This window comes from Paenibacillus sp. VT-400, from assembly GCF_001029205.1.
GTDB lineage: Bacteria > Bacillota > Bacilli > Paenibacillales > Paenibacillaceae > Paenibacillus > Paenibacillus amylolyticus.
Map to the genome: position 1 here is coordinate 403,699 of NZ_LELF01000067.1, position 57,671 is coordinate 461,369.

At 47.3% G+C, this 57,671-nt stretch carries 64 protein-coding genes (2 of these 64 only partly in view); 52 read left to right on the forward strand and 12 right to left on the reverse strand.

What is annotated here, in order from left to right; genetic code table 11:
• The 9 genes from EL84_RS12410 to EL84_RS12450 all read left to right on the forward strand — a co-directional run.
• A protein-coding gene (locus EL84_RS12410) for a glycoside hydrolase family 43 protein (RefSeq protein ID WP_053061664.1) crosses the window boundary here: on the forward strand, window positions 1-573 show its 3' portion. It extends 339 nt beyond the left edge of the window; only the last 573 of its 912 coding nucleotides appear in the window; its start codon lies beyond the left edge, outside the window; it ends in the stop codon at window positions 571-573.
• 132 nt (window positions 574-705) lie between these two features.
• Complete coding sequence (locus EL84_RS12415; RefSeq protein ID WP_036611486.1) at window positions 706-2,046, forward strand: ABC transporter substrate-binding protein; 1,341 nt, start codon at window positions 706-708, stop codon at window positions 2,044-2,046.
• Window positions 2,047-2,203: 157 nt separating this feature from the next.
• The gene (locus EL84_RS12420; protein WP_036611613.1) at window positions 2,204-3,094 is read left to right on the forward strand and encodes a carbohydrate ABC transporter permease; all 891 of its coding nucleotides are present in this window, start codon (window positions 2,204-2,206) and stop codon (window positions 3,092-3,094) included.
• 26 nt (window positions 3,095-3,120) lie between these two features.
• Window positions 3,121-3,963 (forward strand): carbohydrate ABC transporter permease, encoded by an 843-nt coding sequence (locus EL84_RS12425; RefSeq protein WP_036611483.1) that lies wholly within the window; start codon window positions 3,121-3,123, stop codon window positions 3,961-3,963.
• Window positions 3,964-4,019: 56 nt separating this feature from the next.
• Window positions 4,020-5,441, forward strand: coding sequence for an arabinan endo-1,5-alpha-L-arabinosidase (locus EL84_RS12430; RefSeq protein WP_047844141.1), 1,422 nt, complete (start codon window positions 4,020-4,022; stop codon window positions 5,439-5,441).
• A gap of 81 nt (window positions 5,442-5,522) precedes the next feature.
• Window positions 5,523-5,711 (forward strand): hypothetical protein, encoded by a 189-nt coding sequence (locus EL84_RS12435; protein ID WP_047841920.1) that lies wholly within the window; start codon window positions 5,523-5,525, stop codon window positions 5,709-5,711.
• Window positions 5,712-6,068: 357 nt separating this feature from the next.
• The gene (locus EL84_RS12440; RefSeq protein ID WP_047841921.1) at window positions 6,069-7,049 is read left to right on the forward strand and encodes a family 43 glycosylhydrolase; all 981 of its coding nucleotides are present in this window, start codon (window positions 6,069-6,071) and stop codon (window positions 7,047-7,049) included.
• 194 nt (window positions 7,050-7,243) lie between these two features.
• Complete coding sequence (locus tag EL84_RS12445) at window positions 7,244-8,089, forward strand: EcsC family protein (RefSeq protein ID WP_082218996.1); 846 nt, start codon at window positions 7,244-7,246, stop codon at window positions 8,087-8,089.
• A 58-nt stretch (window positions 8,090-8,147) separates the two neighbouring features.
• Window positions 8,148-8,636: a prolyl-tRNA synthetase associated domain-containing protein gene (locus EL84_RS12450; protein WP_047841923.1), complete on the forward strand. Its 489-nt coding sequence runs from the start codon at window positions 8,148-8,150 to the stop codon at window positions 8,634-8,636.
• 422 nt (window positions 8,637-9,058) lie between these two features.
• Here the strand turns inward: EL84_RS12450 and EL84_RS12455 are convergent, their stop codons facing one another.
• Window positions 9,059-10,333: an MFS transporter gene (locus tag EL84_RS12455; RefSeq protein ID WP_047841924.1), complete on the reverse strand. Its 1,275-nt coding sequence runs from the start codon at window positions 10,331-10,333 to the stop codon at window positions 9,059-9,061.
• A gap of 253 nt (window positions 10,334-10,586) precedes the next feature.
• On the opposite strand from EL84_RS12455, the gene EL84_RS12460 reads away from it, so the two are divergent.
• A complete protein-coding gene (locus EL84_RS12460) occupies window positions 10,587-10,799 on the forward strand; it encodes a hypothetical protein (RefSeq protein ID WP_047841925.1) in 213 nt (70 codons plus the stop codon).
• A 153-nt stretch (window positions 10,800-10,952) separates the two neighbouring features.
• On the opposite strand, the gene queF is transcribed toward EL84_RS12460, so the two are convergent.
• From queF to EL84_RS12490, 6 genes are all read right to left on the reverse strand, one after another.
• On the reverse strand, window positions 10,953-11,444 hold the full coding sequence (gene queF, locus EL84_RS12465; RefSeq protein ID WP_036668798.1) for a preQ(1) synthase: 492 nt from the start codon (window positions 11,442-11,444) through the stop codon (window positions 10,953-10,955).
• Between the two features lie 139 nt (window positions 11,445-11,583).
• A complete protein-coding gene (gene queE, locus EL84_RS12470) occupies window positions 11,584-12,357 on the reverse strand; it encodes a 7-carboxy-7-deazaguanine synthase QueE (protein ID WP_047841926.1) in 774 nt (257 codons plus the stop codon).
• Window positions 12,350-12,841, reverse strand: a complete 492-nt coding sequence (queD, locus tag EL84_RS12475) for a 6-carboxytetrahydropterin synthase QueD (RefSeq protein WP_036611465.1) — start codon at window positions 12,839-12,841, stop codon at window positions 12,350-12,352. The genes queE and queD overlap by 8 nt, the downstream gene beginning before the upstream one ends.
• Complete coding sequence (gene queC, locus EL84_RS12480) at window positions 12,838-13,518, reverse strand: 7-cyano-7-deazaguanine synthase QueC (RefSeq protein WP_047844142.1); 681 nt, start codon at window positions 13,516-13,518, stop codon at window positions 12,838-12,840. The genes queD and queC overlap by 4 nt, the downstream gene beginning before the upstream one ends.
• A gap of 373 nt (window positions 13,519-13,891) precedes the next feature.
• Window positions 13,892-14,596 carry an AIM24 family protein gene (locus EL84_RS12485; protein ID WP_036668803.1) on the reverse strand — a complete coding sequence of 235 codons (705 nt, stop codon included), beginning with the start codon at window positions 14,594-14,596 and terminating at the stop codon, window positions 13,892-13,894.
• Between the two features lie 18 nt (window positions 14,597-14,614).
• Window positions 14,615-15,070 carry a hypothetical protein gene (locus tag EL84_RS12490; protein ID WP_053061467.1) on the reverse strand — a complete coding sequence of 152 codons (456 nt, stop codon included), beginning with the start codon at window positions 15,068-15,070 and terminating at the stop codon, window positions 14,615-14,617.
• Window positions 15,071-15,400: 330 nt separating this feature from the next.
• Here EL84_RS12490 and EL84_RS32260 point away from each other — a divergent pair, with 330 nt between their 5' ends.
• The 3 genes from EL84_RS32260 to EL84_RS12500 all read left to right on the forward strand — a co-directional run bounded on the left by EL84_RS32260 (window position 15,401) and on the right by EL84_RS12500 (window position 17,603).
• A complete protein-coding gene (locus tag EL84_RS32260) occupies window positions 15,401-15,568 on the forward strand; it encodes a hypothetical protein (RefSeq protein ID WP_200904527.1) in 168 nt (55 codons plus the stop codon).
• A 207-nt stretch (window positions 15,569-15,775) separates the two neighbouring features.
• Window positions 15,776-16,480, forward strand: coding sequence for a hypothetical protein (locus EL84_RS12495; RefSeq protein WP_017690195.1), 705 nt, complete (start codon window positions 15,776-15,778; stop codon window positions 16,478-16,480).
• 151 nt (window positions 16,481-16,631) lie between these two features.
• Complete coding sequence (locus EL84_RS12500) at window positions 16,632-17,603, forward strand: helix-turn-helix transcriptional regulator (protein WP_047844144.1); 972 nt, start codon at window positions 16,632-16,634, stop codon at window positions 17,601-17,603.
• Between the two features lie 57 nt (window positions 17,604-17,660).
• Here EL84_RS12500 and EL84_RS12505 read toward each other — a convergent pair whose 3' ends face one another.
• Window positions 17,661-18,332: a 3'-5' exonuclease gene (locus tag EL84_RS12505; RefSeq protein WP_047841927.1), complete on the reverse strand. Its 672-nt coding sequence runs from the start codon at window positions 18,330-18,332 to the stop codon at window positions 17,661-17,663.
• Window positions 18,333-18,768: 436 nt separating this feature from the next.
• Here EL84_RS12505 and EL84_RS12510 point away from each other — a divergent pair, with 436 nt between their 5' ends.
• Both EL84_RS12510 and EL84_RS12515 read left to right on the forward strand, forming a co-directional pair.
• Window positions 18,769-20,715, forward strand: a complete 1,947-nt coding sequence (locus EL84_RS12510) for an FAD-dependent oxidoreductase (protein WP_235431523.1) — start codon at window positions 18,769-18,771, stop codon at window positions 20,713-20,715.
• Between the two features lie 370 nt (window positions 20,716-21,085).
• Window positions 21,086-22,870 (forward strand): proline--tRNA ligase, encoded by a 1,785-nt coding sequence (locus EL84_RS12515; RefSeq protein ID WP_047841928.1) that lies wholly within the window; start codon window positions 21,086-21,088, stop codon window positions 22,868-22,870.
• 601 nt (window positions 22,871-23,471) lie between these two features.
• On the opposite strand, the gene EL84_RS12520 is transcribed toward EL84_RS12515, so the two are convergent.
• From EL84_RS12520 to EL84_RS12530, 3 genes are all read right to left on the reverse strand, one after another.
• Window positions 23,472-25,271, reverse strand: coding sequence for a 5'-nucleotidase C-terminal domain-containing protein (locus tag EL84_RS12520; protein WP_036668808.1), 1,800 nt, complete (start codon window positions 25,269-25,271; stop codon window positions 23,472-23,474).
• A gap of 171 nt (window positions 25,272-25,442) precedes the next feature.
• Window positions 25,443-25,859, reverse strand: coding sequence for an ImmA/IrrE family metallo-endopeptidase (locus EL84_RS12525; protein WP_017690190.1), 417 nt, complete (start codon window positions 25,857-25,859; stop codon window positions 25,443-25,445).
• A gap of 42 nt (window positions 25,860-25,901) precedes the next feature.
• On the reverse strand, window positions 25,902-26,345 hold the full coding sequence (locus EL84_RS12530) for a helix-turn-helix domain-containing protein (RefSeq protein ID WP_082219000.1): 444 nt from the start codon (window positions 26,343-26,345) through the stop codon (window positions 25,902-25,904).
• 743 nt (window positions 26,346-27,088) lie between these two features.
• On the opposite strand from EL84_RS12530, the gene EL84_RS12535 reads away from it, so the two are divergent.
• The 8 genes from EL84_RS12535 to EL84_RS12570 all read left to right on the forward strand — a co-directional run bounded on the left by EL84_RS12535 (window position 27,089) and on the right by EL84_RS12570 (window position 35,928).
• On the forward strand, window positions 27,089-27,571 hold the full coding sequence (locus EL84_RS12535; protein ID WP_017690187.1) for an ArpU family phage packaging/lysis transcriptional regulator: 483 nt from the start codon (window positions 27,089-27,091) through the stop codon (window positions 27,569-27,571).
• 99 nt (window positions 27,572-27,670) lie between these two features.
• Entirely contained in the window at window positions 27,671-29,338 is a 1,668-nt protein-coding gene (locus EL84_RS12540) for a GAF domain-containing sensor histidine kinase (protein ID WP_047841929.1), read from the forward strand.
• 18 nt (window positions 29,339-29,356) lie between these two features.
• A complete protein-coding gene (locus EL84_RS12545; protein ID WP_047841930.1) occupies window positions 29,357-30,091 on the forward strand; it encodes a response regulator in 735 nt (244 codons plus the stop codon).
• A 188-nt stretch (window positions 30,092-30,279) separates the two neighbouring features.
• Window positions 30,280-30,855 (forward strand): NADPH-dependent FMN reductase, encoded by a 576-nt coding sequence (locus tag EL84_RS12550; protein ID WP_036611439.1) that lies wholly within the window; start codon window positions 30,280-30,282, stop codon window positions 30,853-30,855.
• A 47-nt stretch (window positions 30,856-30,902) separates the two neighbouring features.
• The gene (locus EL84_RS12555) at window positions 30,903-31,361 is read left to right on the forward strand and encodes a VOC family protein (RefSeq protein WP_036611437.1); all 459 of its coding nucleotides are present in this window, start codon (window positions 30,903-30,905) and stop codon (window positions 31,359-31,361) included.
• The gene (locus EL84_RS12560; protein ID WP_047841931.1) at window positions 31,358-31,993 is read left to right on the forward strand and encodes a VOC family protein; all 636 of its coding nucleotides are present in this window, start codon (window positions 31,358-31,360) and stop codon (window positions 31,991-31,993) included. The genes EL84_RS12555 and EL84_RS12560 overlap by 4 nt, the downstream gene beginning before the upstream one ends.
• Window positions 31,994-32,181: 188 nt before the next feature.
• The gene (locus EL84_RS12565) at window positions 32,182-33,132 is read left to right on the forward strand and encodes a hypothetical protein (RefSeq protein WP_053061468.1); all 951 of its coding nucleotides are present in this window, start codon (window positions 32,182-32,184) and stop codon (window positions 33,130-33,132) included.
• A 945-nt stretch (window positions 33,133-34,077) separates the two neighbouring features.
• On the forward strand, window positions 34,078-35,928 hold the full coding sequence (locus EL84_RS12570; protein WP_047841933.1) for a DUF4127 family protein: 1,851 nt from the start codon (window positions 34,078-34,080) through the stop codon (window positions 35,926-35,928).
• Window positions 35,929-35,932: 4 nt separating this feature from the next.
• Here the strand turns inward: EL84_RS12570 and EL84_RS12575 are convergent, their stop codons facing one another.
• Window positions 35,933-36,277, reverse strand: a complete 345-nt coding sequence (locus EL84_RS12575; protein ID WP_047841934.1) for a DUF3139 domain-containing protein — start codon at window positions 36,275-36,277, stop codon at window positions 35,933-35,935.
• Between the two features lie 434 nt (window positions 36,278-36,711).
• On the opposite strand from EL84_RS12575, the gene EL84_RS12580 reads away from it, so the two are divergent.
• The 29 genes from EL84_RS12580 to EL84_RS12705 all read left to right on the forward strand — a co-directional run.
• Complete coding sequence (locus tag EL84_RS12580; RefSeq protein WP_152683011.1) at window positions 36,712-37,635, forward strand: hypothetical protein; 924 nt, start codon at window positions 36,712-36,714, stop codon at window positions 37,633-37,635.
• 401 nt (window positions 37,636-38,036) lie between these two features.
• Window positions 38,037-38,237: a hypothetical protein gene (locus EL84_RS12585; protein ID WP_082219002.1), complete on the forward strand. Its 201-nt coding sequence runs from the start codon at window positions 38,037-38,039 to the stop codon at window positions 38,235-38,237.
• Complete coding sequence (locus EL84_RS12590; RefSeq protein ID WP_047841936.1) at window positions 38,237-39,700, forward strand: phage tail sheath subtilisin-like domain-containing protein; 1,464 nt, start codon at window positions 38,237-38,239, stop codon at window positions 39,698-39,700. The genes EL84_RS12585 and EL84_RS12590 overlap by 1 nt, the downstream gene beginning before the upstream one ends.
• A gap of 150 nt (window positions 39,701-39,850) precedes the next feature.
• Window positions 39,851-40,258: a phage tail tube protein gene (locus tag EL84_RS12595; protein ID WP_036611426.1), complete on the forward strand. Its 408-nt coding sequence runs from the start codon at window positions 39,851-39,853 to the stop codon at window positions 40,256-40,258.
• A 174-nt stretch (window positions 40,259-40,432) separates the two neighbouring features.
• A complete protein-coding gene (locus EL84_RS12600) occupies window positions 40,433-40,867 on the forward strand; it encodes a phage tail assembly chaperone (RefSeq protein WP_017690174.1) in 435 nt (144 codons plus the stop codon).
• A 182-nt stretch (window positions 40,868-41,049) separates the two neighbouring features.
• The gene (locus EL84_RS12605; protein ID WP_047841937.1) at window positions 41,050-42,792 is read left to right on the forward strand and encodes a hypothetical protein; all 1,743 of its coding nucleotides are present in this window, start codon (window positions 41,050-41,052) and stop codon (window positions 42,790-42,792) included.
• A 54-nt stretch (window positions 42,793-42,846) separates the two neighbouring features.
• On the forward strand, window positions 42,847-43,479 hold the full coding sequence (locus EL84_RS12610; RefSeq protein WP_047844147.1) for a LysM peptidoglycan-binding domain-containing protein: 633 nt from the start codon (window positions 42,847-42,849) through the stop codon (window positions 43,477-43,479).
• On the forward strand, window positions 43,476-44,462 hold the full coding sequence (locus EL84_RS12615; RefSeq protein WP_047841938.1) for a hypothetical protein: 987 nt from the start codon (window positions 43,476-43,478) through the stop codon (window positions 44,460-44,462). The genes EL84_RS12610 and EL84_RS12615 overlap by 4 nt, the downstream gene beginning before the upstream one ends.
• Window positions 44,455-44,865, forward strand: coding sequence for a hypothetical protein (locus tag EL84_RS12620; RefSeq protein WP_047841939.1), 411 nt, complete (start codon window positions 44,455-44,457; stop codon window positions 44,863-44,865). Before EL84_RS12615 ends, EL84_RS12620 begins: the two co-directional genes overlap by 8 nt.
• Window positions 44,858-45,313, forward strand: coding sequence for a DUF2634 domain-containing protein (locus EL84_RS12625; protein WP_047841940.1), 456 nt, complete (start codon window positions 44,858-44,860; stop codon window positions 45,311-45,313). The genes EL84_RS12620 and EL84_RS12625 overlap by 8 nt, the downstream gene beginning before the upstream one ends.
• 4 nt (window positions 45,314-45,317) lie before the next feature.
• Window positions 45,318-46,457, forward strand: coding sequence for a baseplate J/gp47 family protein (locus EL84_RS12630; RefSeq protein ID WP_047841941.1), 1,140 nt, complete (start codon window positions 45,318-45,320; stop codon window positions 46,455-46,457).
• Entirely contained in the window at window positions 46,450-46,599 is a 150-nt protein-coding gene (locus tag EL84_RS31995) for a hypothetical protein (RefSeq protein ID WP_161799423.1), read from the forward strand. The genes EL84_RS12630 and EL84_RS31995 overlap by 8 nt, the downstream gene beginning before the upstream one ends.
• The gene (locus EL84_RS12635) at window positions 46,596-47,186 is read left to right on the forward strand and encodes a YmfQ family protein (RefSeq protein ID WP_047841942.1); all 591 of its coding nucleotides are present in this window, start codon (window positions 46,596-46,598) and stop codon (window positions 47,184-47,186) included. The genes EL84_RS31995 and EL84_RS12635 overlap by 4 nt, the downstream gene beginning before the upstream one ends.
• Window positions 47,186-48,136: a tail fiber protein gene (locus EL84_RS32265; RefSeq protein ID WP_047841943.1), complete on the forward strand. Its 951-nt coding sequence runs from the start codon at window positions 47,186-47,188 to the stop codon at window positions 48,134-48,136. The genes EL84_RS12635 and EL84_RS32265 overlap by 1 nt, the downstream gene beginning before the upstream one ends.
• 21 nt (window positions 48,137-48,157) lie before the next feature.
• Window positions 48,158-48,745: a hypothetical protein gene (locus tag EL84_RS12645; protein WP_047841944.1), complete on the forward strand. Its 588-nt coding sequence runs from the start codon at window positions 48,158-48,160 to the stop codon at window positions 48,743-48,745.
• Window positions 48,746-48,852: 107 nt separating this feature from the next.
• Window positions 48,853-49,107, forward strand: a complete 255-nt coding sequence (locus tag EL84_RS12650; RefSeq protein ID WP_152683012.1) for a hypothetical protein — start codon at window positions 48,853-48,855, stop codon at window positions 49,105-49,107.
• Window positions 49,091-49,228, forward strand: coding sequence for a hypothetical protein (locus EL84_RS32270; protein ID WP_179087869.1), 138 nt, complete (start codon window positions 49,091-49,093; stop codon window positions 49,226-49,228). The genes EL84_RS12650 and EL84_RS32270 overlap by 17 nt, the downstream gene beginning before the upstream one ends.
• Window positions 49,229-49,249: 21 nt before the next feature.
• Window positions 49,250-49,474 (forward strand): phage holin family protein, encoded by a 225-nt coding sequence (locus tag EL84_RS33105; RefSeq protein WP_076251394.1) that lies wholly within the window; start codon window positions 49,250-49,252, stop codon window positions 49,472-49,474.
• A gap of 81 nt (window positions 49,475-49,555) precedes the next feature.
• On the forward strand, window positions 49,556-49,984 hold the full coding sequence (locus EL84_RS12655; RefSeq protein ID WP_047841946.1) for a phage tail terminator family protein: 429 nt from the start codon (window positions 49,556-49,558) through the stop codon (window positions 49,982-49,984).
• A 127-nt stretch (window positions 49,985-50,111) separates the two neighbouring features.
• On the forward strand, window positions 50,112-50,321 hold the full coding sequence (locus tag EL84_RS12660; RefSeq protein ID WP_047841947.1) for a hypothetical protein: 210 nt from the start codon (window positions 50,112-50,114) through the stop codon (window positions 50,319-50,321).
• Complete coding sequence (locus EL84_RS12665; RefSeq protein WP_047841948.1) at window positions 50,321-51,637, forward strand: phage tail sheath family protein; 1,317 nt, start codon at window positions 50,321-50,323, stop codon at window positions 51,635-51,637. The genes EL84_RS12660 and EL84_RS12665 overlap by 1 nt, the downstream gene beginning before the upstream one ends.
• 1 nt (window position 51,638) lies before the next feature.
• Window positions 51,639-52,097 (forward strand): phage tail tube protein, encoded by a 459-nt coding sequence (locus tag EL84_RS12670; protein ID WP_017690162.1) that lies wholly within the window; start codon window positions 51,639-51,641, stop codon window positions 52,095-52,097.
• A 170-nt stretch (window positions 52,098-52,267) separates the two neighbouring features.
• Window positions 52,268-52,690 (forward strand): phage tail assembly chaperone, encoded by a 423-nt coding sequence (locus EL84_RS12675; RefSeq protein WP_047841949.1) that lies wholly within the window; start codon window positions 52,268-52,270, stop codon window positions 52,688-52,690.
• A gap of 200 nt (window positions 52,691-52,890) precedes the next feature.
• On the forward strand, window positions 52,891-54,966 hold the full coding sequence (locus EL84_RS12680) for a hypothetical protein (protein WP_047841950.1): 2,076 nt from the start codon (window positions 52,891-52,893) through the stop codon (window positions 54,964-54,966).
• Window positions 54,967-55,662: a LysM peptidoglycan-binding domain-containing protein gene (locus EL84_RS12685; protein WP_036668863.1), complete on the forward strand. Its 696-nt coding sequence runs from the start codon at window positions 54,967-54,969 to the stop codon at window positions 55,660-55,662.
• 13 nt (window positions 55,663-55,675) lie between these two features.
• Entirely contained in the window at window positions 55,676-56,686 is a 1,011-nt protein-coding gene (locus EL84_RS12690; RefSeq protein WP_047841951.1) for a hypothetical protein, read from the forward strand.
• A gap of 6 nt (window positions 56,687-56,692) precedes the next feature.
• Window positions 56,693-56,950: a DUF2577 family protein gene (locus EL84_RS12695; protein ID WP_017690156.1), complete on the forward strand. Its 258-nt coding sequence runs from the start codon at window positions 56,693-56,695 to the stop codon at window positions 56,948-56,950.
• Window positions 56,947-57,360, forward strand: coding sequence for a DUF2634 domain-containing protein (locus EL84_RS12700; RefSeq protein ID WP_047841952.1), 414 nt, complete (start codon window positions 56,947-56,949; stop codon window positions 57,358-57,360). Before EL84_RS12695 ends, EL84_RS12700 begins: the two co-directional genes overlap by 4 nt.
• On the forward strand, window positions 57,353-57,671 hold the 5' end (the start) of the coding sequence (locus tag EL84_RS12705; RefSeq protein WP_047841953.1) for a baseplate J/gp47 family protein. The gene runs 740 nt beyond the window's last position; 319 of the gene's 1,059 nt are visible here — the first part of the coding sequence; the start codon lies at window positions 57,353-57,355; the stop codon falls past the right edge of the window. The genes EL84_RS12700 and EL84_RS12705 overlap by 8 nt, the downstream gene beginning before the upstream one ends.

Genomic DNA, 57,671 nt, shown 5'->3' on the forward strand with positions numbered 1-57,671 from the left:
TCTGCGAACAGCATTGGAGCAGGGCAGTGGAAGGATGAAGGATTGGTGCTTCAAACCACGACCGCCAATAATTATAATGCCATTGACCCAAATCTGGTCATTGATGCTTCAGGCAATCCGTGGCTGGCCTTTGGTTCTTTCTGGAGTGGCCTGAAGATTGTCAAGCTGGACAAAAACACGATGAAACCGACGGGAAGTATAACTTCCATTGCTGCGCGCCCGAATAACGGAGGTGCTATTGAAGGACCAAGTATTGTATATCGTGGCGGCTACTATTACCTGTTTGCTTCCATCGATTCTTGCTGCCAAGGGGTGAACAGTACCTACAAAATGGTCTATGGACGTTCGACCAGTATAACAGGCCCTTATGTGGACAAAAACGGAGTTAATATGCTGAATGGTGGCGGAACGATATTGGATACAGGCAATGTGAAGTGGAAAGGTCCAGGTGGTCAGGACGTGTACAACGGCAATGTCATCGCAAGACATGCCTATGATGCAGAGGATAATGGCAATCCTAAATTGCTGATTAATGACTTGCTTTGGGACTCGAATGGCTGGCCGAAATACTGATTTGTTTTATATAAATATAAAATGTTTTATAAAAGTGTTGACTAAAGTGATCTGGATTTGATAAATTTAACAACAGAAATCTTATTTCATCCAATTGAATACGGTTACAAGTCCAGATCAGGAGGGGTTCAGATGGTAAAGAAAAAGAATTGGGTCACATTTATGCTTCTTATGCTGGTAAGTGCGCTGGTACTCGCAGGTTGCGGAGGAAGCAGCGGTGCAAGTGGGGACAAGGAGTTAACGTTTATGTTCCGCGGCGGTACTGATGAGCAGAAAGCATACCAAGCAGTGGTCAAGAAATTCGAAGAAGATCATCCGGGTGTGAAAGTCAAAATTATCGTAACGGCTGCGGATCAATATGCAACCAAACTAAGAGCGGCAATTACAGGCAACAGCTTGCCTGACGTATTTTATATCAATCCGGGTGACGTGAAAGCGTATGTGAACAGCAATGTGCTGATGAACCTCACTTCGTATATTGAAAACAATCCGGATGTTGATCTCGATAATATCTGGAAATACGGCGTGGACCTGTATCGTTATGACGGCCAAATGGCAGGTCAAGGTGATATCTACGGTATGCCGAAGGATCTGGGGCCATTTGCACTGGGCTACAACAAAACGTTGTTTGAAAAAGAGGGGATCCCACTCCCTGACAAGGATAAACCATACACATGGGAAGAGTTCATCAAGGTGAATCAGCAAGCGACCAAGGATACCAATGGAGATGGTAAACCGGATGTATACGGTACTGGATTCAACGTACAGTGGGCACTGCAATCCTTTGTATGGAGCAACGGTGGGGATTGGTTGGATGAGACCAAAACAAAAGTAACGATTGATGATCCAAAATTCGCTGAAGCACTGCAATTCTTCGCTGATATGCAGAATGTATACAAAATTACACCTTCCATTGAGGAAGCGCAAACATTGGATACGTATCAACGCTGGATGAAAGGTGAAATGGCTTTCTTCCCTGTAGGCCCATGGGATATGAGTACATTTGAGAAATTGCCTTTCGATTATGATTTGCTGCCATTCCCTGCGGGATCAACTGGCAAATCGGCAACGTGGATCGGATCTCTGGGAATCGGAGTATCCGCGAAAACGAAACATCCAGAAGAAGCAGCAGCATTGGTGAACTACCTTACGGCTTCGAAGGAAGGCATGCAACAACTGGTAGATGCCAAGGTACAAATTCCGAACTTGCTTGATATGGCAGACGAGTGGGCCAAAGATACATCCACGAAACCAGCCAACAAACAGGAATTCATTGATATTGTTGAAGATTACGGCCGGGCTCTGCCAGGTAACTACACGTACAATGCGGAATGGTATGACCTGTTCTTCACGGACATCCAGCCGGTATTGGATGGCAAGATTACAGCCGCAGACTATGTGAAGCAGCAACAACCGAAAATGCAAAAACTGCTCGACAAAGCGGTTGAACAAGAAAAGAAATCTCAGAAATAGTAGATAGGAAAGGGTGATGCCGGCAGCCTGCAATCATGCTGCTGGCATCATTCGTATTGGAACTTATTGGATTCCATACGGGCATGTGGCATTCGTTGATCGACAAGGTTCAATCGAAGAATGCCACATGCTGATACTAGAAACAGGGGTGAACGCCGTGATTACGAAATCGAGTTTGTATCGCAAAGAGATGCTGTACGGATATCTGTTTATTTTACCTCCGATTCTTGGATTGCTGATCTTTGTCATGTTCCCGTTCCTCTACTCCCTTTATGGTTCCTTTACGGATTGGGACGGACTGGGACAGATGAACTTTATCGGTTTGGCCAACTTCAAGGATTTGCTCACGGATGACCTTTTCTACAAAGCGATGTTTAATACATTCTTCCTGATGCTTGGTATTCCGATTGGATTGTTGCTCGCATTGTTGCTGGCAATGGGTCTGAATCGTAAAATTCCCGGCACAACGACATTCCGTGTGATCTATTACATTCCAGTTATTTCTTCCCTCGCTGCGGTGTCCATCATGTGGAACTGGGCGTATAACGGGGATTACGGTCTGGTGAACCAGTTCCTTGATCTGTTTGGGATTAAAGGGCCTAACTGGCTCGCGAACAAAGACACGGTCAAACCGGCTCTGATTATTATGACGGTGTGGAAGGGTCTTGGATACACGATGTTATTGTACTTGGCGGCACTGCAAAGTGTATCACGTACATACTACGAAGCGGCTGAGCTGGATGGAGCGAACGGGTTCCAAATCTTCCGCAATATCACCTGGCCTATGGTGAAGCCAGTTACCTTTTTCCTCATTGTTACAAATATCATTGGCGGTTCCCAGATCTTCACCGAGATGAACATTATGACACCGACGGGTGGTCCTGAATATTCTTCGGCATCGATCGTTTTCTACATCTGGCAGAAAGCTTTCAGTAACTTGCAGATGGGTTATGCCTCAGCAATGGCCATGATTCTTGGTATTTTCATTTTTGTCATTACCCTGGTGCAATTCAAAATGAACGAAAAATCAGCCTATGATGGGGATTGATTGTCAAGGAAAGGAGTGAACCGGAGATGTCTTACAGTCAAAAGAGGAAATTAACAAACTCGATCATTTTTATCGTACTTGCGATTGGGGCAATTGCAATGATTGCACCACTGATCTGGATGTTGTCCACGTCATTGAAGGAGAAGCAGGATGTGTTCGCGCTTCCGCCTGTATGGATACCTGAAGTGTTCCAATTTGGAAAGTATAAAGAAATCTGGGAAGCAGGACCGCTGCTCAGCGGGATCAAAAACAGCCTCATCGTTGCGGTGAGTGTAACGGTGGTGGGTACGTTTACGTCCAGTATCGCAGCCTTTGCTTTTGCCAAGTTAAGATTCCCGCACAAAAACAAACTGTTTCTCGCGTTGCTGGCATCCATGATGATTCCTTATCCAACAGTCATGATCCCGCAATTCATCATGTTTGCAAAGCTGGGCTGGGTGGATACGCTGTTGCCACTGATCGTTCCAGGACTGTTCGGTAACGTAATCATGATCTTCTTCCTGCGCCAATACCTGCTTAGTGTGCCTGATGCGATTATTGAGGCGGCCAAAATCGATGGAAGTTCCTACTTCCGGCTGTACTCCAGTATTACGTTCCCGCTCATCAAACCGGCGATTGCTGCACAGTTGATTCTCTGGTTCATGGGCATCTGGAACGATTATCTGGCACCAATTATCTATCTGAATTCACCGGAGAAGCAGACGTTACAGCTCGTTATAGCAAACTTTAATGCCACGTATGCGATCCAGACGGATTATCCACTTATTATGGCGGCATCGATTGTGGCTCTGTTACCTGTATTAATCATCTTCCTGATCTTCCAGAAACAGATTATTGAGTCGGTTGCCATTTCGGGAGTGAAGGGATGAACCAGCGGAAGAAATTCCGACGGTGGTCGAATTCAGGAAAAGGAGTGGTTGCTTCCATGTTGTTATTGTTGGTTGTTGGAGCTACGGGTTGTTCTGGAGAAGGAGCAGGAGAAACGGTGTCCCGTCCCGTCTTTCCTGAAGCTCCTCAAGATGCTCAGTTGTATGACACTTCCATTTTGGACGATGAATCACGCTGGACGGTGAACAATGCGCATGATCCGGCCATTATCAAAACAGACCAGGGATACTACGTCTATTCCACAGACGTTCGTGTAGCAGGAGAAGCGAAACCCGGCGTCATGGTACGTAAATCAGATGATCTGATCCACTGGAAGTGGGTAGGTCAAGCTCTCCCGGGTATTCCGCAAGAAGCGCTGGACTGGACGGGTGCGGTCAATCTGTGGGCACCGGATGTTATTCAGGCTGGTGATACCTATCGGATGTATTATTCGGCTTCTTCTTTTGGCAGTACCCAGTCGGCTATTGGTCTTCAGACATCTCCATCTCCCGAAGGTCCTTGGACAGATGAAGGACTGGTTGTGAAAACTTCTGCGAATGAACAGGACAAATTAAATGCCATTGATGCCAATCCCATTGTGGATGCCGAGGGTAATTCGTGGATGGTATATGGTTCATTCTTTGACGGAATCTACATTGCGCCACTTGATCCCGACACCGGGAAATTCAAGGAAGAGGGTTATGGTACTCGCATTGCTGCTCGGGATCGTGCTACCGAAGAAGGTGCAGTCGAAGGTCCATACATTGTGTATAACCCGGAGTTCAAAAAGTATTATCTGTTTGTCTCCTATGATTCCTTGTTCGAAGATTATAACGTGCGGGTTGCGCGTGCTGATTCAATCACAGGACCGTACACGGACATAAACGGCAATAACATGCTGGATACAGAGTATCTGCCGCAATATGAGATCGGCACCAAAATTCTCGGCGGTTATCGCTTCACAGAAGGCGAGGGCTGGGTTGCGCCCGGACATAACTCCGTTCTGAAGGACGGAGGCGATTATTACATCGTGCATCATGCACGGGGCGAGACGGATAAAAACTGGCCATATCTGCATGTACGCAAAATGTTATGGACGAAGGATGGCTGGCCTGTGGTTTCACCTGAACGTTACGCAGGTGAGACTGCACAGGATATTCCGAAATCCATGATTGCCGGGGAGTGGGAAGGTATGGCGCTTGATCCGTCCGTGGACGGGCAGATTCAAGCCGTGCCTTATACCCTAACAAGCAACGGTAAAATTAAAAGCGAAAAAGGTTCAGGAACCTGGACATTTGATGACAAACAAACACTGATGTTGAAGTGGAAAGAAAGCCCATGGGGCGGAGCCTCCACAGAAGAGCTGAAGCTGCTCCCGTCCTGGGACTGGGAGCGAAGCCAGCCCACGCTGGTGGTGACAGGTCTCGATGACCACGGCGTGGCGGTCTGGGGCAAGCAAATTAGCGCAGCGGAGGAGTAAGGGGGCGAGCAGCGAGCGCGTTAAGAGGGAGCTGCCGCTCCGAGGTGCACAAGCAGTGAGGGGGAGGGAGGAGCCGCAGGAGTGAGTTTGGCATCCGATTTCAACCGCCAAGAGCGGTGGAAAGAGAAATCGGAGGACAAGAGAGCACCAAGGCTCTACCACCCCCGAGCGCCTGCTGTGTATGACAAAGCTGGCATGTTAAGGTGCGCTAACGCCAAGGTGTTGCAGCTTTTAGACACTCGAGATTCATCTGTGCTGGCCTATGTCTGAGGCCAATCATGCACTAAATATGGGGAGAGTTGACCCTGCGAAGTGGTCAACCCCATAAGACCGAGCCACCAAAAAGGCTCGAAGTGAGGTTGTAACCCGGCGAGCGCGGTAAGAGCGAGCTACCGCTCCGAGGGTGCACAAGCAGTGAGGGGGAGGAAGGAGCCGCAGGAGCGAGTTTGGCATCCGATTTCAACCGCAGAGAGCGGTAGTAAAAGAAATCGGAGGACAAGAGAGCACCAAGGCCCTGCCACCCCCGAACGTCCGCTGTGCACCACCCCAAAAGGGTTTTCGCTTTTTCGCAATTGGGTTACATCCCCAAACTTCGAGCCAAACAACATTTGAAAGGGGAGCATTCCCATGACTGATTCCATTACATTTACTAATCCTATCCTGGAGCAGCGCGCTGATCCATGGGTGTACCGTCATACAGATGGTTACTATTATTTCTCCGCTTCCGTGCCAGCCTTTGACCGGATCGAAATCCGGCGAGCAGAGACTTTGGAAGAGTTAAGAGATGCTGAGCCGGTAACGGCTTGGACGAAGCGTGACACAGGGCCCATGAGTGCCAACATTTGGGCACCGGAGATTCATTTTATCGATGGCAAATGGTACATACACTACGCTGCGGCTCACACCAGTGAGACCAACGAAGGACTGTTTGATCACCGTATGTATGTCCTGGAGAACGATTCCGCGAATCCACTCGAAGGAGAGTGGGTAGAAAAGGGACAGATACACACACGGTGGGAATCATTTGCGCTGGATGCAACAACCTTTGAACATAAGGGGATTCGCTATCTGGTCTGGGCGCAGAAAGATCCTGATATTGTGGGCAACTCCAATCTGTACATTGCCGAAATGGAGAACCCATGGACGCTACGCGGCGAACAGGTTATGATCTCTACCCCAGAGTATGATTGGGAAATCATCGGCTTTAAGGTCAATGAAGGAGCAGCCGTGATGCATCGGAATGGGCGGTTGTTTATCGGCTACTCGGCAAGCGCGACCGATTACAATTATTGTATGGGTCTACTCACCGCAGATGAAAATGCCGACTTGCTTGATCCGGCCAGCTGGGTGAAATCACCCGAGCCGGTATTCCAGACTTGTGAAGCGAACGGCCAATACGGCCCAGGTCATAATAGCTTTACCGTGTCACCAGATGGCAAAACCGATATTCTGATCTACCATGCACGTAATTACAAAGACATCGAGGGTGATCCCTTGTATGATCCGAACCGCCATGCCCGTGCTCAAGTGATTCATTGGCGTGAAGATGGCACACCTGATTTCGGTGTTCCGGTCCCAGATGGCAGCGCAGTAGCAGAAGCAAAATAAGAGGTAGTGAAACCTTAATATGAGAGCCCTTAGTTAGCGAGTGATGCTGATTAAGGGCTCTTCTGTGTGTGAACGATAAGATAGAGTGGCCTGAACATATGTGTCCTGGACACAAAACAAAGCAACCACAACGATGATTTCTGCGTATGAGAGAGATACAGAATACGATGCAGAACCTATTAGGAGGATCACATATGGATTCACGCGAGACGTTGGACAAGGAACTTGAACAGATTTTGAAATGGGAGAAACAACAGAAAGACTTGTTTATTTGGGATAAAATCGGGCGTTTGCCCTTTGCGATGTTGGATAAAGTGATGCCTAAAGCGCTGAAACAGAAGATCGGAGATTCCCTGAACGACGTGGGTCAGTATGTGCAGAATGGGGGCAAGTTCCTCGTACAGAAGAAAAAAGTAGCCAAGCTGTTGCAAGAGGAAGCCGGGAGGTCCGGTTATTCCATGATGGATACGACCTATCGTCTGGAGCAGGAATCTGAAGCGGAGGGGACAGCAAAGATTCATAGTGTAGAGAATCTGCCACTTCAGGTGCTGGACCGGGTGGCCGATAACATCACAGAGAGTCGAACCAAGTTTGCCGCGGCTCAGGGAGCAGCTACAGGGTTTGGTGGCATTGTAACCATAGCAGCAGATATTCCGATGGTGATGGGGCTTTCTCTGAAGGTACTGCAAGAGATGGCTCTATGTTATGGTTATGATCCGGATGAACCGCTGGAGCGCATCTTCATTGTCAAATGTCTGCAATTCTCTTCCGCTGATATTGTAGGTAAGAAAGCGATCATTGAAGAACTGGCCGCTTATGATGATCCCGACAAACCCATTGAAGTGGTATCGCAGATGCAGGGGTGGCGGGAAGTGTTTAACTCCTACAGTGAATCTTTTGGCTGGAAGAAGCTGTTCCAACTTGTGCCGATTGCTGGCATGGTGTTTGGTTCGGTGAGCAACAAAAATACAATTCGAGATGTAGCCGAAGCAGGCAAAATGTTGTACAAAAAACGGCTGATCCTTCAGCGTTTGAAGTAATATTACAGAAGAAGTCATAATATAGAAGAATATTTATATTGAAAGAGATGAATTTGATATGTTAAACAAACAGGGTTTCTATGATCTTTTAGATCGCAATAATATCGTTTACAAAAGTATTGAACATCCCGCAGTATACACGATGGAGGAAATATTCTCTTATCAGATTCCACATACAGAACGTATCGTTAAAAATCTGTTTCTGCGTGATGACAAGAAGCGCAACTATTATCTGGTGACGATTGCTGGGACAAAGTCCGTTGATTTGAGAAGTTTAAGCGAAAAGATACCTAGCCGCAAATTAAGTTTTGCCAGTGAAAAGGATTTGTTGGAATTCCTCGGATTGGAAAAGGGCCATGTAAATCCAATGGGAGTGTTTAATAACATGCAGAAAAACGTGACCGTAGTTTTTGACAAGGATTTAGTTGGTCAGAAAATTGGGATTCATCCCATGGAAAATACGGCAACGGTATTCCTTGAATTTGAAGATGTGAAGGAACTGATTACAGCTCAAGGTAGCAGCGTTGTCATGTGTGACGTGGAATAAACGGTTGAAGCTAAATACGAGAAAAACATATATAACAAAAAGGTTCCTGCCGTTCTGTATATACAGAGATGGCGGGAACCTTTTTTGTTATGGTTGGACTTTTTATTCATACTGTAAATGCAGGTGACTAAAGTGAAATCTAACGAACTCAGCAGACGCTACTGGGCGATATTTCACTAATCCCGATTTCTAAAGAATCTCAGACACGTTATTTCTGCATTTCACACGCACATTCCAAGGTTTTCGGCCTTTTTCTCGGGAATAGCGTTCCTCAGATTCTTTAGATTGCGAAATCGGCAGTATTCGTTCAAATAAGTGCTGTCAGGTTCGTTAGCGCAAGATAACGTCTTATAAGGGCAATGCTGCCACGTAAGGATTGGATCTAATATAGAATAAAAAGTGGGCACCTATTGATGTATTTTTTACTCTTCACTACCGTTTTCTTTCGCCCAGATATTGAGTAATTTATCGGATGGAAGCAGGAACGTGAAGATCCCGAGCAGGGGCAGGAAGCTGCACATCTGCATTACGGGTGATACACCGAAAACGTCAATCCAGTTGCCCAGCACGAGTGCGCCCAGGCCTCCCATACCAAATGCCAGACCAGTAATTAGACCGGAAACCGTTCCGATTTTGCCCGGAATCAGCATCTGTGCGTACACAACCGTAACCGAGAAGCTGGATAACATAATAAAACCAATAATGGTTAGCAGTACGCCTGTCCAGAACAGATTCGCATAGGGCAACAACAGAGCAAGAGGAGCAGCTCCAGCCATGGACAGGAAGATCAGGTTACGTTTGCCGAATCGGTCCGCAAGAGGTCCTCCGAAGAATGTACCAAGTGCTCCAGCAGCCAGGAACAAGAAGATATAGATCTGCGCGTCCTCTGTGGACAATCCAAAAGTATCTTTCAGATTAAACGCATAGAAGCTGCCGATGGAAGCGATATACCAGGAACGAACAAAGACGAGCAAAATCAATAGCGTAATGGCGGCAGTAATCTTTTTGCGCAAAGCAGGATTGGGTGCGCGACGGGCAGCAGCCTGTCTACGCAGATATCCTCCTGATTGAAGCATGCGTCCATACCAACGGGCTATGTAGATCTGAACTGCAATTCCCATGGCAGCAATGCCTGTAAATCCAATGGCACCGAACAGTCCAAACGGGATAAAGATCCAGCGTGTAAGCAATGGGGCAAGGGACTGCCCGGCGTTACCACCAACCTGGAAGATGGACTGTGCCAGTCCACGTCGTTGACCAGCAGCCATATGGGATACCCGTGAACCTTCCGGATGGAAAGCGGCGGAACCTAGACCGACAAAGATAACGGAAATCAGGACAGCCATATAACTGTCGGCGAAAGCCAACAGCAACATGCCGGTAAATGTAAAACCCATGCCTATGGGCAGGATAGATGGTGTCGGTTTTTTATCAGCAAACCAGCCTACCACAGGCTGCATAATGGAAGCGGTAAAGTTGATAGCAAATGAGATCCATCCGATCTGAGTATATGTGAGATGCATGGAATCTTTCAGAATCGGAAAAATGGCTGGAATAACCGACTGGATCGAATCATTGAAGAGATGAACCAAACTGATGGCAATGAGTATCCGGTAAACGGTGCTTTGGGCATCCGATCCGGGTGGGGCTTTCGAACGCGCTGTGGCGTCCTTGGTTAATGAGGTTTGTGTAGACATGTACAATTCTCCTTTGGTCGCGGTCACGAGGGATCAGCGCCTGATGTTGTAATATATGCGTGTAAGCATATTGTTACATAATAGGATAGATTGATTGGACCGACAAGGGGAACAAGGGAAAACGTTGATGAATTCAACTCTATTTCTGAGGTGTTTATTAATAGCATTACATTTACAAAATAAACGTATTACTTTAGCATCTACTGTAAGAAGACCCATATTTATGTGTAAGAAGGATAGAGGAGGGATGGATATGAAATCCTTATCACCTTATGAATCCGCCAAACGTGAGTTGGTGATGACTATTTTGTATATGGCTGTAATAACGTTTCAGGCTGTCTATGTTGCACCAAAATCTCTAGCTGCTGCCATCGTCATATTTATCATTTTTCAATCGATTGGTGTGCTGATGTTGAGACATTACGTCAAAAAAGTCAGAGAACTAAAGGAAGATCAGTCTACTTGAATGCGCTGCGATCCAATTGCGTTGAGACACTTAGTCTCATACAGGTGTATACTAACCAAAGAAAAAGCCGGATCTCTTCAGGTTTTGAAGAGTTCGGCTTTTCTGTGTCCTATAATTTATTTTAGTTATAGCAGAGTTTATTTACCCGCCAGTTTAACGATTATCAATCGTCTCCGGGTACATATCATGGTTCATCATGCGGTGGTCGGCCATCTGCTCGTATTTCGTTCCAGGCTTACCATAGTTCGTATACGGGTCAATGGAGATGCCGCCGCGCGGTGTGAATTTGCCCCATACTTCGATGTAGCGGGGGTCCATCAGCTTGATCAGGTCGTTCATGATGATATTCACGCAATCCTCGTGGAAATCACCATGGTTACGGAAGCTGAACAGGTACAGCTTGAGTGATTTGCTTTCGACCATTTTCACATCCGGAATGTAGCTGATATAGATCGTTGCAAAGTCCGGCTGACCCGTAATCGGGCACAGACTAGTGAACTCCGGGCAGTTGAATTTTACAAAATAATCGCGGTACGGATGTTTGTTATCAAAGTTCTCCAAGATTCCTGGATCATATTCAAACGTATATTTTACGTTCTGGTTGCCCAGCAACGTCACATCTTGCATTTCATCAGGTTGTCTCATCGGTTATTAAACGCTCCTTGTTTCCGCCAAGCCCAAAGCCTAGCGGTATATATGAATAGGCAATTTTGCCTGTATAATTCTCTTTTTTATCTGATGACATTTCGTCCTCATCCTTACATCATTCCACCAATACTGCCCATCAAACGCCGCGTTTGTTGCCCCATACCAGCGTATGAAGCTGTGGAAGCACACGAACATCATTCAGGTCATCGGAGGCACTGACTTGGTCAATCAGCCACTCATACCGAGCAAGCAGTGAGGATGCCAAATCTGGTGTATCGGCGGAAGTCACATCCGGGTTCCCGGTTTGTAAAAATAAATCCGTGCCCGGATACCGTGCATGCACACGGCGGGCATAGTCCAGGTCTGTCTCATCGAAGATCACGATTTTCAGACTATGACTTCGTTCTACCGGGCCAGCGGCCAACCGTTCGATCAGATCATCCAGCACGGCCCAATCGGTGTCCATGCCGGAGCTCGGTGGCTTGGGCGAGAGGGTGACTTCGTCAATGTTCGCCAGCCAAGGCTGCCAGCGGGAGCCCTGCGTCTCCACCGCGGTGCGGATGCCGTTCTCCCGTAGCAGGGCAACCAACCCGCCCAGCGAAGCGAGCAGGGCGGGATTACCGCCAGAGATAGTCACATGGGAGAAACGGGTGCCGCCAACGCGGCGCAATTCTTCCCATACATCCTCTGGCGTAATCATCCGAATCTGGTCCTTGCCACTGCCGTCCCAGGTAAAGGCCGAGTCGCACCAGGAGCAGCGATAATCGCAGCCCGCGGTGCGAACAAACATCGTTTTTTGCCCGATGACCATGCCTTCGCCTTGAACCGTCGGACCAAAAATCTCCATCACGGGAATGCGAGCCTCTTTGCGAGATCCCGTCTCATTCACCTGCTGTGTCACACTACTCATCGATCATCCACTCCCGTCTCGCTTCCGCGTAACTGGTGGGTGTCTCGAAGAGTCGGACAAACTCTGTCCGCCCACCATCGGTCAGCCCGGCATAGGGCTCCGTCTGGAGCGCATGTTCCATCTGTTCGAACAGCCAAACGACCATATTTTCAGCCGTGGTATTCATTAAAGGAAGTGTCTCGTTGAGGTACTGATGATCCAGATATCCCTCAATCTGAGTTTTCCATATATCCTTGATATGTCCAAAATCAACTGTCAGCCCGGTTTCACCCGGATAACCGCTGATACCAAAAATAACTTTATACGTATGACCGTGCAGGTTCTTGCACTTGCCTTCATAACAATGCAGGTGATGTGCTGCGTCAAAGGTGAATTCTTTGCTTACAAGCACACGTTTGCGGTGGTAGCGCAGCTGGGTGGGGAGAATATCTTCTCCGATGCGTTGCAGATGCTCTACAATACGGAATGTTCCTGGCTCTCTCATCGTACATCCACTCCCGTAGATTCAGCAGCAGTACGTTGCTGTACATAACGATCCAGTCCGGCTTTGCGCAGTTTGCAAGCAGGGCATTCTCCGCATCCATCGCCGATCACGCCGTTATAACAGGTCAGAGTACGCTCACGGACATAATCAAAAGCACCAAGGTCATCGGCCATCTTCCACGTTTGGGCTTTGTCCAGCCACATGAGCGGGGTGTGAATGACAAATGGATAGTCCATGGACAGGTTAAGCGTCACATTCATCGATTTCACAAATGAATCCCGGCAATCCGGGTATCCGCTGAAATCCGTCTCGCATACACCTGTAACCAGGTGACGTGCTCCTTTTTGCTTGGCCATAATGGCAGCAAAACTGAGGAACAGCAGATTCCGTCCATCCACAAATGTACTTGGCAGTTCGCCTTCTTCATGTGTAATCTCCACATCCGTGCGAGTGAGCGCATTGGGTGCAAGCTGATTTAACAGGCTCATATCGAGGACCGTTTGCTGTACGCCCAGATCACGTGCGATTTCCGCTGCGCATTCAATCTCCAGCTTGTGGCGTTGTCCGTAATCAAACGTAACAACCTCGACTTCGGCAAACTGTTGTTTGGCCCAGAACAGACACGTGGTACTATCCTGACCGCCGCTGAATACAACGACTGCTTTTTCTTCGTTCAACATAAAAAAACCTCTCTATCTTCTTGAGATCAAACCATGCACATAGGCATAGAGTGTCGGAAGAACAGAGAAGTTCATGAACTGGCATCCATCAAAAAACACACCTTCTCGATAACCGCTTCAAAAAAGCAGGCAAGAGTAAGTGTCCTTAGTTTTTTACGTACATGATTGCATGGTGACCGCAACGTGTACGCAAGACTTATACTGACCATCACATGGTCAAGTCTTATAGAGGGAGTTCGCGAACCTCTCCCATGCCACAGGCATGGATTTTCTTCTTCAATTGTCTGAACCATTATAACATGAAACGGTGTGGTGACCACCCCACTGGAGCATAGTGGCAGCTAATTGGTCGGCTCCATCAACTAACAGTTTATTTGATCAATACATTGCCGAAAGGGATCACTTCTTTCAGAATTCGTTTGAACAGTCCCTCATCGTTAAGATCCTGTTCCAAGCGGTGATTCTCACGTCCAGCCTGAAAGAGTACAGATCCATGTCCTGTCATCTTCCAATGATAATTCATATGCTGACTGGCAAGGTTGTTACCATATACGGTGAGTTCCAGATGTGCATTTTCAGGATAGGCAATAATACTGCCAGCATCCACATAGAGTGGCGCTGTTGGATGAAGTTCCTGTTGGCAGACCTGACCTTGAGTGAGCAATCCGATTTTGCCTTTGCCGGAAAATTTCATTTTCACTGCATCACGGGTGATCAGCATGTTTTTGATTTTCTGGATTTTGGTATGCATGGTTACACCATCAGAGTAGAAGAACAGGTGGCGGAAGTCATAGAGCAGATCACTGTCCTCCGTGAGCTCCACTTCCTTCATCGTGAATCCGGGAGGAAGGGCAGCCACAAATTGGCAAGGTCCGGTGATTTCGGATTTAATCAGCTTTTTTTTGCGATATATGCCCGTGATATTCATGAATTTGTCATTGCGACTCCCACTTGGACCGCGGAAGGCCACAATTTGCTGCGGATGCAAAATATGAAGGCGGTCATCTTTAATGAGTGAAAATGTGACGACTTGTCCTGCTCCGCCTGCTTCAGCATTGTTCAGGTGTATGTTCATGCAGTTGCTCCTGTTCTTTTATACTCGGCCCGAACGGCGACGCATTCCCCAGCGCATCACACGAATCAGAACAAAGTAACCCAATATGAGAGAAACGACAATGATGATCGTCGTCTGAATTCGTTTGGTGGTAGCTGCTTTGGCATTCTGGTCGTCCTGTAATTTACTTACCATTTCAGTGAGTTTCTGGTTCTGAGCCAGCAGTTGTTCATTCTGGGTCTTAAATGCTTCGACATTGGCCTGGGCTTGTCCCAACTGAGCAGACGTTTGATTTAATTGCTCCATCGTTTGCTTATAACTTTCCTGCAGAGCGTTCACTTCTCCGGGCAGTTCGGAGACTCGCTCCCATCCGCTGTATATATCCGTAAAAATATTGGCACTGGCCGCACTTACTGTCGAAGCGATCGATACGGTAAATAGAATGCATGTGGTGAATAACACCCGAATGAAATAACCCTGAATGGATTTTGGCATCGTTAACACCTCTTTTTTTGGTTAGATAGATCAATCGCCGAATTCGTCGTCTATTGTTGAAATACGGCTCTTACATTATACGTCAAAACCGGGACGATGGGTTCAATATGATATCGTTTTATTACCCGAAATATATAAAATTATTTAGGAACAGGGCTGTTTAACTTACAAATCTGCGGGGTAATAGAACGATAGGCAAGCACACCGGACCGTTTTACAGATCTTTTACTTCAGTTCCGGGTGCATGCTATTCACAAATACGCAATTTAATGAACGATACCAATATATCCGATTGAATATAAGATCGTGAACATGAAGGAGTAGAAACATATGTACACAGCAGATCAGAACACATCAACCAAAACGATTATGATCACTGTTAATGGAGAGCCAGTAGGGCGTAAGCTGGTCATTGACAGTGTCACCTATGCACCGGTAAACGAAGCAGATGGCGTACAATATTTACACAAAATGGGAGTCAATCATCCTACTGTTTAATTTGGGACTTGTCATAGATAAGTGATTGATAAGCTTGGCCTAGTGCCAGGCTTTTTCGTCGTTTATTGTCGTATTGAGACGGATTTAGGGATATAAAACTAATATATTGGAAAAATTTAATGAGAACATGTGTTCCGTGACAATATAGTGTCCATTCACCCTGATAACTTAGAAGATAATACACATAAATCGGGGGAGAGACTACCAGTGAACTCAGTCTTTGAAGTATCTTATTCGTGGAATAAAGAGGCCATACCGACAGGGGGAGCCGACCCCGTATATATGATGGTAGAGTGGCGTAACGGTGCCCCTGCCAAAAGACTTAGGAAAATAGCACCCAAAATTGTATCAAGAGATTTGGAACTTTTGCTCAAACCGGAATATGGAGTACAGCTAAAGGGCATCTATGGATGTCGTTCCAAAGAAACGGATATTGGTTGGTTATTGAGGCTTGGGGATATGTACAAGGGAGAAAGTAAACAAATTTTGCTTGAATTCGTCATGGGACCCCGTGTATCAGGAAAAGCTGCCGTATGTTCAGCCTACTGGAGCACAAGGAAGTTGAAGCAAAGTCAACGTGTATTGTTACGAAGAGAACAGTTGTATATTCAGTACACCAGTCATCTGGGCATGCTGCGACAGCCAGAAGATCCCAAGGTGGAGAAGACGATCAAATTAAGTGAAACCGTGCCCCTGATCAAACAAGCCTTACGCGCCTACGAAAGAGGCCGGGTTCAAGAGGGAAGTAATATGTTACGTCGTCATGCTGATGCCTTGTTAATTGAAGCTGCGCGGAAGCAAGATCTGGACTATTACGCGGAAGCCGAGATCGTTGAAAAGTTGCGTTATCACTATGAGATCACGTTTACAACAGGATATCATGACCGTGAAAAAAAGATATTAGGGGAATAGGGTTGATTTCAGGTGGTAACGGTATAGAGAGAGTCTACATATTTGAAGGTGAAGTTTAGGAGAAGGTCGAATGTATGTATCAATATCATATTAAACAATGGATGGAGTTGTATCAAATTTATTGAAACAACATCGTGGAGGGTCCGGCAAAATGACAGACCGACTAATCCGATTAATGCGCATTATAACGCTGGTGCAGGCCAAGCCAGGCATACTGGCACGTGAGCTCGCCCAGCGATGCGAGACGACGGAAAGGACGATATACCGCGACATGGAGGCCCTCAGTGCAATGCATATCCCGATCGCCAATATGGGACACGGGCAAGGGTACATGTTTATCAGCCAATTTGCCATGTATCCCCTAAATTGGTCTGATGAAGAAGCCCAAGCTTTCATGCATCTTGCTGAAGTTATGGAGAATATTCGTCCTTTGCTGAAACCTGCTTTTGAGAGCGCTTATGAGAAAGTGGTTGCTGCGAGTCAGAAAAACAAAACAGAACGAGTGGAATGGTCGGAGCAAATTAGTGGATTGTTCAAAGCGGGATTGCCCGCATGGCAAAATAAAAACAACGATTCGCAGAATCAATCCATGATTACCCTGCTTCAGGCTGGCATTTCACAGAACACCATTGAAGGGGAGTATCTGTCTCAAGGTAAAAAAGGGATCATACGTATAGATCCTTACTGTCTTATCCCTCGTGAATACAGATTTGAGCTGTTAGGGTATTGTCACCTGTCGGAGAAACTTCGAATATTTCAGGTGAGCCGGCTGCAAAAGATACGGATATTGCCACGCACGTTTCGCAAAGAGGATTATCTGATGCAATCGCACTTCCGCATTCCTTGGGCATACGAGGGAAGTACGGATTGGACTGCGTTCAAAATTCGATTTGCACCCCATGCTGTGGAGCGTGTGATGCAGGAGCAATTTTTTATACGACCCATCCTAACCATTGAACCGGAAGGTAGCCTGTTATTTGAAGCCATATTAAGTGATGTTGACGAATTTCTTGTATGGATATCTAAATATGGACCTGATGCGGAAATTCTCGAACCGGAGATCTGCCGCATCAAGATGAAAGAACGTCTAAACTATTGGCAACAAATGTACAATAAAAGTTGAGATTAGAATGCCACCTATCCTAAGCCAAAACACCATTAAGTACTGTGCTGTGGACGGTTACTCTTTGGTTTTGAAAAGGCCTGCCAGATTGCCAAATGGAGATTCTTTTTCTTCATCTTCTGTGGAGCTGGAATAAACAACCTTGGATGTAATGCCCTCATCATCGGCTGCACAGTTGTTTTCCAAAGTGAAACGGTCAAATTGATGCATAAACACCTTGGCTGTATTGATGGCATCATCCAAGGCACGATGCTGGGTACCATCAAATTCAATTCCACAGATTTCAAGAGCCTGAGCGAGTCCGAGTTGACGGAACTTGCCTTCTTTACGAACGGTGCGGGACCATTGTTGTTGGAGATCGTTATGATTAGTGATCCAGGCTACATCAAGTTGATGGGTGCGACAATGAGAGATCAGTTTGCTGCGGTCATCGGGTCCCCAGGAACACATGTAATAGGGGTCACTTCCCATCCAGGCAATGAATTGGTTCAGTGCTGCCGGAAAAAGGGGGGCTGCATCAATATCTTTCTGTGTGATACCTGTAAACTGAATCGTGTCAGTGGACAGCACAGACTTATTGGAAGGACGAACATACGTATGGAACGTGTCCGTTACGACCAATCCATCTGAACTTTCCGTAACTTTGACGGCACCGATATCAATAATTTCAGAAGAATAGCGAGTATTGCGACTTACCGTGAATTCAAGATCATATATGATATATGGCATAGGACAAGCTCCTTTATCGATTAATACCTGTGATAGATTTCTATTTCTCTATATTACAGGGAACGTGCTGCCATGTCAGCCATCGCCAGAGAATTCATTGTAGTCAGGATGAACGAACAGTCTGAGTGTTTAATGATCTTTCTAATGCATTTCCGGTTTTGGTAAGTCTTTACTTCGCAAAAAGTGGTCGTTATAATGAGGAAAGTTAGGGACTTTCCTATGTTTTGTTTGTATTTATGGCAACATAAAAGTAGAATTTTCCGTCTTATTATCAGAACTTCCTAACACCGTTTGAAGTGTTGGGGAGTTTTTTATTATTTATAGCATGCTCATGCAGGAAAGGAGGAAAAGTTAGTCGGTTGTTGGTATAACAGTAATAAAACTACTTCACGAGTTAGTATTATTGAATTTAAAGTACATATGGAGGTTTGTTTCTTTGATTAGTAGAAAATTGAAAATAACAGCAATTACAGCCAGTGTGTTTATTGTTTTAATGAGCGCTGCATATGGTGCATTTTATATTTGGAACAAGAATTATAAATTTAATAATAATTATGTATGGCAGCCTTTGGAGGAAGTGCAATCTACACTAAACCTGAAAGATTCCTATAACGTTATTGTAGCTGGAACGGATCCGGAAGGTATTACTGCTGCCTTATCAGCTGCTCGTAATGGGATGCGTGTATTGCTGGTGGAAGCAAGAGATCGCAACATGTTGGGAGGATTGTTGACCGAGGGAGGTCTTAATACGCTGGATCTAAATTATTCCCCTGAACAACCGCAGTTATTGAGTAGTTTGCGGCAGCCTGACTTTTTGAACAAAGGTATCTTCCAGGAATGGTTCGACCAGATCGAGGGTAGTTCATTTGATACCAATACAGCGGCTAACATTTTCTATCGGATGGTTCGTTCTGAACCTAATATTGACCTGTTGATGAATGTTAAGGAATTAGTCCCCCTTACTGAACAATCTACGGGAGATCACACGACAATAACGGGTATGAGCATAACTAAAGAAGATGGAACAACTGTTCAGATTTCAACCCGCTCCATCATTGATGCAACGCAAGATGCGGATATTGCAGCCGCTGCAGGAGTTCCATACTCCATAGGCAGACAAGATATTGGAGATGGTAAATCCAAAATGGTCTCTACGCTTGTATTCAAGTTAAGCGGTGTTACTGATGAGGTATGGCAAAAGTTTAGGGAAAGAGAGGGAACAGGGGTTGATAAGATGAGTGCTTGGGGGTACGGTGATGCTAGAAAATATGAATCCTCCAATCCACAACATATTAAGATTCGCAGTCTGAATATCGGAAGACAAAATGATGATACAATCTTGATTAATACGATGCAAATCTTTGGGGTAGATCCGTTAGATCCGATATCTGTGAAAAAAGGTCTGGAAATCGGGCGTAAAGAAGCCCCACTAATTGTTGATTTTCTGAAGAAAAATTATGATGAATTTGCAGGGCTAAAATATGCTGGAACAGCAGACGAGCTTTACGTGAGAGAATCACGTCATATCTATGGCGAGTACCGATTAACATTAGCTGATGTCATGGAAAATCGTGATCATTGGGATGCCATTGGATACGGCTCATACGATATTGATATTCAGAGCACGAGTGTTGGAAATCCCGGCACGATTATGTTGAGTCCGATTCAATATGGTGTACCTTTTCGCTCGCTTGTACCGCTAAAGGTTGATGGTTTGCTCGTCGTTGGACGTGCAGCAAGTTTTGATACAATCCCACACGGTAGTGCAAGAGTTGTCCCACTGGGAATGGCAGAGGGAGAAGCAGCAGGAGCGGCGGTCAAGCTGGCATATATCCATAAGGAGTCCTTCCGCGAACTCTCAACTTCCGAAGAGCGAGCATCTGAATTACGTAAGATGCTGGAGAATCAGGGGATGGATCTGAAAGTACATCGTTTCGAACAGCCTGATTATATGGAGCATAAGGATTACAAGGGATTGCTGGCTGCAGCGAGTATGTATATGACTTCAGGCAATTATAATAACGATGGTTGGGAACTGGATAAAGGAATGAATCCAGAACGATTTTTAAGTAAATTGAAAAGAATGCAAGCGATGTTTCCAGAAGCCTACACAGGTAGTGCTGACCAAGCTCTAGCAAATATGGAGAATGCCGTAACCCTACCTTTAACGTTGGATCAGGCTGCGTATATGTTATGTCTGGCAATGGGATCTTCAGAAACGGAAACTTCACTTGAACAGGCACTCGCTCATTTGCAAACACAAAACTTTATAAGTGCCGACACGCTTGCTGGCATTGCTGACAAGAACAATCTTACAAATGGGGATGCGTTTATGCTCATTCGTGATGTAGTGGAGTATTATTCTGGAGTTGTATTCGACTAATTGGTTGACAATTACTTGTAAATGAACTAATGTGGTCAAAAATGATAACAGCGTTATAACGAGGACATGATTGTGCAAGCCAGCTTCAACAGAGAGGGAATAGTGTGGTGCAAGGTTCCTGTAGCTGCTTCATAAATTCCTACCTCGCGAGCTGCGGAAGAGAATGCCCATACAGGGTTGCAACCTCCGCCGGCAGGGCCCGTTATGCCCCGTAGGACTGCACGTTACAGATCGCATAGGTTGCAAACGGATTAATTTGCAGTTAAATAAGGGTGGTACCACGACACATTCGTCCCTTGACGGAGGTGTCTTTTTGCTGTTTATGCGCCGTATTTGATGACAAAAAAAGGAAGATTAGGAGTGTGTTATGATGCGTCAAAGTGAAATGCTTGTCCCAACATTACGTGAAGCGCCAGCGGAGGCAGATGCAGCGGGACATCGCTGGTTACTGCGTTCCGGCATGATTCGCCAACTGGCAGCAGGGATATACAGTTACCTGCCCCTTGGACGGCGTATATTGTTAAATGTTGAACGGATCGTTCGTGAAGAGATGGATCGTGCTGGATGTCAGGAAGTGTTACTGCCGATTATGCAGCCTGCGGAGTTGTGGGAAGAATCCGGAAGATACACACAGTATGGTCCCGAATTGATGCGTCTGAAGGATCGTCATGCACGGGAATTTGCTCTTGGACCAACACATGAGGAAGTCGTAACCGCTTTAGCGCGGGACGAGGTGAGCTCGTATCGTAAGCTGCCATTCACCCTGTACCAGATCGGAACCAAGTTCCGGGATGAGCGCCGTCCTCGTTTTGGATTGCTGCGTGGACGTGAGTTCATCATGAAGGATGCGTACTCTTTTGCTTCGGACTGGGAAGAGCTTGATCGGACTTATCAGGCGATGAACACGGCGTATAGTCGCATTCTGGAGCGTTGTGGTCTGGACTATATCCGTGTTGAGGCGGACGCAGGAACCATTGGCGGTCAAGGAGAAACACATGAGTTCATGGCTCTTGCTGATGTGGGTGAGGACACAATTGTAACCTGCAAACATTGTGGATATGCTGCAAATCTGGAGAAAGCGGATTATCAGACTTCTGGAGATATGGAGAAAAAAGAAAGAAGCTTGGAAGTTCCAGCTGATTCTGCGAGTGCAGACTCCGCGCTTCAAACGGATCAACATTCAGGAGTGGAAACCGTAGTACGTATCTCGACACCTGGCGTTCGTACGATCGCAGAGTTAACCACTTTTGTGGGCAAAGGTGCTGAACATATGATCAAAACGCTGCTTTATGTGGCGGATGGTCAGCTCGTCGCTGCGCTTGTGCGTGGAGATCATGAACTGAATGACATCGCATTGAAGCAGGTGTTGGGGGCAGAGGAACTGATCCTTGCAGACGATGCAGCCATTGCGGCTCATCCAAATCTGAAGGTAGGATTCCTGGGTCCGATTGGACTAAATCTGCCGATGGTGGTGGACGCTGACGTGGCAGTGATGAAGAGTGCAATTACAGGAGCCAATGAAGTGGATGTGCATGTTTCCGGTGTACGCCCAGGGATTGATTTTGCATTGGAGCGAGTAGAACGAATCCGCTTTGCTGCGGAAGGGGATGCTTGTCCAACATGTGGATCACCACTTGTGTTTACCAAAGGTATTGAGGTTGGACACATTTTCAAATTGGGAACGAAATATAGTGATGCCATGGGCGCTTCATTCCTGGATCGTAATGGTCGCCAGTGTGCGCCCGTCATGGGGTGTTACGGCATTGGCGTATCCCGCCTGATGGCCGCTATAGCTGAGCAGTATGCAGGAGATGAGGGCATTCGTTGGCCGGCCGCTGTGGCGCCATATGATGTGCATCTGATTACAGTAAGTTGGAAGGATGAGCAGCAGCGTCAACTCACCCTCGAACTGGAACAACAATTGATCGATGGCGGTTACACGGTATTGGTTGATGACCGGGATGAACGTCCAGGTGTGAAATTCAAGGATGCGGAGCTGATCGGATTGCCTGTGCAGATCGTTATTGGCCGAGGAGCAGCAGAAGGACAGGTTGAATTGGGATCACACGCACTTGCAGCAACAGGTGAATCGAAACGAATCGGGTTGACTGCACAGGAGGCTGTGCTTTATGTGAAGGAACAGCTCACTTCCTAAATTCAGGGGATTTTCTAATTATATGAGTTCATATAATAGTACTGAATATGATGCGGTAGCTGATTTTGATTGCTGAAATTCCAATGTGAGCATGAAAAAGAGGGCTATAGGCATGCAATTTGGCAGGATTTTATGAGTGATATCATACGAAATAACTATATTTGGATAGTTGTATTTAGTATACACATGATTTTATGATTAAGGATTTGAAGATGATCATACTCAGGTGGATTTATGTGCAAGTATGCAATTTTGAGAAGATAGAGATGTCGAAATAAAAGTACAATAACCGCATGAACACGGTCATTCCGGAGAGTTTTTATATAGTTCGGTGTGGAAGGCACATGATGAAGTTGGTCCGTAAAGGCCTGGCTGGGGTTTATTTTTGCCTCAGATGATTGTCAGGATCAGCAGGATATGTCCACAGGAAATGTTCAATTATCTGATATGGATTGATGTTTAAGAACGGAGATACAAAAGGGTGTCCCCTTAACCAGTAATCTGGCCTGAGGGACACCCTTTTGGTTATGACAAGATTGATTCGTTATGTTGTTGCGCCTTATAAGCGGATCATGCCTATATGCACTTTGCTTTGCTGAGCTTAAGAAGCTGCAGGCAATTTCAATTGTTGACCTGGATAAATCCAGTGTGGATTTTTAATATTGTTCAGCTTTTGCAATGCCTGCCAAGTTGTGCCGTATTGTTTGGAGATAGAGTACAGGGAGTCTCCGGATTTCACAACATGCAGTTTGGCTGGAGCTGGTTTACTTGGCGTTGGTTTAGACGGTTTTTCCGGTTTTGGTGTTTCTGGTTTTGGCTTGGTTGGAGTTGGTGTTTCTGTTGCCGGAGTTTCCGGCTCTACTGCAGGTTTTTTCGCTTCACTGATCCGACCATCTGTTTTGATGTCTACAGCGCCAAGCTTCTGCATGTAATTGATCAATGCTTCGTCCAGCGCGCCATACATACCCGTAGTTGGATATTTGGCAAACATGGTGTATTCGTCACCACCAACAGCTGTGAAATCATTCGTTGCCAGTGTATACGTTGCTTCCGGATCAAGGGCTTTATCGCCCACGGTTACGGAATGTACACGGCTACCTTCTGCAGCGGAAGTGTCGATTTTGAACTTGATACCAGATACTTGCGGGAATCCACCGCTTGGTTCAGGGTAGGAAGCTACACCGACTTCAAGGGCTGCCAGAATATCGGACCCTTTCACTTCAAGCGTTACCACTTGATTACCAAAAGGAAGTACTGTGATGATATCACCTTTGGTTACGATCCCTTTTTCGATGGAAGCACGGATACCCCCACCGTTTGTCAGTGCAATATCGGCTTTGCTGACATCACGAATGGCATCTGCAAGCAGGTCACCCAGATTAGTTTCTCCTGCACGTACCTGTTCACGTTTACCATCCAGCAGAATAGCTGTATTGGCTACTTCTTCTTTCAAGATAGGTTCTTGTTCTTTTTGAATGGAGTTTACGAGAGTCGCGACTTTCTCATTTGGTTTGATGTCTTTTGCTTCAGTTTCATCAATTAATGTTGCTTGTTTCTTCGTTACTTTACCACCATCTACCCACAGATCGATGACACCTACGTAGTTAGTGTATTCTCCTGCACTTGCAATCAATGTTCCGTTATCGGATACAAGGCCATCTTGCAGTACAGTGTGGCTGTGACCATCGATGAATACATCGATGCCAGGAACTTCTTTAACAACTTTAAAGCTAGTATCCGTGCTGGATGCATCTTGTCCAAGGTGTCCCAATACCACAACAACATCTACTTTGCTGCGGATTTCGTTTACCAGAACTTTGGCTTCCGCAGATGGATCTGTAATATCAAGACCTTCTACGTTTTTAGGATTCGTTTTATACAACGTTTCAGGTGTAGTCAAAGCGATGATACCAATCTTCACGCCATCCACCTCTTTAATGAGGTAAGGATCGAAGAGACGTGTTCCGTCTTTTTTCTTCACGTTGGCACTCAGCATGGGGAAGTTCATCATGTCTGCCAGTTCGATCAGGCGATCCGAACCATAGTTGAATTCGTGGTTACCCGGTACGATGGCCTGGTATCCCATTTCATTCATGACTTTCACGATGCTCTCACCATTCACAAGAGTGGCAAATGTTGTACCATGCACAGCATCTCCAGCATCTAGCAAGAGTGTGTTCGGGTTTTCGCTACGATATTTGTCAGCGATTCCAGCTACTTTGGCAAAACCCATAGCAGGTGAAGATTCAACTGCACGGGCATGCGTATCATTCGTATGTAGAATGGTAATGTGTTTACCTGTGCCCGGAGTGGTATCCGTTGCAGCTGCGGCAATACCTACACTGCCAAACAGCAAACAGACCGTTAGCAGAAGTGAAACGTAATTCTTCCAGATTTTCATATGAATCCGAAACCTCCCATAATAATAATTACTTGAGCGTTTACACAGCTCAAATAGTATTTTAACAGACTATTATTAGGAAATCTCGCGAATTACGTAAAAATAAGTAACCTGAAAGTGACATGTAAATCTGCTGTTGGAAAATATAATCATCGGAAAGAACGTATGTTCTTAAAGAGTGTAAAAAAAATGCTGCGCTTCACGCGGCAGTCCGGTACGCAAACAAAATTTCTCCAAAGATTCATCCGGTTCAGGCATCACTCCGGAGGTCAGCAATTGAATGGCAAAACGGTTAGCCTGTCTTTCCAGCTTGCCTGGAGCAAAATAGGAATGTTCCTCCAGAAAGAATCGATTAATCCCTTTATGAAGTCGGTCGTGTCCAAGCTCATGGGCGCACACGAACCGTTGCCACTCCGGCGGCAAATCATTGTGTATGACGATAAACCTGCGCCGGAGCTTGCGAAAGTACAGTCCCTTGGTGGACTTCCCCAAATTGGTGAAACGAATCTGTATTCCAACCGCGCGGGCAATGCTGAACGGGCAGTTGGTCCGGTGTTTTCGAATCAGCTTTGTTACGATGTCATCCATATGATCTCACCTGCTGCCTTATTAAATTCAGTGGGTCATGCCTCATGGGCGATTGTCCGATTCGTCTGTCTTTTTGCGTTTGTTCATCTGTTTGGCTTCCCAGAACAGACCTGTCAGCACATCCTTGATTCGTTTCTTGTCCTCTTCATCGAGTGGAATGCCGTCAAACATCAGATCATCATCGTCCTCCAGCATCTTTTTGAAATCACGACGGTCTTTGTATGTAGCCCATTCCGGTACGTCCTGAAGTTCAGCAGCACTCCCTGGTTCAATATAACCGGCCTGCTTCATCATCTCTGTGTAGGGCACCGAGAGTGCATCTGAAATCTTGCGGATGGTCGCTGGTTTTGGCACACCCCGGACCCCATTCTCAATACGTGAAATCTGTGAGTTGCTTATTCCGGCTGCTTCGGCGAGCTGATTGATGCTGTATCCCTGTTGCTCGCGCAGTTGTTTCATATAAGGACCAAAAGCGTGCTCCACAATTATGCCAACTCCTTCGATTCGTACAAGTGCTTGAGTTATAAAGAAGACAGTTGGATGGGGGAGGTAGGTGTGCGTTCAATGCCCGTTTCGGATTCGGATCGTTCTTTTGATCGCTGTTATCCCCAGATTTCCTATTTCCCTCTCTAAAGGGAGAAATCCGGGGATAAAGGCGAACGCTTCGCTTCTTCAGAATCGATTCCGTCTCCTTCACTGCGTATGCGCGTGATACACACCTAAGTGCCTTCCCTAAAAATCTCGGTGGCTTCTTTATAAAAATCAAATGACTTGTACGGAAGTTCATTAATTAAACAGTACTATAACGTATATATACCATTAGGTAAAGAGATATGAAACAATTATGCCAAAAGGCATAGGAAATGAGAGCGAAGGTTTTATTTTATCGTCAAAATGAACCAAAATGAAGGTTTACTCCGATCTCCAGAAAGTGGTATCCTCAAATAGAAATACGAACACTATACGAACAAAATGTAACAATGACACAGGTTGGATGTTAGAAATGACTCTTTGAAGAAGGTAATTCCCCGGATTATACCGATTTGGAGTGATTCCAAAAGGCAACAGCGGGAAATTGAAGACATGTCGTTATTTATTTAGGAAACTGGACAACTCTATGAATAAGAGCGTTTTTCCATCGTGCAAAGAATGATGGCAAAACAACATGACGTGAACGATAGAGTGAGAGATATGAATGGAGTAAAAAATATTAGAGGAGGAAGATAAATATGGAATTGATGCTGCCCGAATTGGACCGACGCAAAACGCAAACAGCTGTTGAAGCTGCGCTGGAAAAATACCGAATTTATAAAACCATTGCATTTGAAGAACGAGAGGTTATGGTGACGGCAAGTTATGCCGAGCGTTTCCACGGTGCAACCAATGTGACGGGGGATTCCACGGCGAGAACGGCGATCTACAATGTGGATGTGCAGCGCGCGCGTCAGGCATACTGCGATACGATTGATTTTGTTGTGTCCCGGCTGAGTGAAAAGGAACGTGTACTTGTCTGTGAACGATATTTGAAAGACGATGATGTGTTTGACTATAAAGTGTATAACCATGTGTTTGATCCACCTGTCAGCAAGGATACGTATACGAAGATTCGTACACGTGCTTTCTACAAAATGGCGCTGGCTCTGTCAGATCGAGGTCTGATTAATATGGAGCCTTTGTCTGTGTCCCGCAAAGAGCGACAGAAGCTGGGCTGAGTGAGCGATTGAAGAAGTTGATCCTTTAATATCCAAGGTGGATTGGTTACAATAGTTGAACAAACCACAGTTGGTACAGCCAAAGGAGAGAATTCTGCGATGTCGGAAGAAGTCGGAATGCAGGAAATGGTCACGTTGAAGATAATCGCGGAAACGCTCAATACGTCCAATGATCTGAACTTAATGCTGGATACCGTGGTCGGCAAATTACTGGAGTTGACCGGATTAACGGCAGGCTGGATGTTTCTGATTAATGAACGTGGAGACTATACCTGTGTTTCGGATTATAATCTGCCCCCGGCATTACTGCGTGAAGATAAAGAGCCCATGCGAACGGGTACCTGCTGGTGTGTGAACCGCTTTAAGGACGGTCAGCTCAATCATGCGGTCAACATCATTAACTGTAAACGGCTGGAGGATGCGGTGGAATTCCGATGGGGAGATACTCATGATATTACCCACCATGCAACCGTTCCATTAAGGTCAGGGGAGAAGATGCTCGGCCTGCTCAACGTGGCTGCGCCAGCCAAGGAACATTTCAGCGACAGTGAACTGGCACTTTTACAGGGCGTGGCGTACCAGATTGGTAGTGCGGTAGAACGGATGAGATTGTATCGTGCGGAGCAGCGAAGAGCTGATCTGTATGCCAAGCTGGGAGAGTTCAGCACGGCTTTGGGTCTTGCAGTGAACGAGTGCAGCAATTCTGATGCTTTTTGTTTAAAAGTTGTACAGCTGCTTCGGCAGCATTATGATTGGCCTTTTGCTACAATCATTCAGCAGAAAAATGGAATGTTCGTTTTGCAGGCAGCCTATGCAAATGATACGGTTCGAACGTTATCAGGTACTCCGTTATCTTCCGAAGTGACGAGCCACATTAACCATGTAATCAATAGTCATCGTGTAACATCTCTGTCTGGGACAGAGATCGCTGAGATATTTACCCTGTGCAAGCCTGACCAGACTACGAATTCCATTGCCTCGGGAATTGCTGCTCCCCTTCCGTACCATGCGCCAGGGGAAACGGGAATTCTGGTGATCGGAATAGGAACATCAGGTCCTGCGCAGGCGGACCGTGAAGTGCTGGAGGCATTGGCCGAACATATTGCGGCCTCATGGGAGAGTCTGAAGCTGGCGGAGAATCGCCGCGAACTTGCACGACTGGAAGAGAGAAACCGGTTGGCTCGCGATCTGCATGATTCGGTTAATCAGATTTTATTTTCACTATCGTTAACGGCTAAAGGCGCGGAAAGTATGTTATCTGGCTCCGAGCAGTTGCTCCCGGCAACGGAAGCGTTGAAGGATATTCGGGCTTTGTCTCAGGAGGCTCTCAAGGAAATGCGCGCATTGATTATGCAACTCCGTCCCTCGGGACTGGAAGCAGGGCTGCTCCATGCACTACAGGAATACGGCACAAGCCAGGGGCTTCAAGTGGTGACGAATCGGACGGGAATGCGGTCTTTACCACGTAATATAGAAGAAGCATTGTGGCGAATCGGACAGGAAGCGCTGAATAATGTACGGAAACACGCGGATGTTCCTTCTGCTGAGGTCACCCTCAAGTTAAGTAATCATGAAGTGGTGCTCACTGTCACAGATCAGGGAAAAGGTGGTGCGAACAGGCCAAAAGCGTCGTCTGAAAGCTCCCTTGGCCTGTCCATTATGAAGGAACGGGCTCAATCGCTCGGAGGCAGCTTAGAAATAGTGAGTTCTTCCCGTAAGGGAACGACAGTAACGGCAGTCATTCCACTTCCGTTCGAATCTGTATAAAGTCAGGGGGAAGAAGAGATGCCGATTACGATTTTGCTCGCAGATGATCATGCGATGGTGAGACGGGGGCTGCACGTTTTTTTGACGACACAGCAAGACATGAAGGTTGTGGGCGAAGCATCGAACGGAGAGGAAGCACTGGCTCAGGCGGAAGTGTTAAAACCTGACGTGGTATTAATGGATCTGCATATGCCGGTCATGGACGGAATCGAAACAGCCAGAAGGCTGCGCACGTTATTGCCAGCAACGCGAATCATTGTGCTCACCTCGTTTTCGAATCAGGATCATGTCGTTCCTGCTGTTCGCGCAGGGGTGAAAGGATATCTGCTCAAGGATATTGAACCGGAGGATCTGGCCGTAGCCATTCGTAATGTGCATGCAGGTCAGGTGGAATTGCATCCCGCCGCAGCAGGTCAATTGATGCATGTGATGGCTTCATCCGATTGGTCTATAAATGAACAGCAACCACAGGATATACCGACAGATCAGTCAGCAGACAGTCAACATCAGGAGCCAAAGCAGAAGGGTAAATCAACTGAAGCGTCTCTTGGCGGACTGGATATGCTCACTCGCCGTGAACAAGAAGTCTTGGGGCTGATTGCTCAAGGATTGAGCAACAAGGAAATTGCAGTTCAATTGGTCATCACCGAAAAAACGGTCAAAACACATGTCAGTCATCTGCTCGACAAACTGGGACTGGCGGATCGGACGCAAGCGGCTCTTCATGCCGTAAGAAATGGCTGGGTCGTGTGACCAATTCCGACATATGTTCATACTTAAGTCGTATAAACTCAACCTAAAGGTTGAGTTTTTTGGCATTTCAAGTTAAGTCTATCTGCTGACGATTTGGATGCAAAAGAAAGGTAAGATAAGAGTAGAAATAACAGATCGGTTGAAACATGAGAGTTTGAATTATTAAAAAACCAAGGAGAGTGACATGAATGAATATTGTTATTTTGGCAGGAAGCAATCGGAACAATGCAACCAGTACACGTCTGGGAGAGTATGCTGTGGAGATTATTCGCGGTCAGGGACATCAGGCAAGCCTGTTTGATCTGTATCAGACACCACTTCCATTCTACGCGCCAGATGAAAAACAGGCGGATCATGAACATCTGGCAGACCTGAATACACGTATGCTCGCGGCTGATGCGATCATCCTGTCTACACCAGAGTATCACGGCAGTATTAGCGGTGTGCTCAAAAATGCATTGGATCACCTGAGTCAGGCTCATTTCAGCGGCAAGCCCGTCCTGTCCATCAGCTCCTCTGGTGGAGCGGTGGGGGTAAGTTCACTTTTACAACTGCAAGCGATTGTTCGCAATCTGCATGGCATTAATGCCCAGGAGTGGATATCCATTGGTGGTGCGCAGCGCAGACGATTCGAAGCGACATTTGACGGATATGAAGAGTACGAAGGCAGTCAGGATATAGAGGACCGGGTGCAGCGGGTTATTGGATCGTTTTTAAATCTGGCACAGACGTTAACGAATGCGCGGAATTCAACCATGAGTTGAGAACCAAGGAAGATGAAAAATCGGAAAAGGAAAAGAGGTTGAGCATTATGATTACAGGCATATTTGAAACACATTTAAACGTGACGGATCTGGAGAGATCCCATCATTTCTATGAAACGGTCCTGGGTTTACCTCATGCCTACGGGCAGAAAGAACGTGGGAACTCCTTCTACTGGATTGGTGGAAAAGGCAATGCCATGCTGGGATTGTGGCAAAAGGAACCTTCCGAGGTGAAACGTCAGCACTTTGCTTTTCATGTATCTCTGGAGGATATGAAACATGCGGTGGCTCACTTGGAGAACAAAGGGATCAAGACACAGAACTTCCTGAATGATGATATCGGTGAACTGTACGTCTTTGGCTGGATGCCTGCGGTATCTGTATATTTTAACGATCCGGATGGTCATATGCTTGAATTCATCGCCATGCTCCCGGATGAAGCGAAGCCTGAACTTGGCATGGTGCCGTGGAGTCAGTGGGAGGAGATGCAGGAGAAGACCGTATGATGATTGAAGAATTACAGTTATATACAACACGGCTGGAGGACCTCAAGCATTTTTATCGTGATACGTTGGGAATGGAGGTGTCCAATGCGACGGATCAGGCCTTCAACCTGCAGGTTGGAGGGACAAAGATGATTTTCAAACCGTGTGAAACAGATCATGAGCCCTTTTATCATGTGGCTTGGTTGATTCCAACGAATCGGTTCAAGCAAGCGAAGAAGTGGGCTGCATCACGTGTTGTTTTAAGCAGGGAGGAAAATCAGGATGAAACGTACTCTACTAATTGGGACTCTCATTCTCTCTATTTTGAAGATCCGGCAGGCAATATTATTGAGCTGATTGCTCATCATCGTATTCAGAACGAGAGTGACCATGACTTCTCGACTCAAGATATATTACAGGTGTATGAAGTTGGACTGGTGACGGAGGATGTTCTGTCTACGGTGAATGAGCTTCAGCAGATTGGACTCACGCGCTGGGGTGAGGTTAGTGATACCTTTGCTCCTGTAGGAGATGTGCACGGTCTGTTTATTGTGGTGAGGAAGGATCGGACATGGTTTTTCTCCAAGCAAAAAGCACAGATCTATCCGTTGGAAGTATCCATCCTTGGCGTGGGCAAGCTTCGAATTGGCTAAACTTTGCATTCCGGGGCAAAACGGGCATATGTGGAGCATTTCCATCATGTTATAGAAGTAAACGCTTTATTTATTAATTAGGATATATAAGTTGAACTAAATTTACACGATAACGGAGAGGACAGATCTTAGTTCAACTTATATAGTTTCTCTGATGGGTTTACATATGATGAAGGGTGGTGGCAAGCTTGGATCGACGTTTGTTGGAAGAAGGACTAGCGATTATCGTTTCCAGTCGGGAACGTACAGGAGATCTGTGGCACGCCCATTATGGGGCGGGTGCGATTGCGGCATATTTTTGGTTACGGGAAAATCGTCTCACTGCCCTTGCCGCCGGCAGTGTTACGGCCGAAGCAAAAGCCATGCTTCGCCAGCATGGAATCAGCCCTGGCCAGACCTCTCCGATTGGTGAAATGATGCCCAGGGAAGATGCCGAGGCGTGTATTACGGACGCATTGGATCGAACGATTGGAGAACTGCACTGGGTTGGACACCAGGCCATCTACGGGGCAATCAGTCTGAAAGCTATTCGCGAACTGGATGGATGGGGCACTGCGGAGGATATTGGTCGGCTGGTTGAACTGATCGATTCATTCGATCGAACCATTCCGGGAAGATCCTGGATGAACACAACGATGAAAGAAATTCGCAGTCTGAAGCCGGAAAAAAGCGATGGTTTCCCCGAGATTGAAAATCCAGTTCAGTTGTCACGCCTGATTCTGGATGAGCTTGGTGCGTTCCAGACTATCTATCACGCGGAAGCGCATCATGATCTAATCGGTCATATGCTCACCTACGGACATGCGCTTAACATATTATATGAACTGGGTTATCCTGCATTATTCCACAAAGGCATTCCGCCTTTCCTTACCATGGTGAAGGCACTACGCTTAAGCCGAGATGTGGATATTGAACAGGAGATGCCGACATTGCAATCACCCGTAGACCTGCTGCCACTAGAACGGGCGGAACGATCAGTGGCGCTCCCTCATGAACTGGAATATTGGCTCACCGATAGACGCTCTCGTGACTGGAACGGAGGTCATGTATTTAAATTCCCGTTCAGCTTCTATCATCATGCGAAGAACGGGGAGCCCGTACCGGAAACGTGGGAGAACTTTCGTTATATCATCGCGTGAGATAGAGCCAACAATATGGAACAAACGATATGGAACCAACGATATGGAATCAACGATATAGAATCAAAATGAAGAGCACTTGCCAAAGCTGGCAGGTGCTTTTTGGTGTTCTAACGTTAATATTCCAAGCTACTAAAAGCCGAAGCGGATCCGAATGTCCGGAGTTGGCAAGCTCACTGTATTCTGAATCTGAGACTAAGCTTTTCATGTCCGAGAATGCACCCTTCATTTACGAGCCCATGTCCTTCATGTGCGAGAAACGCTCGTGAAATCGTAAAAGGCGGATTGTCTCCCTTCTCATGCAGAGCTCTGCTCCAGACGGATTCGAGGTCTCCCCTCCGGTTTGCGGTTGGAGCCAGAGCTTGAAAGAGTGAGAGCTAACGAATCGGAGGCGTCTTATTCAAGGATTTGAAGCGTCTACAGAAATCTGAGGAATCTGAGACACGCTATATTAGAATAAACAGCTGTTTTCGGCGGTTTTGTCAGGGCATTTAGGAAATAACGTGTCTGATGTTCCTTATCATTTAAAAAGAGGACCTGAATGCCAAATAAGACGTCCTGTGTTCTTCAGAAAATCATCTATCCATTCGCCGGAATTAGCGGGCTGGGACTTCAAGCTTTTTGGACACGGGCACCCATAATTCAAAAATCCATCATCGTATAGCTTGTTTGAATTGAAATGCACACATTAGTTTTATCCAGATTAAAACCGACAATTGTCCGCCCCGGACACGACTACATTCATGCGTAATTCATCCCGATTACCATCAGCACGAGTGGGGAAAGGCGGTAAAATGGTATTATCGGATCAGCAGCAAGGAAGACACACCGACAGCTCATACGCTAACGTACAGCCGGCTAGGGGGCCGGTTTTTTAATTCGGTGATTGCATCCTTGCCCTGATCGGGTATTAAAGACTAAACAGATAACAGGAGGCTACGTGATATGAAAACAGTTTTGTATGTTCCACTCGATGATCGTCCAGCGAATCTGGATGATGTGATTGTGCAAGGGAAAGCAGCCGGTATCCATATCGTTACACCGAACCTGAGTGATATTAAGAATCGTCTGGACTCGGAGAAAACCGTAGATGGCACAACGCTGCTCGGCACCTCAACGCCGGTTTATGGCAAACCGTCCAAGATTCACGACTTTATTCTGAAACATGCTGCCAAGGTCGACGGATTCATTATTTCATCTGATATGCTCGCTTATGGCGGTCTGATTGGCAGTCGTCAGCTCCGTGAAGATGGAGGAGGCGCCTATCCAGAATACGATGATGAGACGACGCGTTTGCTGGATGTGATCCGCGTGATCAAGCAGAAATATCCACGCAAACCCGTATTTGTAATGGACACCATCATGCGTTTGGCTACAACTTCGTTTGCAGATGGCTTGGCGCTTGATGCATATAATGAGTCCCGTGCATTGATGCAGCAGCCACGTCAGACATACACTGAGTTTGAGGACATTATCGAGGGTTATAACCTGTCCCCGGATGGAGTGGAATATGGGACAACGACCTATTTTGATAAAGAACAGTATTACAATACAAGACAGCATAAATTTAAAACCAATCTGTACATTTTGGATCAGCTGGCTCGCACAGGTTATATCGATTTCCTCGCGGTTGGAGTCGACGATGCTAACACGCAGGGTGTTCAGATCAATGAAATCAAATATGTAGAAGCGCGGATCAATGAATGGCTGGGTGGAACCAATGGGCAAAATCCGGATCGTGCTATCATCTTGCCGGATGCAGATGGTTTGGGGCACGCTTTGGTCGCTCGCATGGCGAACCAGTTGTTCCGAGGCGGTGCGAAGACACGTTACGGAGTGAAATATTTTGGTCCTCACGGCAATACCATTATTAACACGTATGAATACATGGATGTACACGAGAATGTGGTTCGTCATGTGGATATTGTGGGCGGTGTGCTTGTAGCGGATTCGGCATATCCTGAACCGGAGGTGGTGACGGATGTGGGTGCTGGCTTGGAAAATGAACAGCTAGTGGCTGTAGCAGCCGATCAAGTTGTCCCGTTTGACATGACCTCCGAACTGGATCGTATGACCAAGGGTCATCCGGGAAATTCCGGAGAGAACACTGGCATCGACATTGAGATTATCGCCATTACGGCTCTGGATCAGGTGCAGGCTGCGTTGGAGCAGTTGACGCTGAATAGTGAGCAAGGTCTGCCTTCGGTATTGATTGATTTTGTGGGTAAAGGACCAGCGAATGTTGAGGTTGCTGAAGCATTGCTCAACAGTCCATATACCGGACGGGTTCTGGGATACAGTGCATGGAATACACCAGGTAACAAGATCGGTATTGCTGTAGGTATGGGGCAGTCGAGGTACGCGTTGATCACAACAGAGAAGCATGAGCATAAGTTGCGAGATGCTATGAATGCGCATGGCTCGTTGTTGTTTAAGCGTTTCCTGAAGGATTATTACTATAAAGCGGTAGCGATTGCAGAAATTCGCACGTATTCACGAGCCCATGCGCTGTATACCAACGTGGCTACCCTTTCGGATCAAAATATGTTGCTGTTCAACTCAGAGGAAGACTATGCCCATTTGCAAACATTGCTCCGTGACTTGATGCAAACTTACACAACGGCACTTGCGAATAAAACAGCCTTCCAGACAGGCAATGTGGCGATTAAGCAGATCTGTGATGACGAATTGTCTTATGCGACGTATGGCAGTGCGCTGCTGGAATATGGGAATCCTGATTTCATCTGGGGCCGTGCATTTGAAATTACGTTGAACCCGCAAGTTACGCTGAACTAAACTGTTATCTTACCATGGGCTCCTCATGTTTGGGATCATCACTGGTATGACTGTACTGCTTAATCTCGCCGTTGTTAAAAATGATATATTGGTACTTCGCTTCGAGTTCATCCGCGAATGTTACTGAGGCACCGTAAGGTGCTTCAGAACTTTTTGAGGAGTAAGTACCTTGTACTTCGATAAGCTGTTCGGGTGAGTAACCTTTCTGTTCAATCAGGTAAGTGGTTACCTGTTGTTCAGCATCATTTTTCTTGAGCGGATTACCAAGCAGTCCGAAGTAAGCCCAGCAGGATATCCCGAGTATAAATGCTAAGATGACCAGTGAAGTGATTTTGAATGTTTTACTCATAGTTATTTCTCCTTCTTTTACGTAAGCGACAATGAATTAGATAATGAAATATTAATATATTTGGATAAATTTATCAATTAATTGATCTTAAAGCTTACTTAGGTATTCGTTAAAATGATGATTCCAGAATCGTCTTTTTTCCACCCGAACGACTCCCTTAATCGCACCGAAGTCGTACGGAACACCATCCGCGCTAGGAATGAAAGGGTGTAAGATTGTATTATCGGATCAATAACAAGGGACGCACCGAAAGCACATACGCTAATGTACAGACCGGCCAGGTGGCCGGTCTTTTTGATGCGGTGAATGTAGTCCCGTTACTGGTTCGATAGCAATACAGACTCTGAGTTAAAAGGGGGAGTCTACTGCTGCTACATTGTCGCTGCACGGTGTGGGCAGATCTCAAACTTGCAGCTAAAGGGGGCGAAATGAATGTGTCTATGAGAAATGAGATTAGCACTGCCATGAGCACCAGTAAAATGAGTAAGCTCATTAAAAAAACGCTGAAACAGAAGCTTGCGGTACTTGTTCCAGATTGGAACGGTCGTGTGCTGGATGTACCTGCGTCAGGCGAAGTTTTGGCCGGGCCTTGTGCAGTCGTTGCGTTTGCCGAAGAAGTGCCGAAGTCTGCCTGGGCGGGATACCGAAGGATTATTAAAATCTCACCATACGCTCGTCCGGAAGATGGTGGCGCTGAAAAGGTAGAAGCTTGGTCAGCTGATCTAATCGAAGGGTTGCACCAGGTAAGGCTGGTGGATAAAGCAGGTGGGGCATTCATATGTATCTATCTGGGTTCTTCAGATAGTGATCGGGTGGATGCAGGGTCTGGCATGCTTACGCGCAGTCTGCGGTTCGGAGTGTATGTTCCCGAAGGCTCGGGAGCTGTCCTCGCTGAAACAGGCGACGCATGGCTAGCTGCGCTTCAAGATTGGACACAGCAAGAGCTTGGTTCGGGCTGGTCGGTATATGGGGATATCTGGCCTGGTGGGTACGAGAAGCCGTCTGTTTTGTGGCGATTGGCCGGATGCAGCACTTCTGTCGCGGGGACTTCGGCATTGGAGGTTCGACAACAGTGGATTGGGCATGTGCTCACCGATCATCCGGTGCTAACACGGCAGACCGTTACTCGGTTGGTAGAGCAACTTGCAGTGCAATCTCGTCTTGCCATCACTGAAACGGGTGGCGAAGAGCACGCAGGTAACACGCGATATATCACAGTGGATGAAGTCACGGCAGATTTACAGACGGATGCATATCTGAATGGTCAGATTCGCCTGACGTTGCAACAGCGGATTCGTCGTCCGGGTACGAATGTACCGTTCATTCGTGAGATTCACCATAGCAAAGGTATGGAGTAAACGTTAGTCGAGAGGAACCTTCTATTAGAGGTTGTTCAAAAAGCCCGCTTTTGATTACAAAGGATGCCTAACGGCATCATCAGCATCGAATATGGAATTCAGCCGAATAAGCATAAGCTTACGAAGTATGTTTCCTTTGGAAACATTGTAGTTGCTCACGTAGTTTTCCCTACGCTCTGTTACTCCATTTCTAACTTCATCCCATCTTCTCGGTACTGAAAACCGATCTTTTTGAACATGCACTTTTAAGAGTGGTTCCAGATTATAGCTTTGAAATGATAGATGTAGCTTCAACATTATAGCTTCAAATTCATAGGTTCATAGGATCAAAAATTCATAGGTCAACCTTAAAGTTCATCGTTTAACGAAATCAGTAGTCCAACAAATGAGGTGAGATGGCAATGGCAAGCTCAGTGAAAAAAAGAAAACAGACAGCCTCCCGGTATACACGGGCAGAACTGATGAATCATGCAGAAGCCCTCTTTGCCGTTAAGGCAGAGGTGCTGTATGGTGCGCTGTACGAAGCGGCGCAAGAGACGTTTTCCATTGAAGAAACGCAAGAACGAATTAACCAATTTATGAAAGCGAAGGTGAAGGGATAATGGCAGGTGGAACTTGGGAGCAAACAAATCGTCCGGTCCTTCCGGGCTTATATATGAATTTTCAGGCGGCAGCATCTTCGGCCATTCAAGCGGGTACGCGGGGGACGGTCGTTGTGCCAATCAAGGCAAACTGGGGTCCAGTAGGGACTTTTGTTGAAGTAGGGAGCGAAGCGGCGATTGAACGTATCTATGCGTCGAATGTGCTGGACAACGGTACGGCTTATACGTCCCTGAAGCTCGCCCTGTTGGGTGGACCGAAGAAGTTGCTCGCTTATCGGGTGGCAAGTGCTGCGGCCAAAACAGCCACGCTTACTTTGAAGGACAGCAGTGATGCCAATGTACTGCAACTGGATGCGAAGTATCCGGGGGATCGTGCGAATGGATTCTACGTCACCATCCAGCCGGGTGTAATTGATAATACGAAACATGAAGTGCGCCTTTTTGAAGGTAACCGGATGTTGTATGCGCTCCTGACAGCGGATATTACAGCAGCTTCTCTGGCAAAAGAGATCAACGCGGATGAACAAAATGTCTGGTTAACGGCTCAGGCGATTGGCGATGATGCAGGTGTAGTTGCAACAATTGCGGGTGCGGCATTCAAAGGCGGCGTAAGTGGCAACGATGACCTGACCAATGCAGAGTACATTGCTGTACAGGGCGCGCTGGAAGGGGAGCAATTCGACGTCTTGGCTTTGGATCAGGCGGCTGATGCACCTCTGCTTGCGAGTTTTGCGGCATGGGTGAAACGTGTGCGTAGTGAAGGTAAACCGGTGGTGGCTGTATTTGGCGGTTCCTCAGCGGATGACACTTCTGCTACAGCAGCACAAAAAGCGGCAGCACGTTCGCTTGCGCTCAACCATGAAGGTGTGATTAATGTCGGTACAGGCGTACGCCTTGGAGATGCATTCTACAGCTCGGCGGAAACATCCGCCTATGTTGCAGGTCTGATCGCCGGACAACGTCTGAACCAATCCACAACCTATGCAGCTACTCCGTTCGATGATGTGACACGTCGCTGGACGCGTGCAGAACAGGAGCAGGCGGTACAGAATGGCGTATTTATTTTCTTCCATGATGGACGCCAGGTGAAAGCACTTCGTGGTGTAAACACACTGGTAACGCCAGCCGCTGGACAGAATAATGCGTGGAAAAAAATCCGTTCCATTCGTGTTTTGGATGCGATCAACACGGATTTGCAGCGCTCCGCGGAAGATACGTATATCGGTAAAGTGAACAATACTGAAGAGGGTCGTCAAGCACTGATTAGTGCCATGAAGGCCTATTTGGCGTTGCTTGCACAGAGTAATGTGATTGAAGCTGACGGTTATGATGTCATTCTTGACCCGGCGTATTATGGTACGGCACCAGTTCTCAAACCGGAAGCAGATCAGGTATTCCTGCAATGGAATGTGAAGCTGACGGATGTAATGGAGCAGTTGTTTGGTACATTTTACGTGCAATAAGGTTGTGTGAAAGGAAAGAACCGTTTTCTAGAATAATTACTACACGTTGAACTGATGGTTTACACGATAACAGCGATCGGAAGATTGTTCTGACTGCGGAGTTATACCGTGTAATATTTATTAGTTCAATGAACCCAAGGAGGAAAATATATGTTGGATGCGTCAAGAGTAATTCTCGGTACCCATGGTCAGCTGCATATCGATGGTGTGTGGCAGACAAACATTAACAAGTTGGAAGCGAGTGTGGAGATTGAAAAGCGTGAGCTGAATCTGGTCGGTAACGACTGGAAGGTGCACAAAAATGGCGCGAAAAAAGGAACAGGCACGATGACCGGCTACAAAGTCACTTCGGATATGATCCAGCGCGGCTTCACCAAATTCGAGATCATTTCCAAGCTGAACGACCCAGAATCATATGGACATGAGAGTGTATTGCTGAGAGGTTGCATGGTGGACAAAATCCAGCTTGCCAACTGGACAGCGGGTGAGGAAGTACCGGAGGAAACGGGCTTTACATTTGAAGGATTTGAATTGCTGAATCCAATTGTGGCGAACTAAGCTCTGGAATAGGCACGTTATTGAGCTGGTTTGCTCAAGCGTGATTGCATAGTTACTTCGTATAGTATGGACACCAATGCGGGCCGAGATGATCTCGGTCTCTTTGTTGTCTCTACAGGCTTGAAATCTGGCATAGATAAACCCATTTTTGAAATAAGAAGGAGATAACGCCCAATGAGTATGAATGAAAATATGTCCGAAGAACAGATTTTGGATCAGTTGTTTGAAGCAGCAGAACGTTTGCCAGAGGAGAATGTACGCATTCAGCGTCTGGATCTGCTGTTGACCTTGCGTGGATTGACGTCTTCCAAAGTGGATCACATTCGCGAACGCTGTACGATTCGAAAAACGACCAAAGGGCGCACCGAGGAAAAGGTGGACACCGAAACGTTCAACGCGCTGCTCATTTCCGAAGCAACGGTGAAATTGAAAGTCCGCAGCCTGGAGTTGTCCGGCTGGGGGGATACCCGTATTACTGGCCGTATGAAGCTATCCGGTGGCGAACAGGCGGTACGTCGTATGTTGCTGGCTGGTGAATTGGATGCCGTAGGCGATAAAGTGCTGGAGCTGTCCGGCTTTGGTGTGGAGATTGAAGACCTAAAAAACTGATTCACTCCGGCGGAATGACCACGTTCCTGTATCACATGTGGGTGCGTCATCATCTCCGGCCCGGAGAGTTCTGGTCTTTGCCACGTGGGGAGCGCTCGCTGTTAATTGCGTTCTCGGAAGAGGAAATGTCAGCGATAACTTCGCAAATGAATCGATAACGAAAAAGGGCAGGAGGTGAAAAAATGGCAGAAATGATTGTAGGTTTATCCAAATCTAATGCGGAAATGCGGACAACCCTCCGATATCTGGATCAGATCCAACGCTCAACCGAACGTCTGGGCAGAGTTCGTTACCAGAGTCTGATCAAGGTGAACAATGAGCTGAGAACGACAGGACGCAGGTTGGAGCATATTTATAGTATGGCTGTGCGAATCAGCAGGCTGCGAATCACACCGACGATTGGGTTGATTGATAAGCTGAGTCCGGCACTGGATCGCGCATGGGCTAAACTGAATAGATTCAGGGACCAGATGGTTACGGCTTCGGGCACAGTATCGCTTGAGGTTCGGCAGAAGATTGAAGTGGCGATGGGTAAAGGAGGGGCTTCGGGTCCAACTATGGCTGTCGTGATTCAAAATAACAAAAATATCACTAATGCTACGAAGGAAGAAGATCCTAAGAGTTGGTGGGATAAATGGATTTTTGACCCTGCCGACAAGATTAATAGTTTGTTTGATGTATTTAATAACGTTAAGGGAATATTTGATAAATTCAAAAAGAAAAAAGAAGAAAGTCCTGCATCTGATCCAACCAGAAGTCCAGCATCCAAATGCTGCTGTTGCACAGGTGGAAAGATGGGCAAAAACCGTAGAGTTCGTTCACCGAATGAGGATGGTGGTGGATCAGATCGTGGAAGACGAAATTACCGAAGTGGTAGAAGGTCTAGTAATCGTTCGAACCGGGGCCCATCACCAGTACCCAATCCTGTACCTGATACTCCAACTCCTCCGCCCGATCGCAACCGTAATAGGGGAGGAGGAAGAAGAATACGAGGAAGCGGTCGTTTAGGATTTGCGGATGGTGGATTGGGATCTTTAACCGACATGTTGGCTGGTAACGGATTGATGGATAATTTAAGTAGTGGTTTTGCCAAAGGAGCCAAAAGGTTGCTCGGACCCATCAGCGTGCTTGCTGATGTGGCGAATGTAGCGACAGCACCCCCGGAAGAGCGTGGCCGAGCGGTGGGTTCCATGATTGGCGGCACAGCAGGTACTGCGATTGGTAGCGCCATCGGTAGCGTTCTTTTGCCTGGCATCGGGACATGGGTTGGTGGTGCAGTAGGTGGTTGGGCGGGAAGTACAGCAGGCGGTTGGATTGGAGACAAAGCGAAGGATATTGGAAACTTTATGTCTAGTGCTACCGAAGGTGTAGGTGATGCATTGTCGGGTGCAGCCGATTATGTCTCTGAGAAAACAAAAAAAATCACCGATGGCATATCCGGCTTCTTTGGATTTGGTTCTAAAATAGAAGAAAAGACTGTCTCGGCAGCAACGGTGGCTGCACCGTCTCCAGTTGCAACAGGCCCGCAGATGGCACCTGCCTATATGCCACCGGCACTGACCATGACAGGCCCAACGGCTTATATGAACAGCAAAGTCGGTCAGCCTACATCTGCTGGATTCATGGGAACAAGCATGATGCAGAGCCAAGCGATGGCGCTTGGTAACGGTGCGCAGACGAATGGGAAATCGTCCACGATGACGGTACAGATATCTGAAGACCAGATGAGCAGTCTGTCCGGATACTTGAAGGATTTCAAAACAGAAACTACCAATCAGATTGCGATAAATATTCCAACAGGTGCGGTGCAGGTGACTGTGCGCGAAAATGCGATTGATTACGACGCTGTCACCAAGCAGGTCGGACAACGGATTACGGGCGAGTTCCGCCGTGCGATGGAAAACCGAAAAACGATTATGGCCTAAGCAGAAAGGAGGCCGTGTATGTCTGTACTTAAAGATGAAGTAGGTCCTAACAATATGGCTTTTACTCTGAAAGATGGCGGCACTTCATTTCAATTCCCGGTGAACCCGGAAGAGGTGAGTATTTCCAGGTCCAAAGGGTATGAAACGATTAATATGCTGGAGCATGGCGAGTTTGATTTTGCGCAAGGCGAGAAGGTGAAGGAGATCACCTTCTCTTCTTTTTTTCCCAAAGAGTATGATGCCTTCTATTGCATGGACAAAGAAGATTTTCCAGATCCGAGGGTAGCGATGAATATGCTGAATACGTTTCTGGTATCGAAAAAGCCGCTGCGTTTCATCATTTCAGAGACGGGCGTGAACGTGCCTGTTTTTATTGTTTCGCTTAATTCGAGCTTTCGTGGGGGGGAGACAGGAGATATTTACTTCGACCTGACCCTGCGCACATGGCGGGATTCCAAGGTGGAGAAGGTCGGTTCTTCTGCATCCGGGAGCAAGTCAGGTTCTCGTACCGATTTGAAAAAAACCAGCAAGACCTACACCGTCAAATCTGGCGACTCCCTGTCCAAAATAGCAAAGCTTGAGCTGGGTAGCAGTTCCAAATGGAACGAGATCTACAAGCTCAACGCAAAGATCATCGGGAGTGATCCGAACCGGATCAAGCCCGGGCAAAAGCTGGTGATGCCATGACCTATAAGGTTATTGTCGACGACAAATATGACATCACCAAGCTGGTGGAGACGATTACGCTGAAGGACTCGCTCGACCAGATTGCCTATCAGGCCAACATCCGGCTGGCGGTGTCTGCGTCTTCCGGTCTGCCTTCGATCTCACCGGGCATGGCGGTGCGGATTAGCGGGGTTCCTTTTGGCGAAAAATCAATGGTTCACTTACTGCATCCTGCGGTCATCTGGGAGGTGGAAAGCTCGAACAGCGGCACCAAGCGGCTGTCTCTCACGGTGTACGACCGAATGATATATCTGGAAAAATCAGAGGACGAGTTCCTGTTGCCTAAGGATCAGACCGCTACGCAACGACTCAAAACCTACGCCAAAGAGTGGAAGATTCCATACGCTACATTGCCAGAAACCAAGACAAAGCTGGGAAAAGCCGTGTATCGGTCACAGACGATCTTCTCGATGATGTTTGCCGATCTGAAAGAAACGGCGAAGTCCGGCGGGGAAATGTACCATCCACGGATGACGCCCGGTGGGTTGCAGCTCTTCCAGGTTGGAAGTAATGCAAAGGTGTATGAACTTGATCGACTAATTGATCTGACCCAGATGCGTACGCTCGAAGGGGCGGTTACCAAAGTTAAAGTCATGGCGGCGTCGGAGTCACCGAGTGGCAAAGAAGTTCCTTCCAAAGTGCTGGCGATTGAGCAGAATGGTGTGGAAGAACTGGGCACATTGCAAAAGCTGGTAGAGGACGATCAGGTGAAATCGACAACTGCCGCGAAAAAACTGGCCAAAAGTCATCTGACGGGTATTCAGGAGACCTTTACGATATCCGCACCGGATGTGAATACGATTCGTGCTGGGGACGCGGTGTTGTTAAAAGGACTGAAGCTGATCGTCATGTCGGTCAGCCGTGATCTGTCTGCCGGACCTGGAACGATGACGTTAGAGTTGGGGACGGCTGAGCTGGTGAAAAGGAGGCATTACCTTGAATAAAGATGATCCGTATGGGCATTTTGCCGACGTCATGCGGGGCGCGATGAGCACGCATTCCCGTCAGGCAGTGAGCGGGCTGGGAGCAGTACTGGGTACGATGACCTCAACCGGCGTGAAGCTGGATGATTTCAAGCACGAAGTGCAGGATTACCTCGTGGCCGAGTTGCCGGGCACGCTTGGACTGCCGGAGCGCGAGGCTGCTGGCGCGATCTCCGGTATATCTGACGTGGCAAACGGCGGAACGACGGGCACGGGACGGTTTCTTTTGCAAGAAGAGGAAGTGGAAGAAGCGGTGTGGTCACTTGGTAAAGGATTAAAAGCGGGAGATCGCGTGCTGGCGATGCGGGTGAATGGCGGTAACGACATTGTGGTGCTGTGTAAGGTGGTGAGTGCGCATGCCTAGTTTGTTCCCGGAAACGGGTGTGGTATGGGGAGATGAGGAGGATCTGTCGGGGGCGGTTTCAGAAGAGGTACGCTTTGGACGGAGCTGGCGATTCGATTACGATGCAGGGGATTTTGTACTGACCCCAAGTGGTAAAGTCGCTGCGGCTGGTGGGCATGAAGCGTGGGTACAGTGGTGCATTAAGGCCGTCAAAACGCCAAGATACAGACATGTGATCTATTCCCGAAACTACGGTTCGGAGCTGGAGGATCTGGTGGGTCAGGGTGACAGCCGGGGTGTGATGGAAAGTGAGATTACCCGGATGGTGACGGAGACGTTGCTGGCTGATCCACGCACGGATTCGGTAGACCAGTTCACGTTTGATTGGAATCGGGAGCAGTGCATGTTCTCGTGTCGGGTGGCGAGTGTGCAGGAAGAGATGTTTATTCTGGAAAGTGAGGTGATCTGACGGGATGGCTGAGATTCCGCGTTATTTGGAGGACCAGACGGAGGAACAGATTATGCAGCGTATGCTGGATCGTCTGCCCGCGGATCTGGATAAGTCGGAAGGATCGTTTCTGTGGGATGCGGAGGCTCCGGTTGCGTTTATGCTGTCTGAGGCGGCTTTGTGGGCGCAGGAATTATTGCGACGGGGGTTTGCAAGTACTGCGGCGAGCAGTGATCCGAATTTTCGTTCGGAAGAGCTGGATCTGCGGGCAGGAGAGCACGGCATCACGCGGCGAGCTGCGGTGGCGGCACAAGGTGCGGTGAGGTTTGCGGGTACGCCGGGGAAAGTGGTGCCTGCGGGAACGGTCGTGGCTACGCTTGCGGATGAAGTATCTGCTGAAGCTTCGCTCGAATATGAGACAGTGGGACGTTTGGAACTGGATGAAGAGGGTTCCGGGGTGGTAGGGGTGCGAGCGCTTGTTGCCGGAAAAGAGAGCAATGTGCCTGCGGGCACGGTAACTGTACTGTCTACACCTGTAAATGGCGTGACTTCTGTCACGAACGTTAATGTGATTAAAGGCGGTGCGGATGTTGAGGCCGATACGGCGCTGTTGGAACGCTTTTATGCCAAAGTGCGCAACCAAGGAACCAGTGGCAACAAAGCACAATATGTACAGTGGGCCAGTGAAGTGCCAGGTGTTGGTGCAACGCGTGTTATTCCGTTATGGCAGGGGCCGGGCACGGTGGGATTGTATCTGTTAGACACAGACAAACGTGCTGCGGGTACCGATCTGGTGGCAGCGGTGCAGAAGTACGTTGACCCAACGCAAGATGGACAGGGTGAAGGAGTGGCACCGGCGGGGCCAGTGGTGTCCGTGATGCCAGCCGTGGAAGTGCCGATGAATATTCAGGTGAAACTGACGCTTGCCAGTGATGCGACACTCGCTGATGTGCGGGCATTGATCGAACGCGGGGTGACCGCGTATCTGAAGCAGTTGGCTTTTGCCGATCCGCTCGTTCGTTACACTCGCATTGCCGCAATTCTGCTGGACATTCCACCCATTATCGACTATTCGGACCTGACCGTGAATGGTGTGAGTGACCAGAATATTGAGATGACTGCGAGCCAGGTGGCCGTGCTGGGGACGGTGGATGTGCATGAGTAGTGTTGGGCAGATGGTGGACGAGGAAGTAGTTTTGGAGTGCGGAGACCAAGGAAGATTGGGAGAAGTACGCCGATCTGAGTTGAAGCTGGTAAGCGAGACGCTCCATGTTGATGTGCAAGGAAGGGAGGGGGACAGGGCATGAGTGCTCCTTCTATTGTAGATGTTGGACTGACGAGTGAGAAAGGGCGGGAGCTGTTCTCGTATTTGCCCAGGTATTATGAGACTTCTCGTGTAATGCAAGCCGATATGCAGGCCAAAGGCACTGAGATGGATCTGCTGTATCAGGCGCTGGATGAGACATTGGAGCAGTTTTTTGTCCGTACAGCGACGTGGGGGCTGGACTTCTGGGAGCAGGAGCTTGGCATTGAGACAGATCGTCTCAAACCCGTGGAACAAAGGCGTGCCGTGGTGGAGTCGAAGCTGCGTGGGGCCGGGAAGTTTTCTGGCAGGCTGGTGGCGAACGTGGCTGAGGCGTATGCCGGGGGCAAGGTGGATGTAACTTTTCAGCCGGAAGCGTGGAGTTTTACGGTGAGCTTTGTGGATACGATGGGCATCCCGCCCAATATCGATGATCTCAAACGAGCGATTGAAGAATTGAAACCGGCCCATATGGCCGTGGAATATGAGTATCGCTATCTGGTCTGGGATGATCTGGACAAGAAGCAGAAAACATGGGATGAACTGGACGCCGCGTCCTTGACGTGGAATGAACTGGAGGTGTGGGCGTAATGCCACAGGAAACAGATCGACTAAAATTGCCTCTTCCCTTGGGGAACGAAAGAGTGACCCGGGATAGTATTAATATGATTTTCGAAAAGATTGATGCTGGTGTTGCAACGCAAGCGGATTTGGATGCGCTTCGTGAAGCGGTGAGTCAGATGGATATTCCCGATGCGTCTTTGACTCAGAAAGGGAAGGTGCAGTTGTCCAGTAAGACGGATGGCCCGTCTGAGACGGTGGCGGCGACGGAGAAGGCGGTAAGGGATGCGTTGACAGCAGCTAAAGCAGCAAGCTTGTTGCGTACAGGCGGAGCTATGACAGGACGATTGATTATGAATCAGTGGGGAACGTTTTCTGGCTCTTCAAATGGTTCGGTGTTGTACGGTAGTAACTGTTTTCTTGATGGGAATACATTCAAGTACGAAAACAATCATTCTAACTTAGGCGCTCGTGGTATTTACATGCGGTATTCAGGCGCTGTTGCGACGGAAGTTTACATGTTTGATACAGGCCCAGTCGCAACCACAGCTGGAGCTACTTTCACCCCAAATCTAGCACGAATTGTTCACATGGGTGACTTATTCCAAAAGCACAAGTTAACGGCTGATGACGGTAAAAACCAAGTACTAGCATCAGGGACTAACCTTAACTCTTTGACGGCAAATGGACAGTACAACGGCTATAATCTGGTGAATTCTCCCTTACCATCAAGTGCTGACGGATGGTGGTACATTGAAGTTCAGTGCCATACAAACAGTACAGGTTATGTACTCCAAAGAGCGAGTCGGCTTAATGGAGGGGTGCAGACTTTATATCAAAGAACCAAAGAAAATAATGTATGGTCGTCTTGGAGTCCTGATCTTTTTCAGGCTGTGGCTGATGCTAAAAACAGGCATATTATCTCGTCTGCAGCGCCTTCTGGCGGCAATGACGGTGACATCTGGTATCAATACTCATGATAGAGGGGAGGAGTATAATGCATGGCTTTAGGCATTAAGGTTGGCGGAACTTGGAAAACGCCTAATAAGTTATCAGTCAAGGTCTCAGGGAATTGGCGGGCTGTCCAACAAATTTATGCGAAAGCCGGGGGAGTATGGCGGCCCATTTGGTCAATCGCACCGACTATGCGTAAGGGTTACGTATGGGGTAGCAATTCATATGTGGTCAAACAATCGGACCATGTCGAATGCTACGCATATAACTCAAGCACGGGCGGCGGCGAGGCAGCTGTGGTGACAAACATACCAGTGGATTTAACTGGCGTTTCTTATGTGGTGTTCGATTACGCTCTAGAAGGTTCATCTGACATCCAATCAGACGGAATCTTTATTGCTTCCTCTTCCCAGATGGGTGGAGCTGGAACATTCGAGGCTCGAACGTATCGTGGTTCACTGACGACAAGGACTACAGTCAGCTTAAGCGTGTCCAGTCTGTCCGGGCCCTACTATTTGCGGGCGCACGCTTCAAACAACGGCGGCGTAGCCGTATGGAAACGTGTGCGTCTTTACCGCATCTTGCTGGACAGCAAAGAGATTTGGAACGCCAGTGCGGGCGGATCTTACGTCTAATAAGGAGTCACGATCATGTCCGATACAATCATGTTCAATACTACGAGGAAACCGGTAACGTTGTGACCATCTCGACGACAGAACCACCAGCGTCGGATGGGTGCGCGGTGGCCAAAACGGAGAAGGGCAAGCCGGGCGACGAGTTCACATACACCATAACGGTATTGAATGTAGATATTGAAAAGGGGGTTATTGATTCAGACTATTCAGTCCTGAACAACCCGCAGGCGGCGCGGCTTCTTGCTGACAATGCCGCATTGAAAGAGGAAAAACGCCCAGCTGAAAACTGCAGTAGCAGAACTGACTATGATGATCGCTGCAGGTCAGGCATGAGGGGGATAAGCGATGACATCTACATCTAACAGCGGACTGGTCAAAGTTTGGGTCAGTTTGGTCATGACCGGCACGTATAAACTGGAACAGGTACTTAATCTATATAACCTTAAAGCAGTCGTGTCGGATGTTATTAACGCAACAGCATAAGCGCCGCAAGGCGTTTTTATTATGTCCTCTGGAGCGGTCAGGAGGCTTTTCCTATTACAAAGAAGGGTTTGCGGCGGCAGCCATGACAGGCACACCAATAGTAACACTGGATTATTCGGTATCACACGTAAGATGCGCTCGCCTTTTTATATCGCAAATGAGTTGTTGTCCATTATTGAAAATGGAGGCAAACTGGGTGCGCCGATTAAGTCTCTCACAGGATCAGCTCTGAACGTATATTTATAACACGTAAGATCGGATGCTAGTCCTTATTAAATAGGAGACCTGACTTAATTTCAGTTCTCACCAATAAAAAGGAGGTGAACCATGACCACAAACCAACTAACCACTGCCATCGCAAACACGCTCACACAACATTTCCCTAACATTCCGATCCACTCAGCATCAGTAGGTGGAAACTCGACTCCTGCCGAAAAAGGCATCACCTACCGCCTGCTATCGGCCCAACTTACCCGCGAACGCAGCGATCGCTTCGTGCAATCTCACGCCTTTGAAATCCGGTGGCTCGATCCAAACGATATCCCAGCCACCCTACCGGACGAGTTGTTCGAAGCATTGGAGACCATCGACGTGGAGGGCACGCCCTATCGCGCAACGGAACTACGTTGGGAGACGGAGAACGATAATCCACGAATGCTGGTGTACTACACCATGCGAACCACCAAAGTGTCGGAGTCCGCCACTACCATGCAACAACTGGAACAGCGACCTACCGCACTTAAGGCCACAAGATAATAACTATATTAGTTCAACATAACGATGGTTATCCTGTCCTTGTAGTGGTCAGTATAGCTATTTTTTTATTGAACTTAACTAACTGAATGAGGGGATCAGTATGAAAGGAATAGGAGGGGCATTGGCGATGTTTACAAAAAAAGAACCAGACCTTAAAAAACCGGAAGTTCAACAGAAAAACAATCAAAAATACAGCAAAGCACAGTTCGCCGAATCCCGGCAACTTAGCCGCATGGAGAAAGATATTTTGGCAGCAGTTCTGCTGGAACAAGAAACATACACCATGGAAGAAGCACAGCAACACATCCAACAATTTATGAATGGGGAGGCACAATAATGGCTGGAGGAACATGGAAGACACAAAACAAGGTACGCCCCGGCGTATATATGAATTTTGCATCAGAGGGCGCATTGCCGGGAACGGTAGGAGAGCGAGGAACGGTGGCTTTGGCACTTCCATTGTCGTGGGGGCAAGCAGGCACAATCCTGACGGTACAAGCAGGTGAAGATGTACAAGCAAAATTGGGCTATGACTGGACAGCACCGCAAATGCTACTGATGCGCGAGGCATTGAAACGAGCGCAGACATTGCTTCTGTATCGACTCAATGCAGGGACCAAAGCTAAGGCAACCTTGGACAAGCTAACTGTGACAGCCCAACACGGCGGCGTACGTGGTAATGATCTGGCTGTTGTAGTCTCCGCGAATATTAATGATCCCGACCAATTGGATGTCTCCACTTTGCTTGCGGGTAAAGAAGTGGACAAACAAACCGCGTCTACCATCGAAGCTCTGGAATCCAACGCATACGTCACATTTACTGGTGAAGGTGCACTTACAGCTACAGCTTCACTTCCACTAACAGGTGGCTTGGATGGTACAGCAACGAACCAGGAGCATTCCGATTTCCTCACCAAGCTAGAGGTGCTGGATTTTAACACGGTCGGTCTGATTTCAGATGATGCCACACTCAAGTCAGTCTACACAGCTTACATCAAGCGTTTGCGTGATACCGAGGGCAAGAAGGTGCAACTGGTTCTGTCCGATTATCCTGCTGCAGATCATGAAGGCATTATCAGTGTCAAAAATGGTGTTGTGCTCGCAGACGGTACCGTTCTTACGCCGAAACAAACCGTAGCATGGACTGCCGGCGCAACAGCGGGAGCTAACCTGAATGAATCTCTGACGTTCCGTGCATATGACGATGCTGTGGATGTGAACGGACGACTGACACATAGCGAGACAGAAGCGGCATTGCGTAATGGCGAGTTTGTATTCACGGCGAGCAGCAACCGTGCGGTGGTGGAACAGGATGTAAATACGTTCCGTTCGGTGACACCGGATAAGGCGCGTCATTTTGCCAAAAACCGTGTTGTCCGTGTTCTCGATGGCATTGCTAACGATATGAAACGCATTTTCGAGTCCTATTACATCGGCAAAGTGAACAACAATGAAGATGGGCGCAGCCTGTTCCGATCCCAATGTGTCACTTATCTAAAGCACCTTCAGGATATTGGTGCCATCCAAAATTTTGATTCCAAAACAGACATCACTGTTGCTCCGGGCAATGAAACCGACAGTATTCTGATTGAGATTCAGGTCCAACCTGTGGATTCCGTTGAAAAAGTATATATGAAAGTGAAGGTGGTTTAAGATGGCATTTTTGAAAGCAAGTGACACGATTTCTGGCCAGGAAGGCCGCGCATACGCAACGATTAACGGACAGACGGAAGAAATGTTCTATGTGAAGACGCTGGAAGCAACAGTGGAGAAACAAAAAGCAGAGGTCAAAACCTTGGGCCGCCGCGGTGTACAGCACAAAGCAACCGGTTGGTCCGGTTCGGGTTCCATGACAATCTTTTATACCACTTCCCGTTTCCGCGAGCTGATGCTCCAGTACATGCAGAATGGTGTGGACACGTACTTCGACATTGAAGTGACCAACGAAGATCCTTCCTCTACAATTGGCAAACAGACCGTGACCCTCAAAGGCGTCAACCTCGACAGTGTAATCATGGCATCCCTGGATACCGAGGCCGAGGCGTTGGAGGAAGAAGTGAGCTTTACCTTTGAAGATGTCGATATGCCTGTATCGTTCAATCTGCCGAAGTAATTTAGCGTGAAAGCATAATGATTTGAGATTCATAAAGAGTATAACTTAGCAGCGGGTTTGTAAAAGAAACCTGTTCAACTTGCCTGTGTTACGGGCTATTTGGCGTGTCAAAATACTGTTCTTCGCCGCTTCATGCGGCGGGGGACCTAACTTTAGAGGAGGAACAATACATGAGTGGATTGAGTATGTTTTTTGCCCAAAATGCAGCAACAGATACAACGGAGGAGTTTATCGTATCCCCCCGATTTAAAGATGAGAAAGGCAAGCACGTTGCCTGGAAACTGCGCAGCATGACCGAGGACGAAAACCAGGAATGTCGCAAGGCAGCTACCCGCAAAATCAAGGGCAAGAACGGTGTCTACACACCCGACATCGATGCGAATGATTACATGGCTCGCCTGATGAGCGCAAGTGTAGTTTACCCCGATTTGAAAAACGCAGAACTCCAGCGTTCATATGGCGTGATGGGGGCGGAATCGCTTTTGCGGAAAATGCTGTTGCCTGGGGAATTTGCTTCGCTCGGCGAACAGGTCCAGAAGCTGAACGGCTTCAATCAGGATATGAACGAACTGGTGGATGACGTAAAAAACTAATTAAAGAGGGCGATTCCGAAGCCAATCTGGCTTATTACGCTCTCCATGAATTAAACATTTTGCCGCATGAGCTTATGGCATTCTCCATGCGAGAACGAGCAGCGATCTATGCTATGATCTCCATCCGGGTGGAGCAAGAGAAGAAAGAACGGTCCAAGAGCCGCGCCCGGAAGAAATAAAAGGAAAGGAGGGAGAAATGAATGTCCGATACAAGTATCAATGTAATTAATCCTCCATCCGTAAATAATCTGATCAATAACTTAAATCTAATTCAGGTAAAAACAACCGAAATTTTGAACAACTTCAATCAGATTAACCATGTTAATTTGAATCAATTTAACCAAACGAACATATCCAACCACTTTAATCAAATAAACCAGCAAATGAATGTAACGATTAATCTGATGGAAAAGTTGGAGGATACGGCTGATGATACAAGCAATGCTTTGGGTGATAATCTGAGCAAACTCTCCAAGTGGGTGCAAATGGTAAAGTCCGCTGGAAGTGTTGTGTTAAAAGCTGCTGCTGAACAAGAAGACTTCAAATATCGTTACATGGTTGCCGCAGAAGATCCGGTGCTCGGGGAAAGCATCTATAATAAGTATCGAGATCAAGCCTCCAAGAGCGGTCAGGATGTTAATGATTCGCTAAAATCTTCTCTAGGCTTCTTGCCTTTGGCACAAAATACAGGGCAGGTAGATCAGCTAAATCAACTAACTCAACGCTTGAGTATGTTGTCACCGGATGGACAAAGTCTGTCAGATGCGTCTGGTGCCATTGTTAGTGCCATGAATGGCGATAACGGAGATTTGGCTAGTCAATTTAACATCCCGGAAAGTGCATTGACCGGGGCTGGATTAGGTGAATTTATTCAGACTAAAGACCTTGATGGTTTTATACAGGGTTTGCAGACGGTTCTTGAAATGCAAGGTTACACACAAGAAGCCTTTGATACCATGCTGGATTCTCCATTGCAAAAATGGACGGCTCTCGTGAATCAGTTCAATGGAATACTATCTGAAATCGGGACAAGAGCTTTGGAAGTTTTATCTCCTGTGCTTGACCGATTAAACGAAGCAATAAGCTCAGGTCAGTTCAGTGCTTTCATCGAATGGATTGGTGGGGCCTTCGCAATTATTGCTCAAGTGGTGGCATTTATCGTGGATGGGTTCATCAATTTTGCTACAGCTGTGCAAGAAAATTGGGCTATCATAGCACCTATTTTGACTGCTATTGCTATGGTGCTGCTTTACAACATGATTATCTCACTTGGCATTGTGATCGCTGAAGTGTTTTTGCTTGCTGTAGCATGGTTGGCTGTAAACTGGCCTATATTGCTGATCATCGCAGCAATTGCTGCAATGATTATGATTTTCCAAACGTTCGGAGCAACCGGTACCGATATTCTCGGGGCTATTATTGGTACATTTATGATGCTTGGCGAGATCATCAGAGTGGTAATTGCTACCGTGTGGAACATATTTGCTTCATTGGCAGATTTCTTGATTAACCTGTTTATTGATCCTGTCTACGCAATTCAAAAGTTGTTCTATGACCTAGGCATGTTTGTTTTACAAACTCTTTACAATGTTATGGTAGGTATCGAGGATTTTCTTAAAAGAGCTGTAGGGGCCATTAGCGATGTTGCTTCATTTATCAATGATACCTTTGGTACGAACCTGAGTGTGATGTCCGAATCGGATATTAACATTGGCAGCAAGAACATTAAGAGTTGGATGGACACTCTGAAGTCTATGGAGCCACAGAGCGACAAAAATGTATTTGAGTCTATGCGAATGGACGGAGAATATAATCCCAGTGTATATGGGGAGGGTCAGATAAAGGCTGAGGAGTGGGTTTCTAAGTTCTCTTCCAACCCGAAGGATGACTCCAAGGATAAAGGTCTACCAGGTAATTTTGGCAAAGACTTCACACCCGAAATGCCGAAAACACCTCCCATGCCACCTATGCCAATGGCTCCTGCTCCCACGGTCGTTCCCAACAATATGAGCAACATCAACCAAATCAACAATGTGGGGAAAGTAGATCAAATTGGCGGCGTTGAGGGAACGATTGATGTAACCAGTGAGGATTTGAAACTGATGCGTGAGCTTGCAGAGATGCAGGCGATTCAGCGATTCGTCAGCCTTACTCCAACCGTTCAGGTCACCACGGGTGATATCAACAGCGGACATGATGTGGACAGCATCATCAGCAAAATCACCGATGGACTGAACAGTCAGATCGTCTCCAGTGCTCAGGGGGTGTATGGATAAGTGGAATATTATATTCAACTAAGCTTCAATAACCGCTCTGAATACATGTTTTTCCCGGTCACACCAGAGAGCATTGAGTTTTCGGATTCGGGAGACGGCAGTACGTTTAACGTTAGCGCTTTGGGTGAAATTAACGTGATCAAGTCGCCGAAGCTGCGTGAAGTCAGTTTCAGCGGGATTTTTCCGGCAGACTACAGCCCGTATCATCTGAACTACGATGCAAGACATCCGGCAATTCAGAAGCAGTTTTACCGTGATCCCTATGAATATGTGAAAAAGATCATCCGCTGGATGCAGACGGGCAGACCCGTCAGACTGTTCTTTTCCAGTGCAAGGTACACCATTAATATGGCTGTTTCCATTGAGAGCTTCGACTGGAAGGAGACAGCGGGTACGGTGGGGGATATCCAGTATGATATCAAGCTGAAGCAGTTCATTTTTTATGCCGCCAAAAAAGTAGTGCCACTCAAGGACAGCAAGGATACGGCTGCTTCGAAAACAAAAACCAAAGCCTCCCGGCCCAATGAAAAAATCCAGCCGAAGACTGTCACACTCAAAGCCGGAGACTCCTTGTGGTCTGTAGCTAAAGCCCATCTGGGAGATGGATCTCGCTGGAAAGAGTTGCAAAAGCTGAATAGCATCAAAGATGCACAACTGAAGAAGCTGCCGATTGGACTTGTGATCAAGCTTCCGTGAAAGGAGAGGGAATATGCAAGAGCAGATCAGGCTGGATGATAAGCTGGCAAACATGAAGGAACGGTTATTGCTGGATGACAAGCAGGGCAACATCTGGGACATTAGCGAAATTGCCGGTGACATTACGTACAAAACCTCCCGCATCGGCAAACCTTCCTCTCTGGAATTCACGTTGATCAAGGGCAGTCTGTACCAGAATAAGAAATTCACATATGAGAATGGATATGTCGTGAAATATATCAGCAACGAGGTAGGCATATTTTACGGATATATCTTCTCGGTGGATAGCGGTAAGGACGAAAGTGTCAAAATCAAGGCCTACGACCAGACTCGTTATCTAACCGCGAATCAGACGTACAAGTTCGTTAATGCCACTGCTGCGGATGTAATTAAACGAATTTCAAAGGATTTCCTGTTGAAGACTGGTGATCTGATTCAGCCGAAATATGTTATTCCGCGTATGTTATTCGATAACAAAAAGCTGATTGACATGATCTGTGAGGCGTTGGACCGAACGCTGATCTATGGCAGTAAAAACTATATCTTCTACGATGATTTCGGCAAACTTGTGCTTCGGGATGTGGAAGAGATGCCTTACGGCTTTGTCATCGGGGATAACAGTCTGCTCACAGATTACAGCTATACAAGGTCTATTGATGACCAGACGTATAACAAAATCAAGCTGTATCGGGATAACAAGGATACGGGAAAAAGAGAAACGTTTGTTCATCAGGATTCAGGCAGCATCCGTCAATGGGGGCTGCTTTTTTTGTACCAAAAAGCGGATGATGGCCTGAACGAAGGACAGATTGATGACATGCTGAAAACTCTGATGACCCTTCGCAATCGTGAGACGCAGACATTGAAAGTGGATGCACTTGGTGATTTCAAGGTGAGGGCAGGCAGTTTTGTCAACATCCAGATCGATGAACTGAAGATTAATCAATATTTTCTGGTAGACGAATGTACGCATAAGGTACAGGGAGGCGTGCACACGATGTCGCTGGATTTGAAGGTGGTGTAACGATAAATGATGCTGGACGTGATTAAAAAGGCGGCGGTGGCCGCTGTAGATGCCAAGTCTCCCGTTCAGGTAATGTACGGAAGCGTGACAAACACTCAGCCTCTGGAGATCACCGTTGAACAACGGCTGGCATTGGCTGAGCCTTTTCTGGTACTGCCGGAATCCGTAGTGAACAAAACTTGGACCGTGGGTGACCATGTTTTGTTGTTACGTGTTCAAGGTGGAGACAGCTTTGTTGTGCTGGATCGGCTGGTGAATCCATGATTCCACAGGGTGCGCAGATTAGCGCAGAAGATCAGGAAGAAGCTACTGTGCTTCCGAGTCTAACTTATGTATTTCAAGCTTCGGGACAACGAATTGGAAGATTGCAACTGGATGGAAAAGATGCGGTAAAACAGGCGGTGTATAAAGCGTTGTCCACACGCCGCTACGAGCATCTAATCTATTCCTCGGATTATGGTATGGAATGGTCCTGGGAAGGAATGGCCGGGAGATCCATGGTTGAATCGGAACTGGAACGCTGGATTCGCGAAGCGTTGCTTCCGGACGATCGTATATCGGATGTAACGGAGTTCGATTTTATCCACGAGGCCGATGGAGTAAGGGTTTCGTTTACCGTGGAAACAGATTTTGGCAGCTTCAGGGAAGAGACGGAGGTGAACATGGATGTATGAAGAGCAGACGTTTGAAGTTATTTTAAACCGAATGCTGGATAGGGTACCAGATGGTGTGGATAAACGTGAAGGCAGCATTATCTATGATGCGCTTGCGCCAGCGGCAGTGGAAATGGCTCAGATGTATATCGAGCTGGATGTGAACGCCAATCTGAAGTTTGCGGATACAGCCTCTGGAGAGTACTTGGATCGCGCGGTGGCTTGGTCTGGTATCAGTCGAAAAGCGGCCACGAAGGCACGTTGGGTTGGTAGTTTTCGGGATAACGAAGGGAAGCCTGTTGAGGTTCCTTTGGAGAGTCGTTTTTCCACTG

Coding starts and splice junctions, on each gene's coding strand:
- EL84_RS12540 (WP_047841929.1), top strand. CDS start 27,671: ATGTCGGAAGAAGTCGGAATGCAGGAAATGGTCACGTTGAAGATAATC.
- EL84_RS12700 (WP_047841952.1), top strand. CDS start 56,947: ATGATTCCACAGGGTGCGCAGATTAGCGCAGAAGATCAGGAAGAAGCT.
- EL84_RS32270 (WP_179087869.1), top strand. CDS start 49,091: ATGACATCTACATCTAACAGCGGACTGGTCAAAGTTTGGGTCAGTTTG.
- EL84_RS12625 (WP_047841940.1), top strand. CDS start 44,858: ATGCCTAGTTTGTTCCCGGAAACGGGTGTGGTATGGGGAGATGAGGAG.
- EL84_RS12500 (WP_047844144.1), top strand. CDS start 16,632: ATGACAGACCGACTAATCCGATTAATGCGCATTATAACGCTGGTGCAG.
- EL84_RS12690 (WP_047841951.1), top strand. CDS start 55,676: ATGCAAGAGCAGATCAGGCTGGATGATAAGCTGGCAAACATGAAGGAA.
- EL84_RS12675 (WP_047841949.1), top strand. CDS start 52,268: ATGAGTGGATTGAGTATGTTTTTTGCCCAAAATGCAGCAACAGATACA.
- queD (WP_036611465.1), bottom strand. CDS start 12,841: ATGAGAGAGCCAGGAACATTCCGTATTGTAGAGCATCTGCAACGCATC.
- EL84_RS12425 (WP_036611483.1), top strand. CDS start 3,121: ATGTCTTACAGTCAAAAGAGGAAATTAACAAACTCGATCATTTTTATC.
- EL84_RS12515 (WP_047841928.1), top strand. CDS start 21,086: ATGCGTCAAAGTGAAATGCTTGTCCCAACATTACGTGAAGCGCCAGCG.
- EL84_RS12605 (WP_047841937.1), top strand. CDS start 41,050: ATGGCAGAAATGATTGTAGGTTTATCCAAATCTAATGCGGAAATGCGG.
- EL84_RS12635 (WP_047841942.1), top strand. CDS start 46,596: ATGAGTGCTCCTTCTATTGTAGATGTTGGACTGACGAGTGAGAAAGGG.
- EL84_RS12525 (WP_017690190.1), bottom strand. CDS start 25,859: ATGGATGACATCGTAACAAAGCTGATTCGAAAACACCGGACCAACTGC.
- EL84_RS12575 (WP_047841934.1), bottom strand. CDS start 36,277: ATGAGTAAAACATTCAAAATCACTTCACTGGTCATCTTAGCATTTATA.
- EL84_RS12600 (WP_017690174.1), top strand. CDS start 40,433: ATGAGTATGAATGAAAATATGTCCGAAGAACAGATTTTGGATCAGTTG.
- EL84_RS12585 (WP_082219002.1), top strand. CDS start 38,037: ATGGCAAGCTCAGTGAAAAAAAGAAAACAGACAGCCTCCCGGTATACA.
- EL84_RS12560 (WP_047841931.1), top strand. CDS start 31,358: ATGATGATTGAAGAATTACAGTTATATACAACACGGCTGGAGGACCTC.
- EL84_RS12610 (WP_047844147.1), top strand. CDS start 42,847: ATGGCTTTTACTCTGAAAGATGGCGGCACTTCATTTCAATTCCCGGTG.
- EL84_RS12450 (WP_047841923.1), top strand. CDS start 8,148: ATGTTAAACAAACAGGGTTTCTATGATCTTTTAGATCGCAATAATATC.
- EL84_RS12440 (WP_047841921.1), top strand. CDS start 6,069: ATGACTGATTCCATTACATTTACTAATCCTATCCTGGAGCAGCGCGCT.
- EL84_RS12630 (WP_047841941.1), top strand. CDS start 45,318: ATGGCTGAGATTCCGCGTTATTTGGAGGACCAGACGGAGGAACAGATT.
- EL84_RS12430 (WP_047844141.1), top strand. CDS start 4,020: ATGTTGTTATTGTTGGTTGTTGGAGCTACGGGTTGTTCTGGAGAAGGA.
- queE (WP_047841926.1), bottom strand. CDS start 12,357: ATGAGTAGTGTGACACAGCAGGTGAATGAGACGGGATCTCGCAAAGAG.
- EL84_RS12670 (WP_017690162.1), top strand. CDS start 51,639: ATGGCATTTTTGAAAGCAAGTGACACGATTTCTGGCCAGGAAGGCCGC.
- EL84_RS32260 (WP_200904527.1), top strand. CDS start 15,401: ATGTACACAGCAGATCAGAACACATCAACCAAAACGATTATGATCACT.
- EL84_RS12680 (WP_047841950.1), top strand. CDS start 52,891: ATGTCCGATACAAGTATCAATGTAATTAATCCTCCATCCGTAAATAAT.
- EL84_RS12550 (WP_036611439.1), top strand. CDS start 30,280: ATGAATATTGTTATTTTGGCAGGAAGCAATCGGAACAATGCAACCAGT.
- EL84_RS12660 (WP_047841947.1), top strand. CDS start 50,112: ATGTTTACAAAAAAAGAACCAGACCTTAAAAAACCGGAAGTTCAACAG.
- EL84_RS12570 (WP_047841933.1), top strand. CDS start 34,078: ATGAAAACAGTTTTGTATGTTCCACTCGATGATCGTCCAGCGAATCTG.
- EL84_RS12485 (WP_036668803.1), bottom strand. CDS start 14,596: ATGAACATACACCTGAACAATGCTGAAGCAGGCGGAGCAGGACAAGTC.
- EL84_RS12445 (WP_082218996.1), top strand. CDS start 7,244: ATGGATTCACGCGAGACGTTGGACAAGGAACTTGAACAGATTTTGAAA.
- EL84_RS12520 (WP_036668808.1), bottom strand. CDS start 25,271: ATGAAAATCTGGAAGAATTACGTTTCACTTCTGCTAACGGTCTGTTTG.
- EL84_RS12595 (WP_036611426.1), top strand. CDS start 39,851: ATGTTGGATGCGTCAAGAGTAATTCTCGGTACCCATGGTCAGCTGCAT.
- EL84_RS12490 (WP_053061467.1), bottom strand. CDS start 15,070: ATGCCAAAATCCATTCAGGGTTATTTCATTCGGGTGTTATTCACCACA.
- EL84_RS12535 (WP_017690187.1), top strand. CDS start 27,089: ATGGAATTGATGCTGCCCGAATTGGACCGACGCAAAACGCAAACAGCT.
- queF (WP_036668798.1), bottom strand. CDS start 11,444: ATGAGACAACCTGATGAAATGCAAGATGTGACGTTGCTGGGCAACCAG.
- EL84_RS12545 (WP_047841930.1), top strand. CDS start 29,357: ATGCCGATTACGATTTTGCTCGCAGATGATCATGCGATGGTGAGACGG.
- EL84_RS12665 (WP_047841948.1), top strand. CDS start 50,321: ATGGCTGGAGGAACATGGAAGACACAAAACAAGGTACGCCCCGGCGTA.
- EL84_RS12655 (WP_047841946.1), top strand. CDS start 49,556: ATGACCACAAACCAACTAACCACTGCCATCGCAAACACGCTCACACAA.
- EL84_RS32265 (WP_047841943.1), top strand. CDS start 47,186: ATGCCACAGGAAACAGATCGACTAAAATTGCCTCTTCCCTTGGGGAAC.
- EL84_RS12555 (WP_036611437.1), top strand. CDS start 30,903: ATGATTACAGGCATATTTGAAACACATTTAAACGTGACGGATCTGGAG.
- EL84_RS12460 (WP_047841925.1), top strand. CDS start 10,587: ATGAAATCCTTATCACCTTATGAATCCGCCAAACGTGAGTTGGTGATG.
- EL84_RS12590 (WP_047841936.1), top strand. CDS start 38,237: ATGGCAGGTGGAACTTGGGAGCAAACAAATCGTCCGGTCCTTCCGGGC.
- EL84_RS31995 (WP_161799423.1), top strand. CDS start 46,450: ATGAGTAGTGTTGGGCAGATGGTGGACGAGGAAGTAGTTTTGGAGTGC.
- EL84_RS33105 (WP_076251394.1), top strand. CDS start 49,250: ATGTCCTCTGGAGCGGTCAGGAGGCTTTTCCTATTACAAAGAAGGGTT.
- EL84_RS12695 (WP_017690156.1), top strand. CDS start 56,693: ATGATGCTGGACGTGATTAAAAAGGCGGCGGTGGCCGCTGTAGATGCC.
- EL84_RS12615 (WP_047841938.1), top strand. CDS start 43,476: ATGACCTATAAGGTTATTGTCGACGACAAATATGACATCACCAAGCTG.
- EL84_RS12645 (WP_047841944.1), top strand. CDS start 48,158: ATGGCTTTAGGCATTAAGGTTGGCGGAACTTGGAAAACGCCTAATAAG.
- EL84_RS12505 (WP_047841927.1), bottom strand. CDS start 18,332: ATGCCATATATCATATATGATCTTGAATTCACGGTAAGTCGCAATACT.
- EL84_RS12415 (WP_036611486.1), top strand. CDS start 706: ATGGTAAAGAAAAAGAATTGGGTCACATTTATGCTTCTTATGCTGGTA.
- EL84_RS12455 (WP_047841924.1), bottom strand. CDS start 10,333: ATGTCTACACAAACCTCATTAACCAAGGACGCCACAGCGCGTTCGAAA.